The following is a 57,671-nucleotide window of genomic DNA, read 5'->3' as shown; positions in this document are numbered from 1 at the left end:
GGGAAAGCGAGGGAAAGCCGGTGAAAGTGGGGGAGGGGCCCCGGAAAAAACACCCGGAAAACCATGCCGGGAAACGCAAGAAAAGGCGCCTGATCGGTCATCGCGCGTACGCGTCGAGTGGCTGTGCGTGGTGTGAGCCATTACCCCTCGTCCCCGGTTCGGATGAACCTCGTACCTGCAATAGACTTACCTTGTGCCTCGTGGTGACGGACGACTCAGCCACGACCTGCTCCCCGGTGAGAAGGGCCCCCAGGACGCTTGTGGCGTCTTCGGTGTCTGGGCTCCGGGTGAAGAGGTCGCCAAACTCACCTATTTCGGACTGTATGCATTGCAGCACCGTGGACAGGAGTCCGCGGGTATCGCTGTGAGCAACGGCTCCCAGATCCTCGTTTTCAAGGACATGGGACTTGTCTCCCAAGTCTTCGACGAGACCTCCCTCGGCTCCCTCCAGGGCCATATCGCGGTCGGACATGCCCGCTACTCCACCACCGGAGCCTCGGTGTGGGAGAACGCGCAGCCGACCTTCCGCGCGACCGCCAACGGCTCCATCGCCCTCGGTCACAACGGCAATCTGGTCAATACCGCCCAGCTGGCCGAGATGGTCGCCGCCCTCCCCCGGGAGAACGGCCGGGCCACCCAGGTCGCGGCGACCAATGACACGGACCTGGTCACCGCGCTCCTCGCGGGCCAGACCGACGCCGACGGCAAGCCGCTGACCATCGAGGAAGCGGCCGCCAAGGTCCTCCCCGATGTGCAGGGCGCCTTCTCGCTCGTCTTCATGGACGAGCACACGCTGTACGCGGCCCGTGATCCGCAGGGCATCCGCCCGCTGGTCCTCGGCCGGCTGGAGCGCGGCTGGGTGGTGGCCTCCGAGACCGCCGCCCTCGACATCTGCGGCGCCTCCTTCGTACGCGAGGTCGAGCCCGGCGAACTGGTCGCCATCGACGAGAACGGCGTACGGACCTCCCGGTTCGCGGAGGCGAGGCCCAAGGGCTGCGTCTTCGAGTACGTCTACCTCGCGCGCCCCGACACCGACATCGCGGGCCGCAACGTCTATCTCTCCCGGGTCGAGATGGGCCGCAAGCTCGCGGCCGAGGCCCCGGTCGAGGCCGACCTGGTGATACCGACCCCGGAGTCCGGCACCCCGGCCGCCGTGGGATACGCGGAGGCCAGCGGCATCCCGTACGGCACCGGCCTGGTCAAGAACTCCTACGTCGGCCGGACCTTCATCCAGCCGAGCCAGACCATCCGCCAGCTCGGTATCCGGCTCAAGCTCAACCCGCTCAAGGAAGTCATCCGCGGCAAGCGGCTCGTGGTCGTCGACGACTCCATCGTCCGCGGCAACACCCAGCGCGCCCTGGTCCGGATGCTCCGCGAGGCCGGCGCCGCCGAGGTCCACATCCGGATCAGCTCGCCCCCGGTGAAGTGGCCGTGCTTCTTCGGCATCGACTTCGCCACCCGCGCCGAGCTGATCGCCAACGGCATGACGGTCGAGGAGATCGGCAAGTCGCTGGGCGCGGACTCGCTCGCGTACATCTCCATCGACGGCATGATCGAGGCGACCACCATCGCCAAGCCGAACCTCTGCCGTGCCTGCTTCGACGGCGAGTACCCGATGCCGCTGCCCGACCCCGAGCTGCTGGGCAAGCAGCTGCTGGAGTCGGAGCTGGCCGGCGGCACCGACGCCGCCGACGCGCTCCGCCGCCCGTAACGCCCCCGTAGTACCGAACGCGACACGAAAGTTCCCAGCTATGCCTGAGACCACCGGTGCCAGCTACGCAAGCGCGGGCGTCGACATCGAAGCCGGCGATCTCGCCGTCGAGCTCATGAAGAAGTGGGTGAAGAAGGCCACCCGTCCGGAGGTCGTCGGCGGCCTCGGCGGCTTCGCCGGTCTCTTCGACGCCAGCGCCCTCAAGCGCTACGAGCGCCCGCTGCTCGCCTCCGCGACCGACGGCGTCGGCACGAAGGTCGACATCGCCCGGCGGATGGGGGTCTACGACACCATCGGCCACGACCTGGTCGGCATGGTCGTGGACGACCTCGTGGTGTGCGGCGCCGAGCCGCTCTTCATGACCGACTACATCTGCGTCGGCAAGGTCTACCCGGAGCGGGTCGCGGCCATCGTCAAGGGCATCGCCGAGGGCTGTGTCCTCGCGGGCTGCGCCCTCGTCGGCGGCGAGACGGCCGAGCACCCGGGGCTGCTGGCAGCCGATGACTTCGATGTGGCCGGCGCAGGCACGGGCGTGGTCGAGGCCGACCGGGTCCTGGGGTCCGACCTCATTCGAAAGGGTGACGCCGTCATCGCGATGGCGTCGTCCGGACTTCACTCGAACGGGTACTCACTGGTCCGCCATGTGCTCTTCGACCGGGCCGGCTGGGAGCTGGACCGTGAGGTTCCGGAGTTCGGCCGCACCCTCGGCGAGGAGCTGCTGGAGCCCACCAAGATCTACTCGCTGGACTGTCTCGCCCTCACCCGCACGGCCGAGGTGCACGCCTTCTCGCACATCACCGGCGGTGGCCTCGCCAACAACCTGGCCCGGGTCATGCCGGCCGGGCTGCACGCGAGCGTCGACCGGTCGACCTGGGCGCCGGGCGCGGTGTTCGACCTCGTGGGGCAGCTCGGCGGTGTGGAGCGGCTGGAGCTGGAGAAGACCCTGAACATGGGCGTCGGCATGATCGCCGTTGTGCCGCAGGAGTCCGTGGACGTGGCCCTGGCGACGTTCGCCGACCGGGGCGTGGAGTCCTGGGTCGCGGGAGAGATCACCGAGCGCGGCGACCACGCCGAGCCGGTGGCGCTGACCGGAGACTATGCGAGCTGATCGGCCGACCGCCGAGCGGGGCGGGGCCACGGCCCCGCCCCGGGTTCGTCGCCGGTTTGCCACCGGTGCGTTTTTGGTTCCGAGCAGCACAGAACCCGGTCCGGGGCATGCCCTGGACCGGGTCGGTGGGAGTTACAGCGTCAAGCGCGGCGACGATAGGTCTCGGGCGATTGCTCGTCCTCGTCCTCTTCGTCGTTGTAACGATCCGCGTACTGAGCGTACGGATCGTCGTCCAGCTCATCGTCCTTTTCGAGCGGCTCGCTTGGCAGCGGCTGCTTCGCCGGCGATGCGCCCAGCTCATTGGCCAGACGTGAGAGGTCGGTCCCGCCGCTGTTGTACTTCAGCTGGCGGGCGACCTTTGTCTGCTTGGCCTTGGCCCGGCCGCGCCCCATGGCTCGACCCCCTCAGTGACGGGGCTCGACGGCCCCAGAGTCAACGCGTTCACGTTCATGAGTCAGAGCGGACTCCCGCTGGGAAGTCCGGCCTGTAGGGCTTCAACGGTACCTGCTTCCGCGGCCATACGGTACGTCGCCCGCATGACGTGGCACGGAGCACAACCCGCGGGGAGCCCCGTCCCCGCTGGTCAGCTGCGATTTTAACGTGTCTTGTGCGCCGACCCGCCGAGGGGTGGTGAGAGATCTCTCCCTCACCACCTCCGAACGGCGGGTCTGTGGGGACCACTGTGCGGACGCCGACAGCCTGTCCGGCCGATCTTGGTCGGCGGCCGGACGGGGACTCGGCCGGGCACCGCGGGTTACGGAGCGGTCGGCCCCGTGGCGGCGGCACGGGCGTCCGCCATCCGCTGCTCGGCGAGCCGGTCCGCGGCGGCGGCCGGCGGGATGCCGTCCGCCTTGGCCCGCTCGAATATGGCCAGCGTCGTGTCGAAGATCTTCGTCGCCTTGGCCTTCGCCCGGTCGAAGTCGAAGCCGTGCAGCTCGTCCGCGACCTGGATCACGCCGCCCGCGTTCACCACGTAGTCCGGGGCATAGAGGACGCCGCGGTCGGCGAGGTCCTTCTCCACGCCCGGATGGGCGAGCTGGTTGTTGGCCGCGCCGCAGACGACGGTGGCGGTGAGGGCGGCCACCGTCTCGTCGTTCAGCGCGCCGCCGAGGGCGCAGGGCGCGTAGACGTCGAGCGGCGTACGGATCAGTACGTCGGCGTCGACGACGGAGGTCACCTGGGGGTGCCGGGCGGTGATCCGCTCCACGGCCTCCGCGCGGACGTCCGTGATGACGACCTCCGCGCCGTCCTCCACCAGATGCTCGACGAGGTGGTGGCCGACCTTCCCGACGCCCGCGACGCCGACCCGGCGCCCGCGCAGCGTCGGCTCGCCCCACTGGGTCTGCGCGGCGGCCCGCATGCCCTGGAAGACACCGAAGGCGGTGAGGACCGAGGAGTCGCCGGCGCCGCCGTTCTCGGGGGAGCGGCCGGTGGTCCAGCGGTTCTCGCGGGCGACCACGTCCATGTCCTGGACATAGGTGCCGACATCGCAAGCCGTGACATAACGCCCACCGAGGGAGGCCACGAACCGACCGTAGGCCAGCAGAAGTTGTTCGGTCTTGATCAGATCGGGGTCGCCGATGATCACTGCCTTACCGCCACCGTGATCGAGGCCCGCCAGCGCGTTCTTGTACGACATGCCGCGCGACAGATTGAGCGCGTCCCGCACCGCCTCCTCCTCGGAGGCGTACGTGTAGAAACGGGTGCCGCCGAGGGCGGGGCCCAGGGCGGTGGAGTGGAGGGCGATGACGGCCTTCAGGCCGCTCTCGCGGTCCTGGCACAGCACAACCTGCTCGTGGCCGCCCTGGTCCGAGTGGAACAGGGTGTGCAGTACGCCTTCGGCGCCGGAGGTGGGACGTACGTCAGTCACTGTGGTGACTCCATATGTCGCGGAGGTCGCCCTCCGAGGGGTGGGGGAGGGCCGGTTGGCAAGAGAGTAAGACCTCCCGGCCCGGCTGATCGGTGTGGTGCGGAGGATCACTCTCCCGGGCTGCGGCGACATGGGACGATCTGGACAGTACGGGGAGGTCACCGGCGCTCCCCGGGTGTCCTTCGGCTTGAGGGAGCGAGCGTTGCGACTGGCGTCATCGGTGACTGTCCCGTACGCGGCCTACCTACGGGTCTACGAACCGCTCGGCGCGTTCCCCGAGCCGGAGCGTACGCACTGGGTGCGGTACGCGCGGCGCGGGAAGCTCCCCGGCGCCCAGGACGAACTGCGCCGGTCGCTGGCCGACTTGCTGCCCACCCCGCCCGTGCCCGTCCCGGTGCACGAGAGCGGCGAGGCCTTCATCGCCCTCCAGGACGGCGTGCTGTGCGTCTGCCCCTGGCGGACCCGGCTGCGCGGCTGGCTGGCGCTGGAGGAGCTGGCCGAGCGGTTCCCCGCGCCCGTCCTGGACGCCGTACTGCCGCCGGTGGTCCGCAGGCAGGCTGAGGCGGACTACGAGCGGTGGCAGGAGCACAACCCGGACGCCCGGCCGTGGATCAAGACCGCGACCTGGCAGGTACCGCTGCGCTGGTTCGTGCTCTTCGCGGACGAGGAGCGCGAGTACGCCAAGGAGGGCGAGCCCGGCCCCCCGGCCCGGCCGGCCCCGGTCCTGCGCTACCGCACGCCCATGGTGCAGGCCCGGCGGCGGGTCGCGCGGGCCCTGCGGACGCTCAAGGACGCCATCGAGGAAGGGCCGCTGATCGACGGCCTGGTGGAAGTGGGGCGCTGGTTGGAGGAGTTCCATCCGCGCTCCCTGGTGGAGCTCGACTACGGCGGTCTGGTCCATCTGGTGCCCGAGCCGCGGCTCGCCGACGATCACTCCGCCGCCGACACGGCGGAAGGACTGGCGGCGTTGCGCGACGGGGACGGCGCGCGGGCGGGCGCGGCGTACGAGCGGCTCACTGAGCGCTGGCGCGCCGTGCGGGATCGGCAATACGCCAACTGAGATTCCTGGAAGCGGGAACTGCCGGGGCTGCTGGGGCGTCTGGAGATCGCTGGGGCCGATGCGGCAGGACCTAGGTCCCGATCCGGGCCATTGCGGCAACCGTGACCTAACGCACTTACGTCAGGTCTTGCGCCCATCGCCCACCCTCGTGGCAAAATAGGACAAGGAGTCCGGGAAGGACTCCTTCCGTCCAAGTATGGGCGGATAGCTCGGTATTGCCCCCATTGGCGGGTCTGGTGACCCCTGATCCCGCTGTGACTGATCGTCACGGTGACGTGACTGTCCGCTATGACATGGTCCATCGGCTTCCGTCGAGGTTGAACACCTGAGAGGGCAATTCCATCGGTTTGGCCGACGTGGCTGGACAGATGGTGTAGTTGTAGTGCCGAGGACAAGCCGTTCGTCCTATAACCGACTCGGCCCGCGTCCGCCATTTCGGGCAACGCGGGTCAAGGTGCAGAATTTAGAGGAAAGAACCGACGTGATGGTTCGGTTCTCCCGAGGAGGCCGCTCATGACCGCTCGCACCCCTGATGCCGAGCCGCTGCTGACCCCGGCTGAGGTTGCCACGATGTTCCGCGTGGACCCGAAGACGGTCACGCGCTGGGCCAAGGCAGGCAAGCTCACGTCCATCCGCACGCTCGGAGGACACCGGCGATACCGCGAAGCGGAGGTCCGCGCGCTGCTGGCGGGCATTCCGCAGCAGCGTAGCGAGGCCTGAACAAAGGCATAACCGGGCGTTTTCCGGGGCCCCCAACCCGGCTTTCGCCCAAGCACCACCTGGCTACAAACGACTGGACGCCTGCCCCAACAGGCTCCATGCCCACCGACTTGGGTGCGTCGTCGATCGCGCTGGACTCCGCCGGGTCCAGCGCGATCTTTTTTATGCTCTCCGCCGGGCCCGTCCGCCCGCCGCCGGGAGGGCGGGGCCGCAGAGGGACACAGGGGCGTCGTAGTGGGCCCACAGAGGGATCACAGCGGGCCCGGGGGGGAACCCCTGGCGGAACGCCCGGGAGAAGCGCGCCTCTTTCGAGGGGTGGTGCAATTGCACATATTAAATTGACCGGGTGTAGGTGGGGGGTAAGTTCCCTCGCTCTGGAAACTCCTTCGGTGACTCCCGTCACATCGCGACGTGCTTGTCACTCCCCGTGCCGCTGCGGTAGAGAAACCCGGCTTCCACCCTGGCATTCGACTGCCGTCGCGGAAGCAGCCGTTGGTCACCGGAAAGAGGGACTTTCGTCCCCGGCCGACCGGCCCGTCACCCCCCGGCGCCGGCCGCGCCCTCGGCATCACGCTCGGTGTCGTGCCGGGTGTCGCGCTCGGCGACGCCCGCGGCCCGTGCGGGGGTCTCGTCGCCCGCGCCGCTGCCGGCCTCCTGGGCGAGCCTCAGGAGCCGATGGCACACCGGGCAGTGTCTGGTCAGGTGGCGGTACCCCGAGGCGGCCGAGAGGTGGGCGCGCAGCAACGCCCTCGTCTCATGCCTGATGCGCTCGGTCCGCTCGGATCCGGTCCGGGTCTTCGTCATGGAGTGCGGCACCTCCTCCATTGCTACGGGTACCCCTGGCACGTGTCGCAGTCAAGGTCGAACGCAAGAAGGCCCGGATCCTCAGGGGGATCCGGGCCACGCGCCGATGAGGTCCTCCGGCGGGGCCGCACCCACTCTAGGGACACGGGCCTTGCCGCGATGCGGTCCTGACGGGATTTGCTGTGTTCGATCGCGGCTCCGCCGCAGGGCGCGGCCTCCGCCGGCCGCTCCGGGCGGGACCCGCACAGGCAGTAAGGCCCGCACTCCGTGAGATGGGTGCGGGCCTTGCGTGCGTGCGGTCCTGACGGGATTTGCTGTGTTCGATCGCGGCTCCGCCGCAGGGCGCGGCCTCGGCCGGCTGCTCCGGGCCGGGCCCGCACAAGCAGTAAGGCCCGCACTCCGTGAAGAGTGCGGGCCTTGCTTTGCTGCGGTCCTGACGGGATTTGCTGTGTTCGATCGCGGCTCCGCCGCAGGGCGCGGCCTCGGCCGGCTGCTCCGGGCCGGGCCCGCACAAGCAGTAAGGCCCGCACTCTGTGGAAAGTGCGGGCCTTGCTTTGCTGCGGTCCTGACGGGATTTGCTGTGTTCGATCGCGGCTCCGCCGCAGGGCGCGGCCTCCGCCGGCCGCTCCGGGCGGGCCCCGCACAAGCAGTAAGACCCGCACGCTGTGAAGAGTGCGGGCCTTACTTTGCTGCGGTCCTGACGGGATTTGAACCCGCGGCCTCCACCTTGACAGGGTGGCGAGCACTCCAAACTGCTCCACAGGACCTTGCTTTGCTTTCCCGCCTTCGCGGTGCTGCGAAACAGACTCTACAGCAGGTCAGGGGGTGCGGTCGAACCCGATCCGGGGTGAATCCGCGAGCCCGGTCCGAAGTGCCGTCCCCGGGGCCCCCGACGGACTTCCGAAGGGGGCCCCGGGGACGGCTTCCCGGAGCACCGGCGCCCACGGCGCCTAAGGCGCCAACGCGTCGATGGCCTTCACGATCCGCTTGTCCGACACCGGATGGGCCGTGCCCAGCGCGTGGGCGAAGTAGCTGACCCGCAGCTCCTCGATCATCCAGCGGATGTCCCGCGCCTCCTGCGGCACGGGCCGCCCCTTGGGGAACTGCTCCAGGAGCCAGAGGTACTCGTCGCGCATCTCGTGCACCTTCGCCATCCGGGTGCGGTCCCGCTCGGCGTTGGTGGGCAGTTGCGTCAGCCGCCGGTCGACCGCCACCAGATACCGCAGCAGGTCCGGCAGCCGGCGCACGCCGTGGGCGGTCACGAAGCCGGGCCGTACGAGGTCCGCCAGCTGCTCCTTGACGTCGGTGACGGACGGGATCAGCACGAGCGACTTCGTGTCCTTCAGCCGGCGCTCGCACGCCTGCCAGGCGGCCAGCACCTCCCGCACCTTGCGGATGGCGTCCAGCGTCGCGTCCACGATGTCCGCCCGCACGGCGTCGAAGAGCTTGCGGAAGGACTCCTCGTCCCACGCGGGCCCGCCGTGCGCCGCGATCAGCTTGTCGGCGGCACCGGACACACAGTCGTCGAAGAGGGCCTGGATGGAGCCGTGCGGGTTCCGCGACAGGGCGAGCTTCTGCTGGTTGTTCAGCTTGTCCTGGGCGAATTTCGCGGGGTTGGACGGCAGATTGAGCAGGATGAGCCGACGGGTGCCGGCCCACATCGCCTCGCGCTGCTCCGGCTCGGTGTCGAAGAGCCGCACCGCCACCGACGAGCCCTCGTCCACCAGCGCCGGATACGCCTTCACCGGCTGACCCGCCCGCCGGGTCTCGAAGGTGCGCGGCAGCGTCCCGATCGTCCACTGGGTCAGCCCCGAGCGCTGCTCCGGGCCGCGCGGCCCGCCCGCGTCGCCCGCGGTGGTCACGGAGGCCTGCTCGAAGGCCTTGGTGATCGCGGCCTGCGTCTTCGGCTTGAGCCGGATCCGCAGCGCCTCGAGGTCCTTGTCCTCCGCGATCTTCCGCTTGCGCTCGTCAATGATCCGGAAGGTGATCTTCAGGTGGTCGGGGACCTTGCCGAAGTCGAAGTCCTCCGGCTCCATCCGGACGCCCACCATCCGCTGCAGCTCCCGCGTCAGCGTCGTGGCCAGCGGCTCCTGCAGGGGCACGGCCCGGTCCAGGAACGCCTTGGCGTAGTTGGGCGCCGGGACGTAGTTCCGCCGGATCGGCTTCGGGAGGGAGCGGATCAGCTCGGTCACCAGATCCTCGCGGAGCCCGGGGATCTGCCAGTCGAAGCCCTCGGCAGAGACCTGGTTGAGCACCTGGAGCGGCACATGGACGGTCACACCGTCCGCGTCCGCGCCCGGCTCGAACTGATAGGTCACCTTGAACTTCAGCCGCCCCTGCCGCCAGGAATCCGGATAGTCGTCCTTGGTGACCGCCTCGGCGTTCTCATTGATGAGCATGGAGTGCTCGAAATTGAGCAGCTCCGGCTCCTCGCGCCGCTTGTGCTTCCACCAGGAGTCGAAATGCGCACCCGAGACCACGTGCTCGGGCAGCCGCTGGTCGTAGAAGTCGAAGAGCGTCTCGTCGTCGACCATGATGTCGCGACGCCGGGCGCGGTGCTCCAACTCCTCGACCTCGCCGAGCAGTTTGCGGTTGTCGTGGAAGAACTGGTGATGGGTCCGCCAGTCGCCCTCGACCAGGGCATTGCGGATGAAGAGATCACGGCTGGTCTCCGGGTCGATCCGCCCGTAGTTCACCTTCCGCTGGGCCACGATCGGCACGCCGTACAGCGTCACCCGCTCGTAGGCCATCACGGCCGCCTGCTTCTGTTCCCAGTGCGGCTCGCTGTACGTGCGCTTCACCAGGTGCTGGGCGAGCGGCTCGACCCATTCCGGCTCGATCTTCGCATTGACCCGCGCCCACAGCCGCGAGGTCTCCACCAGCTCCGCCGACATGATCCAGCGCGGCGGCTTCTTGAACAGCGCCGAGCCCGGGAACGCCGCGAACTTCGCGCTGCGGGCACCGAGGTATTCGTTCTTCTCGGTGTCCTTGAGACCGATATGGGACAGCAGACCCACCAGCAGCGACTGATGGATGTGGTCGGGCGCCGCGTCGCCCTCCGCGAACTGGATGCCCATCGTCTTCGCGACCGTACGCAGCTGGCTGTAGATGTCCTGCCACTCGCGTATCCGCAGATAGTTCAGGAACTCCGACTTGCACATCCGGCGGAAGGCCGAGGAGGACAGCGTCTTCTGCTGCTCGCGCACATAGCGCCACAGGTTCAGGAAGGCGAGGAAGTCGCTCGTCTCGTCCTTGAACCGGGCGTGCTGCTGGTCCGCCTGCTGCTGCTTCTCCGAGGGCCGCTCGCGCGGGTCCTGGATGGACAGCGCGGCGGCGATGACCATGACCTCGCGCGCACAGCCGTTGCGGTCGGCCTCCAGGACCATCCGGGCCAGCCGGGGGTCCAGCGGCAGCTGCGAGAGCTTGCGGCCGAGCGGGGTGAGCCGCTTCTTGTGGTCCTTCTCCTTGGGATCGATCGCCCCCAGCTCCTGGAGGAGGTCGACACCGTCCTTGATGTTGCGCCGGTCCGGCGGGTCGATGAACGGGAACTTCTCGATGTCCCCGAGCCCGGCGGCGGTCATCTGGAGGATGACGGAGGCCAGGTTCGTCCGGAGGATCTCCGCGTCGGTGAACTCCGGCCGGGAGAGGAAGTCGTCCTCGGAGTAGAGCCGGATGCAGATGCCGTCCGACGTACGGCCGCAGCGGCCCTTGCGCTGGTTGGCGCTCGCCTGGCTGACCGGCTCGATCGGCAGCCGCTGCACCTTGGTGCGGTGGCTGTAGCGCGAGATACGGGCCGAGCCCGGGTCGATGACGTACCGGATGCCCGGCACGGTCAGGGACGTCTCCGCCACGTTCGTCGCGAGGACGATGCGACGGCCGCTGTGGCGCTGGAAGACCCGGTGCTGCTCGGCGTGCGACAGCCGCGCGTACAGCGGCAGCACCTCTGTGAACCGGAGTTTCTTCTTTTCCAGCGCGTCGGCGGTGTCCCGGATCTCCCGCTCGCCGGAGAGGAAGACCAGGATGTCGCCGTCGCCCTCGCGCTGGAGCTCGTCGACGGCGTCGCAGATCGCGGTGATCTGATCGCGGTCGGGGTCGCTGGAGTCCTCCTCCAGCAGCGGCCGGTAGCGCACCTCGACGGGGTACGTACGCCCGCTGACCTCCACGATCGGGGCCTCCCCGAAGTGGCGGGAGAAGCGCTCCGGGTCGATCGTCGCCGAGGTGATGACGACCTTGAGGTCGGGGCGGCGGGGCAGCAGCTGGGCGAGGTAGCCCAGGATGAAGTCGATGTTGAGGCTGCGCTCGTGCGCCTCGTCGATGATGATCGTGTCGTATTGGCGCAGCTCGCGGTCCGTCTGGATCTCGGCGAGCAGGATGCCGTCGGTCATCAGCTTCACGAGCGTCTCGCCGCCGACCTGGTCGGTGAAGCGGACCTTCCAGCCGACCGCCTCGCCGAGCGGGGTGCGCAGCTCCTCGGCGACCCGCTCCGCCACGGTGCGGGCGGCGATCCGGCGGGGCTGGGTGTGGCCGATGAGGCCCTTGACCCCCCGGCCGAGCTCCAGACAGATCTTCGGGATCTGGGTGGTCTTGCCGGAGCCGGTCTCGCCCGCGACGATCACGACCTGGTGGTCGCGGATCGCTTCGAGAATCTCGTCCTTCTTCTGGCTGACCGGCAGCTGTTCGGGGTAGGTGATCTCGGGCACGGCCGCGCGGCGGCTGGCGACGCGCAGTTCGGCGGTGTCGAGATCGGCCGCGATCTCGGCCAGTACGGCCGTTCGGGCTTCGGGCTTACGGATGCGGCGCGCGCCGTCGAGCCGGCGGCCCAGCCGCTGCTGATCGCGCAGCGTCAGCTCGGGCAGGCGGGCGGCGAGGCCGGCGGCGGTGGCGGGGGCAGGCTGCGTAGACATACGAAGTCCAGGATCGCACCAGCGGTCGCGAAGCGGCGAACGCATTTAGGTGGCGAAAGTTCTTGGCCTGGTGCGCGGCGGAGCTCGCGCTGCGCACGGGGGCCGGAGCCGGCCCCGGAAGGGCCCCGGGAAGATCCCGGAAAAGACTGAGGCCCCCGTCGAAGACGGGGGCCTCACCGTGGCTGGGGCCGGGGTCGAACCGGCGACCTATCGCTTTTCAGGCGATCGCTCGTACCAACTGAGCTACCCAGCCACGCAGCTCTTACGAGCCGCAGCGGTCCTGACGGGATTTGAACCCGCGGCCTCCACCTTGACAGGGTGGCGAGCACTCCAAACTGCTCCACAGGACCTTGCAATGTGCGAGCACTAGTCTCGCACACGGTATTGCGTGCCCCCAACGGGATTCGAACCCGTGCTACCGCCTTGAAAGGGCGGCGTCCTGGGCCACTAGACGATGAGGGCTGATGGCCCACCTGGGCGCTTTGCAGCGCGTCGGGGACGTGAGAAGCATATGGGATGGAGGGAGGGAACGCCAAAACGGTTTCCCTGAGCCTTCGCGGCGGGGCCGGGCCGGGCGTGCGGCGCGGCAGAGAAGATCGCGGGAAGTGCCCGCCGGGGTACAGCGCCCGGGGCGCCGTTGGCGGACAATGGCGAGCGTGCTGGAGATGACGCGCGAGGAGTTCGAGGAACTGGTCGCCGAGGCCCTGGACCGCATCCCGCCGGAGCTGACGCGGCTGATGGACAACGTCGCGGTGTTCGTGGAGGACGAGCCGCCGACGGAGGACCCGGAGCTGCTCGGCCTCTACGAGGGGACGCCGCTGACCGAGCGCGGTGAGTGGTACGCGGGAGTGCTGCCGGACCGCATCACGATCTACCGGGGGCCGACGCTGCGGATGTGCGAGTCCCGGGAAGAGGCCGTGGAGGAGACGGAAGTGACTGTTGTTCACGAGGTGGCGCACCACTTCGGGATCGACGACGAGCGGCTGCACGCCCTCGGCTACGGCTGACGGGGAGGGATGCCGGGCGCGGTACGCCGGTCGGGTGGCGGCGCGCCGCGCGTGTCCTGGGCGGGGCGGGGCCAGTTGGGCAGGGGGCCTGTCCCCCCGCGACCCGAAGGCGGTCCCGCTCATGCCCGCAAAGCCACTGGCGTCAGCCGTGACGTTCACCCGTATCGCCGCCGTGACCGTCGCGGCGCTGGCCCTCGGCGGCTGCATGAGCGTGAGCGACCCGGACCGGGTGACGCCGTCGGGCTCGGGCAAGCAGCGCGAGGTGGGCACCCGGCCGGACGGCGGGCTGCCGGCGGTGGACGGTCGTCCGGGCAGGCAGGGCGCGAAGGTGCCGCACGGCGCGAGCGGGAGCCCCGCGGCGAAGGGGGCGTCCGCGGAGTCCTCCTCCCCCTCCCCGTCCGCCGGGTCGGCCGGGGCGTCGCCGCCCGCGGGGAAGCCGGGCAAGCCGGGGGAGCGGTCGAAGCCGCCGGGTGGCCAGGGGCCGGGAACGGAGCCGCACCCCGGGCGGCCGTCGGCGCCGTCCCAGCCGGCCTCGCAGCCGCCGAGCAGCCCGCCCTCGCCGCCCGCGCCGACGTCTCCCCCGGAGACGACCCCGCCCGCTCCGCAGCCCGCTCCGCAGGCGGGGCCGGTCGCTTCATGACGGCCTCGTAGCTGCCTCGCAGTCGTAGGCGCGGAGGCTGGTGCGGGGATGAAATGGCAGGTCAGGAGGGGTATCCGCCATCTCTTCGAATGCCCATTCGAGATGTCCCGCAGAAGGGGACTTGCGCGATGTGGTGGTGGGTGCGTATGGTGGTAGATCGTTTGATCCCATTTGCCCGGCGCCTGACAGAAGCGCGCCGTGTGGCGCGTTCCTTACCTTGCCGTGGCTGACCGCATCGAGGCGGTCATTTGTGAAGCCGACACGGAGCTTGGGCGCGTGCCGAAACTCCGGAAGGTTTCGCATTTCGCATGTCCATTTCCACTGAGCAGACCGTCATGCCCGAGAACGACGAGATCGTTGTCGAGGCTGCCGCTGACACCACCCCCGAGACCCCCGTCGTCGACGCTGTCGCCGATGTCGACACCGATGCCGACGCTGCCGCCGCCGACTCCGATGACGCGGACGCCGAGCCGACGGTCACCTTCGCCGACCTCGGTCTGGACGAGGCCATCGTCCGCAAGCTCGCGCAGAACGGCGTGACCACGCCCTTCCCGATCCAGGCCGCGACCATCCCGGACGCCCTGGCCGGCAAGGACATCCTCGGCCGTGGCCGCACCGGCTCCGGCAAGACCCTCTCCTTCGGTCTGCCGCTGCTGACGGTCCTCTCCGGTGGCCACACCGAGAAGAAGAGCCCCCGCGGTCTGATCCTCACCCCGACCCGCGAGCTGGCGATGCAGGTCGCCGACGCCCTCCAGCCGTACGGTGACGTGCTCGGCCTGAAGATGAAGGTCGTCTGCGGCGGTACGTCGATGGGCAACCAGATCTACGCCCTGGAGCGCGGCGTCGACATCCTCGTCGCCACCCCGGGCCGTCTGCGCGACATCATCAACCGCGGTGCCGCCAAGCTCGACAAGGTCCAGGTCGCCGTCCTCGACGAGGCCGACCAGATGGCCGACATGGGCTTCCTGCCCGAGGTCACCGAGATCCTCGACCAGGTCCCGTCCGGTGGTCAGCGCCTGCTGTTCTCCGCGACGCTGGAGAACGAGATCGACACCCTCGTCAAGCGCTACCTGGTCAACCCCGTCACCCACGAGGTGGACGCGGCCCAGGGCGCGGTCACCACGATGACGCACCACGTCCTCGTCGTGAAGCCGAAGGACAAGGCGCCGGTCACGGCCGCCATCGCCGCCCGCAAGGGCCGCACGATCATCTTCGTCCGTACCCAGCTGGGTGCCGACCGCGTCGCCGAGCAGCTGCTCGACTCCGGTGTCCGCGCCGACGCGCTGCACGGCGGCATGACCCAGGGCGCGCGTACCCGTGTGCTGGAGGACTTCAAGGGCGGCCACGTCAACGTCCTCGTCGCCACCGACGTCGCCGCGCGCGGTATCCACGTCGACGGCATCGACCTCGTGCTGAATGTCGACCCCGCCGGTGACCACAAGGACTACCTGCACCGCTCCGGCCGTACGGCCCGTGCCGGCAAGTCCGGCACGGTCGTCTCCCTGGCCCTGCCGCACCAGCGCAAGCAGATCTTCCGTCTGATGGAGGACGCGGGCGTCGACGCCTCGCGTCACATCGTCGGTGGCGCCGGCGCCTTCGACGAGGACGTCGCCAAGATCACCGGTGCGCGTTCGCTCACCGAGGTCCAGGCCGACTCCGCGGCCAACGCGGCCAAGCAGGCCGAGCGCGAGCTCCAGGACCTCAACCGCCAGGTGGAGCGCGTCCAGCGCCGCGCCACCGAGCTCCGCGAGGAGGCCGACCGCCTCGTGGCGCGCGCCGCCCGCGAGCGTGGCGAGGACCCGGAGGCCGCCGTGGCCGCCGCGGCCGAGGCCGCTGCCAACGAGGCCAAGGCCGAAGAGGCCGCCGCCGCCGTGCCCGCGCAGTCCGCGTCGACCCCGCGTGACGAGCGTGGCAACTACGAGCGCCGCGACGACCGTTCCTCGGGCGGCTTCCGCCGTGACGACCGCCGTGACGACCGCTCCGGCGGGTTCCGTCGCGACGACCGCCGCGACGACCGCTCTTCGGGCGGCTTCCGCCGTGACGACCGTCCGTCCGGTGGCTTCCGCCGCGATGACCGCCCCTCCGGTGGCTTCCGTTCCGGTGGCGACCGTCCGTCGGGTGGGTTCCGTCGTGACGAGCGTCGTGACGAGCGTCCCGCCGGTGGTGGCTTCCGCCGCGATGACCGTCGTGACGACCGTCCGTCCGGTGGCTTCCGCCGTGACGACCGCCCCTCCGGTGGCTTCCGTTCCGGTGGCGACCGTCCGTCGGGTGGGTTCCGTCGTGACGAGCGTCGTGACGAGCGTCCCGCCGGTGGTGGCTTCCGCCGCGATGACCGTCGTGACGACCGTCCGTCCGGTGGCTTCCGCCGTGACGACCGCCCCTCCGGTGGCTTCCGCTCCGGTGGCGACCGCCCGGCCTCCGGCGGCGGCTTCCGCTCCGGCGGCGGCGACCGCCCGTTCAACCGCGACCGTCGCGACGACCGCCCCTCGACCGGCGGCTACCGCTCCGGTGGCGACCGTCCGGCCGGCCGTCGTGACGACCACCGCGGTGGCGGCACCGCCACCGGCTCCTTCGGCCGCCGCGACGACAAGCCCCGCTGGAAGCGCAACGGCTGATAGCCGCAGCTGATCTGAGGGCCCGTACGACACATTTGTGCCGTACGGGCCCTTCTGCGTACGCCCCCTCCGACACCCGCGACGCGGCCCCGGCGAATACGACTCGGGCTCCGGCGGTCGGCCGGGCTATGCTGCGGGGTGCGGGCCGTTAGCTCAATTGGCAGAGCAGTGGACTTTTAATCCATTGGTTGTGGGTTCGAGTCCCACACGGCCTACGTGATGCGGGTGGGGGTTATGCCCCCTGACCTGCGGTCGAGCGCCTCGTCCGGTTCCTGCCGGGCGGGGCGCTCCGGCGTTGTGGGGCGCTGGTGTGCCCCTTGCGTGCCCACCGGGCCGTTCGGCGAGGGACTGAGGCGCGCCCTCCCGGACCCGGCCCGGACACGCGCGCTCCGGGGCAGCGACCAGGGGCGTTTCCTGACGGACGGCCGGGTTCCCGCGTGACTGCCTGTGTATGGCGGGGAGTTGTGGCGAGAGGGTGGCGCGACCTGGCGGTCGGCCCGGGCGTACGTCCCCTTCCCGGACATTCTTCCCTTATTCCCGTCCGAAACCCCGTTGAACCGCGCTCAGTTAGTGAAATTCCCGCCCCCGAGCCGTGTTCGCGCCGCTACGGTAAGTGCGCGGGGTGGGTGAGGCGAGGGTCGGGAGGCGGAGACGTGGAGCATTCGCGAGCGGGTGAGGGCGAGGGCGAGACGCGGGCCGGGGTGGGCGGCGGCGAGCCGACGCCCGCCGACCAGGTGGAGGAGCTGCTGAAGCGCGCGCAGAACGGGTTCGAGCTCGACGAGCCGCTGCTCGACCGGCTGCGGACCGCGCTCATGCACCAGTCGGAGCTGCGCTCGTACCGCCAGCGCAATGACGAGCCGCGGCCGCTGCGCTGCAATACCTACCGGCACGTCTTCCTGCTCTCCGACGGCAGCAGCCGGCTGCTGTACGAGCTGGAGCACGACACCGGGCCGGACGACCGCTTCCTCTACGAGGTGTACGCCCGGGAGGAGGCGCTGGACCAGGCCGAGCGCCGGGTGCACGAGCGGATCGGCGGCGGCATCGGCCCCGGCACCGAGGCCGAGGAGCTGCCCGCCTGGCTGGCGGAGGAGCTGCTGCTCGCGATGGGGCCGACGCGTCCCCACCGGGAGTACGTCTGCGACGCCTCGCCCGACCACGCCCGCCGCCTGCTGCGCCGCGCGGAGAACGCGGACGGGCCGGGCGAGGTGGTGCGCGAGCTGCTCCAGGGGGCGCTCGGACATCACATCGCGCTGATCACCAAGCCGCGCCGCCGGGGCGCGGGGCGGGATGCGACGTGGTGCCGCTTCTACGAGCACGCGTTCCTGCTGGAAGGCGGCGGCGAGGTCAGCCTCTGGGAGCTGGAGCACAATCTGACGGCCGACGGCCGGCTGGTGTGCGAGGTCTACCTCGACGAGGCGGAGGCCGAGGTGGCGGCGGACCGGCACGCCCGCGCGCAGGGCGTGGAGCTGTAGCCGGCCGGCCCGCGGCGGGGCCCCGGGGAACCGGGGCGGCGGTGGGGGTTACGGGGGGCCGCCTGTGTGTGCTATGGTCTTTCAAGTTGCAGTTGTGGTACCCATGAACTCGTGTGCGCCTGACGGTTTTGTAACCGAAGGCGCATTTTTGTTTTTGCCGGTCTATTCCGGTGTGGGGCCCATCCCATTAAGGAGATAGACATGGCTACTGGCACCGTGAAGTGGTTCAACGCTGAAAAGGGCTTCGGCTTCATCGAGCAGGACGGCGGCGGCCCGGACGTCTTCGCCCACTACTCGAACATCGCCTCCTCCGGCTTCCGTGAGCTGCTCGAGGGCCAGAAGGTTTCCTTCGACGTCACGCAGGGCCAGAAGGGCCTGCAGGCCGAGAACATCGTCGCTGCCTGACGATCGGATGCCCGCCCGGTCGACTGAGTCAAGGCCTTTCGGCCCGATGACTCGACCGGGTATCGCATAGAGCATTAACGCAATGGGGCCCGCACCACTGGGTGCGGGCCCCATTGTTGCCCCCGCACCAGCGCGCCCAGGCTTTTCCGCCGCCGTCCGTCCCGGACGGCCTCGCGATGCGAAGTCCTTGATCTCGGGCGTGCCACCCCATTGAGGGAAGGTCCCCGAATGACCCGCTCAGCCCGCCCTGCCCGCTCGTCCTCCGCCGACGGCGGCTCCGCCCGCCCGTCGCGCGCGCGTGGCCCGCAGTCCTCCCGAGGCGGTCAGCCCCGTGGCGGCCAGTCCAAGGGCCGCAAGCCCGCCGCCGCTCCCCTCCAGGGCGAGTTCGAGATGCCGGTCAGCACGACCCCCGCGCTGCCGCCCGTCGAGTCCTTCGACGCGCTGGACATGCCGAACGGCCTGCTCGCCACGCTGACCCGCGAAGGCGTCACCGAGCCGTTCCCGATCCAGGCCGCGACGCTGCCCAACGCGCTCGCCGGCCGCGATGTCCTCGGCCGCGGCCGCACGGGCTCCGGCAAGACCCTGGCCTTCGGCCTGGCGCTGCTCGCCCGTACCGCGGGCCGACGGGCGGAGCCCAAGCGCCCGCTCGCCATGGTCCTCGTCCCCACCCGTGAGCTGGCCCAGCAGGTCACCGACTCGCTCAGCCCGTACGCGACCGCCGTGAACCTGCGGATCGCCACGGTCGTCGGCGGCATGTCCATCGGCCGCCAGGCGCAGACCCTCGCGCGCGGCGCCGAGGTGCTCGTCGCGACCCCCGGCCGCCTCGCCGACCTCATCCAGCGCGGTGACGCCAAGCTCGGCGACGTGCGGATCACGGTCCTGGACGAGGCCGACCAGATGGCCGACATGGGCTTCCTGCCGCAGGTCACCAAGCTGCTCGACCAGGTCGACCCGGACGGTCAGCGCATGCTGTTCTCCGCGACCCTCGACCGCAACGTCGACCGGCTCGTCCGCCGCTTCCTCACCGACCCGGTGACGCACTCCGTCGATGCCTCCGTCGGCGCGGTCTCCACGATGGACCACCACCTGTTCCACGTGACCGACCAGGACAAGAAGGACTCCGTCACCCGGGTCGCCGCCCGCGCCGGCCGCGTGATCATGTTCGTCGACACCAAGCGCGGCGCCGACCGCCTGGTGAAGAAGCTGCTGTCCGAGGGCGTCCGGGCCGCCGCGCTGCACGGTGGCAAGAGCCAGCCGCAGCGCAACCGCACGCTGGACCAGTTCCGCACCGACCAGGTCACCGCCCTGGTCGCGACGAACGTCGCCGCGCGCGGTATCCACATCGACGGCCTCGACCTCGTCGTGAACATCGACCCGCCGACCGACCACAAGGACTACCTGCACCGCGGTGGCCGCACCGCGCGCGCCGGCGAGTCCGGCACGGTCGTCACGTTCGTGCTGCCCGAGCAGCGCCGTGAGATGTCCCGGATGATGACCACGGCCCAGATCACGCCGAACGTCATCAAGACGTACCCGACCGACCCGGAGCTCGCCCGCATCACCGGCGCCCGCGAGCCCAGTGGTGTCCCGGTCGTCATCACGCCCCCGGCCCCGGCCCAGCCGCAGGGCACCGGCAAGTCGTCGAGCTCGCGCGGCAGCCGCGGGGGCCGCGGCCGCACCCGCACGGACGCCTCCGGCTCCGGCACGGGCGGCTCGGGCAACAGCGGCAGCCGCCCGTTCCGCGGCTTCGGCAACGGCACGGAGGGCTCCCGCCGCTCCGGCACCCGCCCGGGCAACGCGGTCGGCCGCGGCCGTCGCAGCGGCGGCGGTGGCGGCGGCACAGGCGGCGGCGGCCGTCGTCCGTCCGCGGCGTGACGCGTACGGAGTGACCTGACGGTCTTCAACGCCGGACGGGCTGGTTGTGGCTGAGCTCAGCCACAACCAGCCCGTCCGGCGTTTGAGGACGCGCCCGCAGGGCGCTCACCGCCGCAGGCGGCAGACGGCCCGCAGCCGAAATCCGCCGGACAGATCTCAGGGCTCACCCACCAACGGCGCAGTACCAGTCGCCCGCGCGAGCGTCACGCGCGAGGCTGAGGGGATACGCGCGGGACGGCCGGTCAGGAGAGAACACGGTGGGGAAGCGAGGCGAGCCCGGGTCGGCTTCGACACGCGACCCGGCACGTGAACCCGTACGCGGCCGGGCAGACGATCCGGCCCGTGATCCGGCCCGCGATCCGGCATCGAACCCCCCGTGGAACCCGCCACCGCGGAACGGCGGGGAGTCCCACTGGACCGCCATCCGCCGCGCGGCGAAATGGCTCCCGGCCCTGCTGATCGTCGGCGGCGCCGCCTTCGACTACTTCACCCCTCCCCGCTTCACCTACGCCCCCTTCTTCTGCTCCGCCCCCCTCGTCGCGGCGGCCCTGCTGTCCCTGCGCGCCACCGCGACGACCGCCGTGGCGGCCGTGGGCGCGGCCATCACCCTCGCGGTCTACCACCGCGTACAGGACACGGCCGAGTCCACGACCGAGGTCGTCACCGTCACGGCCGTCTCCCTCCTCGCCCTCGGCCTGAACCGCATCGTGCGCCACGGCGACCAGCAGCTCGCCTCCGCGCGCGGCATCGCCGAGGCCGCCCAGCGCGCGGTCCTGCCGACGCCGCCCGCCCGCATCGCCGGGATGCGCGTCGCCGCGCGCTATGTGGCGGCCCAGGCCGACGCCCGGATCGGCGGCGACCTCTACGCCGTCCAGGACACCCCGCACGGCGTGCGCGTCATCGTCGGTGACGTACGCGGCAAGGGCCTGGGCGCGGTGGAGGCCGTCGCGGTGGTGATCGGAGCCTTCCGGGAGGCCGCCGAGCAGGAACGCACGCTCGAAGCGCTCGCGGCACGGCTGGAGCACGCGTTGCGGCGGGAGGGCAGACGGCGCGCCAACCTGGACCAGTCCGAGGGCTTCACCACCGCCGTCCTGGCGGAGGTGCCGCCCGGGGCGAACACGCTGCGCCTGGTGAACCGCGGCCACCCGCCCCCGCTGCTGCTGCACATCGACGGGCGGGTGGACGAGACGTACCCGGAGGTGCCGGCGCTGCCGCTCGGCATGGGGGACCTGGGCGGGTGGCCGGACCGGGCGGAGGAGCGGGAGTTCCCGGCGGGTTCGACGCTGCTGCTGTTCACCGACGGGGTGACCGAGGCGCGGGACGCGGACGGCGTCTTCTACGTCCCGCAGGAGCGGCTGCGCGGCAGACAGTTCCGGAGCCCCGACGCGCTCCTCGACCTGCTCGCCGCGGACGTGGCCCGCCACTCGGGCGGTCACACGGCCGACGACATGGCCCTTCTGGCGATCCGGCGCGGTGACGGCTTCCACCATCCCGTGGCCGCCGCGCGCGGCACCCTCACCGCGACCGTGACGTCCACGCGGACGCATACTTCCCCGCACGGATCTGCTGCCGTTTCTCCCCCCGCTTCCCCCGCTGCTTCTCCCGACGACGGTAAATGATCTTGAATCGGCACGTGCCGCGGATGTCGGCTGACGAGGGATCAACTCCGTGGTGTTCCGGTAGCGCGCAGTAACTCGCCTGCCGGGAAACCCGCGTGTCCTGTGAAGTAGGCCCCGAAAGCCGGTGGGTTCGGGCGTTCGGCTTGGAATCCGCCAGCCATGTCTATTAACGTTCGATAACGCAGCGCGGTCGTCACAGCCGCCGCAAGAGGCGGCACCGTGCGCCTTCGCCGAATCCCGCGGGCACAGCACCATCTGCACCACCAGCGACAACCGGGAACCGGGGAACCACCAAACTTGGGGTGAATCGGGCCGTACTCCGGCCCGTAGGAGACCTTCCTGCTCCGAACCCGTCAGCTAACCCGGTAGGCGAGAAGGAAGGAAAGGAGTCGCCCTCGTGGCGTCCAACAAGCCTGCCCCCGGCGATGGTTCCTACGAGTCGTACGGGCCCTACGGGTCGTACGAGCAGCCGGAGCCGACCGAGCTGTACGGAGCCGGGGCCTACGCGCCGGAGCCTTCGATCGTGCCCGCGTACATGACTCCTCTGACGCCCGAGCCCGTCGTCGCCGCCCCGTCCACCGTGACCCCCGTGGCCGCCGCCGAGCCGGCCGGGGAGCCCGGGGAGGTGTGGAACCCCACCGCGGAGTCCGTCGCCCCGGTCCGCGGCAGACACCGCGTCGTCAAGCAGCGCGGCGGCACGATGGCCCGCAGTGGCGCGGTCCTCGGTGTCGGCGTGATCGCGGCGGTCGGCGCGGGCGGCATGGCGACCGCCCAGGACCGCCCGGCGACGCCGATATCCGTGCCCGACGTGGCGCAGAACATCCCCGGCTTCGGTGCGCTGCTGGCGGATGACGACGACAAGAAGAAGGACTCCGCTTCCGGCTCCGCCGCGGCGCAGGCTCCCGGTGCCGATCAGCCGCTGACCCAGGCGGGACTGTCCGCCGAGGAGGCGGCCCGGGGCACGTCCGACGCCGGCGAGGCGCTGCGCGCCCGCATCCTCCAGCAGGCCGAGCACCAGCAGAACCTCGGTGACGAGGAGGCCCGCGAGGCCGAGGCGAAGAAGGCCGCCGAGGCCCACCGGAAGGCGGCGGCCGAGAAGGCGGAGCAGGCTGCCGCCGAGAAGGAGAAGGCGGAAGCCGAGGCGGCGGCCGAGAAGAAGAAGGCGGAAGCGGAAAAGGCGGCCGAGAAGGCCGCCGAGAAGTCTTCGAACGAATCTTCCGACGAAAATGCGAGCGAATCCGGGAGTGGCGGGTCGGAGCCCTCGGGCGGGGGCGGCGGCCACAGCTCGGGCTCGTACTCCCTCCCCGTCGGCTCATACACGCTGACCGCGGGCTTCGGCCAGGCCGGCGACATGTGGTCCGCGAACCACACCGGCGCGGACTTCGCCGCCCCGACCGGTACCCCGGTCAAGGCGGTCGGCGGCGGCACGATCACCAGTGCGGGGTGGGCGGGCGCGTACGGCTACCGCGTCGTGCTGACGCTGAACGACGGCACCCAGATCTGGTACTGCCACCTCTCCTCGATGGTGGTCACCTCCGGCCAGGTCTCGGCGGGCGACGTGATCGGCCGGGTCGGTGCGACCGGCAACGTCACGGGCCCCCACCTGCACCTGGAGACCCGGCCGGGCGGCGGCTCGCCGGTCGACCCGCTGTCGTGGCTGCGCGGCCGAGGCCTGGAGCCGTAACGAGGCCTGCAGCCGTAAGGGGCGTGGGGCTGCTTGTCGGGGGCGCGGGGCAGTTTCGTAAGGGGTACGGGCGGGAAACGGCTCCTACGAACGTAGAGGCCCTACGCCCACTGCCCGTCCCGCACGACGTCGATAATCGGTCCCGATAACCACACCTTTGCCACGAATGCTTCAGGTTCAGGTGGGAACTCGGGGTGTGTGACGGATGCGACGATCACCACCTCAGTGCCTGCCCGCCTCGACCGGCTGCCCTGGTCCCGGTGGCACTGGACGGTGGTGATCGGCCTCGGCACCGTCTGGATCCTGGACGGGCTGGAGGTCACGGTCGTCGGCAATATCGCCGGGCGTCTGTCCGAGAAGGACAGCGGCCTGTCCATCACCTCGGGGCAGGTCACGGGCCTGGCGGCGGCGCTGTACGTCGCGGGCGCCTGCGTCGGGGCGCTCTTCTTCGGCCGGCTGACCGACCTCTTCGGCCGTAAAAAGCTTTTCATGATCACGCTCGCCGTCTATCTGGCGGCGACCGCGATGACCGCGTTCTCCTTCTCCACGTGGTGGTTCTTCCTCTTCCGCTTCCTGACGGGCTTCGGCATCGGCGGCGAGTACGCGGCCATCAACTCCGCCATCGACGAGCTGATCCCCGCCACCTACCGCGGCCGCGTGGACCTGATCATCAACGGCAGTTTCTGGCTCGGTGCGATCGGCGGATCGCTGCTGTCCATCCTGATGCTGGACACGAACATCTTCCCGGCCGACCTCGGCTGGCGGATCACCTTCGGCTTCGGCGTCGTCCTGGGGCTGGCCATCCTGCTCGTACGGCGCCATGTGCCGGAAAGCCCACGCTGGCTCTTCATCCATGGACGCGGCGAAGAGGCAGAAGTGCTGGTGGCCTCCATCGAGCAACGCATCGAGATGGAGAAAGGCGAGGTGCTGCCGCCACCCACGCGGCAGATCACGATCCACCAGCGCAAGAGCATCGGATTCGGCACCATCGCCCGCACGGTCTTCTCCCAGTACCGGCGCCGGGCGATTCTCGGCCTCGCGCTCTTCATCGGCCAGGCCTTTCTCTACAACGCGATCACCTTCGGCTTCGGGGCCATTCTCACCACCTTCTATGACGTGTCCACGTCCCGCACCGGCTACTTCTTCGCGGTGATAGCGGTCGGCAACTTCCTCGGCCCGCTGTTCCTCGGCAGGCTTTTCGACACCATCGGCCGCCGCATCATGATCTCGTCGACTTATTTGCTGTCCGGTGTGCTCCTCTTCGGCACGGCCGCGCTCTTCGACGGCGGGCATCTGAGCGCCAATACCCTCACCGCCTGCTGGGCCGTCGTCCTCTTCTTCGCCTCGGCGGGCGCGAGCAGCGCCTATCTCACGGTCTCGGAGGTCTTCCCGATGGAGACCCGGGCCATGGCGATCGCCTTCTTCTACGCCCTGGGCACGGCGGCGGGCGGCATCAGCGGCCCGCTGCTGTTCGCCTCACTGACCGCGAGCGGCGTCGTCGGCGACACGGTCCTGGCCTTCCAGATCGGCGCGGCGCTGATGTGCCTGGCCGGGCTGGTGGCAGCGTTCCTGGCCGTCCCGGCCGAGGGCCGCTCGCTGGAGGACATCGCGGAGCCGTTGTCGACGGCGAAGAAGCCGTCGACGCCGGGCCCGCCCGACCCGCCCACCCCGGAGGCGGGGGCGGTGACGGCCGAGGCTTGAAAGGATCGGTGCGAGGGCGTTGCGGCCCCGGAATCGGAACCGGACGGAATACGAACTTCTGCCCGGCTGTTGTGTGTCCCCATGGCTGACATTCACAAGAAGATCGGCAACCTTTCTGTCCACCCGCTCGCCCTCGGCGGCAATGTCTTCGGGTGGACGGCCGACGAGGCGGAGTCCTTCGCCGTCCTCGACGCGTACGCGGCGGCGGGCGGCAATTTCATCGACACCGCGGACATCTACTCCGTGTGGGCACCGGGAAACGAGGGCGGCGAATCCGAGACCGTCATCGGCAATTGGTTCGCCTCCCGCGGCAACCGCGCCGACATCGTCCTTGCCACCAAGGTCGGCGGCGGCCAACCCGAGAAGCGCGGGCTGTCCGCGAACGCCATCAAGTCGGGCGTCGAGGAATCGCTGCGGCGGCTGCGCACCGACTACATCGACCTCTACTACACGCACTTCGACGACCCGTCGGTGCCGGTGGAGGAGTTCATCACGGCCCTCGACGCCCTGGTGAAGGAGGGCAAGGTCCGCGAGATCGCCGCCTCCAACATCACCGCGGACCGGCTGGCCGAGGCCCTCGCCTTCTCCGACGCGTCGGGCCTCGCCAAGTACGCCGCGATCCAGCCCTACTACAACCTGGTCTCGCGCGACACCTACGAGGGCGACCTGGCCGACGTCGCCGCCCGCCACGGCCTCGCGGCCGTCCCGTACTTCGCTTTGGCCTCGGGCTTCCTCACCGGCAAGTACCGTCCGGGCCGGTCCGTGGACAGCGCACGGGCGGAGGGCGCCGGCAAGCACCTGGAGTCCGAGCGCGGCCGCCGCGTCCTCGCGGCCCTGGACGAGGTGGCCACGGCCCACGACGCCGAGGTCGCCACGGTGGCCCTGGCGTGGCTGAACGCCCAGCCGACGGTGGCGTCCCCGCTGGCGAGCGCGCGCACGGTGGAGCAGCTGCCGGCGCTGCTGGCGGTGGCGGACGTGACGCTGACGGAGGCGGAGCTGAAGCGTCTGACGGAGGCGTCGGCGTAGGGGGAACGGTTACGGGCCGGGGCGGCCGGCCCGTAACCGTGGGTCGTCGGTCAGCCCTTGCGCTCGACGGCCCAGGAGGCGAGGGCGACCCCACCGGCGACGGCGAAGACGGACGGCCAGGCGCCGACCTTCTTGGCGAGCGGATGGGATCCGGCGAACGCGGCGACGTACAGCCCGCTCAGCGCGGCAGCCTTGCCGGCGCCGGACGACTGCGCCCACTGCCGCGCGGCCACGGCCCCGGCGGCGGCCAGCGCCACCCCGCCGAGCGGCCGCTGCTTGGTCCAGCGGGCAACGCCATAACCACCCACAAGCCCGCTCGCGGCTACAACAGACGTCGGAATCCGACCCATAAGGCACCTCCTGGCTAAGGAAAAGCTCGGTCTCACGAGGCTAACCCCGCGTAGATTCGTTACTTGAGGGAGGCTTCGACCCGAGGAGCGCACAGGTGATCTGGTACGGGCCTAATGTCCTGAGATTGGCTGATGCGCTGGTCGAGGCGTACGCCGAGGTCTTCACGGCACCACCGTGGAACGAGGACGAGGAATCCGTTCGTCACTTCCGCACCCGCCTCACCACTGATGCCCAGCGACTCGGCTTCCGAGCGGCGGTCTCCCAGTCATCGGAAGGCATCGAGGGCTTCGCCACGGGCTGGCTCACGCAGCCGCCGTTCCCGACGGCGCGGGCGTACGGCAAGGTCACGGCTCAGCTGGGCCCGGAGCGCGTCACCGACCTCCTGATGGGCGCCCTGGAGGTCGACGAACTGGCCGTCCGCCGCCGCTCCCGGGCCAACGGCCTGGGCCGCCGCCTCCTCACCGAACTCACCACGGACGCCCCCGCCGCCCGCTCCTGGCTCCTCACCGCCCGCAAGGCCACGGCCACCATGGCGACCTACCACCGCCTGGGCTGGCACGAACTACGCCCACTGCCGGGCAAGGAGAACGACATAGCGGTCTTCCTGGCCCCCACCCACCCAGGCGCCACCGCCGGCGGCCAACGCCCTCACCCGAGCCGCCCCATCCGTATGGCTCCGACGAAGTCGGCCCAGGCGCGGTGAGGGAAGGCGAGCGTGGCGCGGGTGGGGTCTTTGGAGTCGCGGACGGCGGTGTGGCGCGCGCGGAAGGCGGCTTCGACGCACTTCGTCGCAATCGGATTGATCGCGGACCTTCTCCGCTGGCTCAGCGCCCATGACGGCGACCCCAACTACGCCCTCGACCTGGCGCATGTGCGCTTCGAAGCAGAAGCCGGAGCCGCCGGGTGAGGGGCTCGCATCCTTCGCCTCAGCCTGCGGCAATGGCGGAGTACGTCCAGACGTCGGCAGGCATCTCGTGCTTGAGCTTCCACTCGATGCCCATGGGGTTGCTGCCCTTGTGCTTGATGTAGTCGGCAGGCCCAAGAAGCATCCAGGGCTGAGGGCCGCCTATGTCCGTCTTCTTGTATCGGCGGACGAAGAGAAGGACGCTGGTGCCCTTCTGCCGATGGGTTTGGTACCGCAGGCCCGTCGGGGAAGTGCTGGACGTTTGGTTCTGCGATTCCCAGTGGAAGATCTCCGGGCTCATCGCGTAGTCCTTGTAGCGCGTCTCGGGGGAGAAGTCCTTGGCGTCCTTCTCGAGAGTGATGAGGAGAGCGTCGACCTTTACGCTTTCGCACCACTTCACGCCTTCACGGAAGTGCCCAGGGAGGAAGCCGTCGACGCTTGCTTGCTCCAGCGCGGGAAGGATCTCTTCTCGGCTGTAGGCGGCGTGAATCGTCAGCGGGATGCCCGCGTGGTCACCGTCGAGCGCGACGGGCAGGTGCTCTGTGTGCTCCAGGTTGTAGCTGAGCACCTGCTGCAGCTCGCTGCGGAACGCTGACTGCTCCCCCAGCGCCTTGAAGCCTTCGGCATATGAGGTGAAGCCTCCACCGAGGGGCCACAGGGAGAAGAACAGCATGCGGGCGTAGGCCTGGCCCTGGCTGTCGAGAGACTCGTAGGTCGGGGGTTCGTCCACCAGAATGCGGCTGTAGGCCGCTACCCGCGCGGGGTCATCGACGTGGAGGAAGGCAGAGACGCGCTTCAGTAGTGCATCTTCACCCTCGGGCGCGGGTCCGCTCAGGAGATTGGCTCTACGCAGCAATCTGGTCCAGGAGTTGTTGGAGCGGTAGAGCTCCTTGAGCTCGCGCTGGCTCTCCCGGAGGTAGTCGGCCAGTCGGGGCTGGGCGTAGGAGGCGACCTCGCGGGTCAACTGGGTCACATTGACGTTGATCTGGCTCTTGATGTTGTCGAGGATGCGCTCCTTCGACTTTCGATCGAGGACGATCTGGCATCCGGAAGGCAGCAGCGGGAAGTCCTGCTCGACGTTGTCGGCCAGGCGCTTGCGGGTGAGGTTGGTGAGGGCGCGGAACTGCTCTTCGAAGCGGAACTCTTTGCGGTGCTGTCCGATGAAGTCGAGCACGGTGAGCACGGCCTTATCGGGGGTGCGGCGAAGGCCTCGGCCGAGCTGCTGGAGGAAGACCGTAGCGCTGGACGTGGGACGGAGCAGGAGGAGCGTATCCACGTCAGGGATGTCCAGACCCTCGTTGAACAGGTCAACGGAGAAGAGAACCTGGATCTTGCCATCTCGGAGCTCGGTCAGCGCCTGCGCCCGCTCGGCGGCGGGCGTGGTGCCGTCGAGTGCTTTGGCGCTGAGCCCAGCCTGACGGAAGAAAACTGCCATGAACCGAGCGTGGGCGACGGACACACAGAACCCCAGTGCCCGCATGGTGCCTGGGTCGGTCACCTTGTCCTGCACCGCTTTGACGACCAGACGAGCCCGGGCGTGATTTCCGGTGAAGAGCTTGTCGAGCTCGCCCGTGTCGTAGGCACCTCGTTTCCAAGTGAGGCCTTCCAAGTCCACGTTGTCGGCGATGCCGAAGTAGTGGAACGGGCTGAGCAGGTCGTTCTCCAGTGCTTCCCAGAGGCGCATCTCGGCGGCGATGTGGCCGTCGAAGAACTCATCCTGGACGTTGAGCCCGTCCATCCTCTCCGGGGTGGCCGTAAGGCCAAGGAGCTCGATCGGCTGGAAGTGATCGATGATCCGCCGATAGGTCGGAGAGACGCCATGGTGGAACTCGTCGATGACGATGACGTCGAAGTGATCCGGGGCGAACCGTTCGAGCGACCGGGCGTTCAGAGACTGGACACTGGCGAACACGTGCGTCCAGTTGTCCGGGACCTCCCCTCCGACTGAAAGCTCGCCGAAGTTCGGATCGATCAGCACGTCCTGGTAGGTGCGCAGGGACTGCTTCAAGATTTCTTGGCGGTGAGCGACAAAGAGGAGCTTGAGGTCACGTCCCTGGTGCTTCCTCTTGAGCGCTTTGTAATCGAGGGCGGCCATCACGGTCTTGCCCGTGCCGGTGGCGGCGACGAGGAGGTTTCGGTGCCGGCCGTGGAGATCGCGCTCGATCTGCAACCGCTCCAGCATGTCCTTCTGGTGTGGGTACGGCCTGACCTCGAGCCCAGAGAGACTGATGGACGTGGTGTCGCCCCGCTGCCTACCGCTGGCCTGGGCGAGGGCAGCCATCAACCGCTCGGCGTCCTTGTCAGGGTCGTAAGGCTCAAAGGCTGGCTCGCTCCAGTAGGAGTCGAAGGTGGCCTCAAATTTCCTGAGCACCGCAGGAGTCGCTACAGAGGACAGCCGGACGTTCCACTCCAGACCGTCGAGAAGCGCAGCCCGAGAGAGATTGGAGCTGCCGACGTATGCGGTGTCGTAGCCACTGTTCCTGCGGAAGAGCCAGGCCTTCGCGTGAAGCCGGGTCGATCGCAGCTCGTAGTTGACCTTGACCTCCGCGCCGAAGTCCTTGACCAGCCGATCTAGAGCAGCGCGCTCAGTAGCGCCGATGTACGTAGTGGTGATGACCCTGATGGGCACGCCTCGCGCTGCGGCAGCCTTGAGCGGTCCCTCGAGCACGCGCAGGCCGTGCCACTTCACGAAAGCGCACAAGAGATCCACGCGGTCGGCGGTGGCCAACTCGGCGCGGAGCTCAAACCCGAGATTGGGATCTTCGGGGGAGTTCGTAATCAGCGCTGTCTCGGACAGTGGCGTGGCGGGTCGCAGGGTGTAGACACCCGGTGCCTCCTGCTCCGCGATGGAGAGCAACTGCCTTGGCCCAGCCGCGATGTACTCGACCAGTTCCTGTGCACCATCGCGAGTGTTCAGGGTCTCCAAGATGCGGTTGGCTTCCTTGACTCGCTCGTCGGGAGGCAGGGAGACGAGGACCTGCCGGACGATGTCAGCGATGTGTCGAGCAAGGACATGGGGCGAGGATTGATCACCCACCTTCTGCTCGGCAGTACGCCAGCCGCTCGCATGGAGATCTTGAAGGTGCTGTTCAAGACGCGAGGTGATCAGGCTCTCGTAGAGGCCGGGCGGAGGGGTAACACCGTGCTCGAAGGGCGTGCTCACAACAGCGTCTCCTCGCCTCGTCGGATGCTGCTGCCTGTTCTATCAGCGACCACCGACAGACCGGCCGGGAACGATCACCCGGAAGATCGCATCTGGGCGCCAAGGAGGTTGAGTTGGACTCCACTCGGGCAATCTCGATCGCACTTGCGTACTGTCTGCGCATGGGGATCAGGGATGCACTCGTTGAGATAGCCGCGAACTACGATGCGAATGCGGACACCTCCAAGGGCGTCTACGCCCAGGACCTCCTCCGTGCGGCTGGCCAGACCCTGGCACCGTTCCTTCCTGGAGAGCTTCGGGCAAAGGGGAACGGGGGAAGCGGTGGTCCCAGTCGGACGCCTTGGATCGGGGTGTACGACCCCGAGATCACTAGTGACCCCAAGCGTGGCTTGTACCTGGCGTACATCTTCTCTGCCGACCTCAAGACGGTGTCGCTCACACTTCAGCAGGGCGTGACAAGCCTGGAGAAGAAGCTGGGGCGGGGGGCAAAGCGTCGGGCTTTCCTGAAGGCAAGAGCACAACGCTTGCGGGCGGGGCTCCCTGAGGCCCTGATGGCGGGCTGGGACAACCCGTTGGTGCTGAGCTGCGCGGTCGACAGGGCCCTGTCGTATGAGGCAGGGAGTGTCGGAGCCCGCTGCTACGCGGTGTCCAACATGCCGTCAGAGATGTGTATCCGAGGCGACCTCTGGCACATGACGGACGTCTTGCAACAGGCAGCCCTCATCGAGCCGCAACTCATCGAGGAGGAAGGCCCGAACGGCCTCCAGGTGGGGTACGTGCCAGCACCGCATGGCCAGGCCACGGGCCTCGATCTCTTCCGCCCGAAGAATGCCAGCGACTACCTGGCGCACATTCCTGAGCGCACCCTTACGAAGCAGCGAATCCACGAGAGCCTGGTAGAGGCCTTCGGCCCGTACGCGCTTGAGCGCGGGTTCGTTCCCATCACCGAGAAGGTGCACCCCAGGGACCTGGTCCTGCGGCAGAACGGCGCCGAGTGGCTGGTGGAAGCCAAGACCGTCAAGCGCGGAAACCCCACCACAGCTGTTCGGGAAGCGGTAGGCCAGCTCCTCGAGTACAGGTACTTCTGGTACGAGGTTCAGGGGCAGGCCAAGCCCCATCTCCTGGCCCTCTTCACTGAGGACATCCACGTATACGCGGAGTACCTCGAACAGCACGGGATCGCCGCCGTCTGGAGGACCCTCGACGGCTGGGCCGGTTCGGCCTCTGCCGTCTCGTGGGGTCTGGTCGACTGACAGAAACGATCCTGCGCCTACGGCTCACAAGCGGGGCCAGAGGATCGCGTCAGAAATGCCGGCCCGGCTGCTGTGGGTACCCCTGGTACCCGCCCGCCCACGGGCCCGGTGGGGGGACGAACGGCATGGGGACCGTTGTCGCCGCGCTCGCCAGTGCCGGTTGGGCTATGTGCTTGCGTTGCCAGAGGTGGTGGAGGAGTTCCTGCTCGCGGGCGGTGAAGTCCGGGCCTGCCGTGCCGCGGTAGGCGCGTTGGCGGAGGAAGGCCAGGGACGTCGCGAAGGAGATGTACTCGGCTACCGCGTGGGCCGCGGGCTTGCCGCCGTGGCGGCGGGCCATGTCGCGGGCTATGCCTCGGGCGCGCATGGAGGACAGGGCCACGGGCTCGGGCGGGGTGAGCCAGCCGGCGGCCTGGTAGGCGGGGAGGTGGGCGCGGACTGTGCGCAGCTCGTTCTGGCGGGACCAGATGGTCAGCCAGACCAGGACGCCGAAGACCGGGACCATGAAGAGGGCGTAGACCGCGAGGAAGGCGAGGCCGCCGAGGGTGGCCGAGCCGTTCCAGACGCCGTGCAGGACCATCGCGGTCAGCAGTGCGGCGATGGGGATGACGACGCGCAGGACGGGCCGACGGGGGCCGAAGGTCGCGGCTATGCCGAAGCCGAGGCCTGTCATCGAGGTGAAGAGCGGGTGGGCGAACGGCGACATCAGTACGCGCATGAAGAACGTCGCCACCGTCGTCGAGCCCAGCCCCGAGTGCCCGAAGCTCTGGTCGGAGGCGAAGGCGTTGCCGAGGTAGAGGATGTTCTCGGTGAAGGCGAAGCCGGTGGCGGTGAGGCCGGCGATCACAACCCCGTCGACGATGCCGTTGAAGTCGCGGCGCCGGAAGACGAAGAGCAGCAGGATCGCCGCCGCCTTGGCGCTCTCCTCCACCACCGGTGCGACGAACGTGGCGCCCCAGGCGTCGGCGCGCTGGGAGACGTCGATGGTGCTCACGAGCCACTTCGTGGCGAAGGTGTTCGCCAGCAGGGCGACGAGGGTGGCCGCGCACGCGCCCCAGGCGAAGGCGAAGATCAGATTCCGCCAGGGCTTGGGTTCGACGCGGTCCATCCAGCGGAACGCGGCTATGAGCAGGGGTACGGGCAGCACGGCGAGGCCGAGCCCGACCAGGAAGCCCTCGGTGCCGGTCTGCTCGCGCACGAGCGCCAGGATGATCAGGCCGCACAGCGCGAGCAGCAGCATCACCGCCCCCGCGCGTACCGCCTTGTTGTCCCACAGGGCGCGACGCGGCTTGTAGCGCCAGCGTGCCGGCGCGGGTACGGCGGCGAAGCTCGGCTGCTGTTCGTAGGCCGGCACCGGCCGGGCGTACGACTGCTGCCCGTAGGCCGGCATGGGCCCGGGAAGCGGCTGGTGAGGGGACGGGGACTCGTGCACTCGATGACCCTAACGAAGGGATGGAGTGGGGAGCGGACGGATTTCCGCCCGTCCGACGGCACGATCGTCTCGATCGTGCCGTTCCGTACCGTTTGGTGTTCCCGCAGGTCAGGGCTGCTCGGTGCGCTGACGCCAGGCCCCGGCAGCCCCTGCCCGCCCGTGCCTACGACGCTCTGCGGCGGAACAGCAGGTCGTGCACGACGTGGCCCTTGTCCAGGCCCTGCCCCTCGAACCGCGTCAGCGGACGGAACTCGGGTCGGGGCGCGAAGCCACCGTCGGGCTGGGTGTTCTCGAAGTCGGGGCTGGCGGTGATGACCTCCAGCATCTGCTCGGCGTACGGCTCCCAGTCGGTCGCGCAGTGCAGCAGCGCACCGGGCGCCAGACGGGTCGCGGCGAGCGCGAGGAACTCCGGCTGGATCAGACGGCGCTTGTGGTGCCGCGCCTTCGGCCACGGGTCCGGGAAGTAGACGCGGATGCCGGCGAGGGAGTCGGGGGCGAGCATCTCGCGGAGCAGGATGATCGCGTCGCCGTTCGCGACCCGGACGTTATTCAGGCCGTTCCGCTCGGCCAGGCCGAGCAGGTTGCCCTGGCCGGGGGTGTGCACATCGCAGGCCAGGATGCCGGTGCCGGGGTCGGCCGCAGCCATCTGGGCCGTGGCCTCGCCCATGCCGAAGCCGATCTCCAGGACGACCGGCAGGTTCGGGTCGCCGAACAGCTCGCCGAGGTCGAGGCGGCGCAGGCCGTCGATGTCCAGGCCCCACCGCGACCACAGGCGGCGCAGCGCGTCGCCCTGGCCGGTGGTCACCCGGCTGCGGCGCGGCTGGAACGAGCGGATGCGACGTTCGTGGTGCGAGCCCGCCGGGTCGGCGGCGGGGCCGCCGGGGAACATCGGCTCGCGCCGGTCACGACCGGGCTGGGCGTCGGCTTCTGGGGAGGTGAGGTTCTCGGACACAGTGGTTCGATTCTACGGGCGGTGGGGCGGACGGCGGAAAGGGTCAGGACACGGGGCAGGCATGGAGGGGCAGGCAGGGGGCGGTGGGGCCAGGGGTTCTCGCCGCGCGCGGGCGTGCCCCGGCCGGTCCACCGACGATCGGCCGGGCGGTCGGCCGGGCGGTCGGCCGGGCGATCAACCCTCATCCCATCGCCGCCAACGCCCTCCGCGCCACTTCCCGGCCGATCGGCAGCGACGCCGTCGCCGCCGGTGACGGCGCGTTCAGCACGTGCACCATCCGGTGCGACTCCGCGAACAGGAAGTCGTCCACCAGCGTGCCGTCCCGCAGGACCGCCTGGGCCCGCACCCCTGCCGGGGCCGGTATCAGATCGGCCTCGGTCACGTCGGGCAGCAGCCTGCGCACCTCGTTCGCGAACGCGCGCTTGGACAGCGAGCGCCGGACCTCGCCCGCGCCGTACCGCCAGTGGCGGCGGGCTATGCGCCAGGAGCCGGGGTAGGCCAGCGTCCCCGCCAGCTCGCCGGGGTGCACGGTCCCCCGGGCGTATCCCTCGCGGGCCAGGGCCGGGACCGCGTTCGGCCCCAGGTGGACGGTGCCGTCGATGCCGCGGGTGAGATGGACGCCGAGGAAGGGGAACGCCGGGTCCGGGACGGGATAGACCAGGCCGCGCACCAGGTCCGCGCGGGACGGGGCCAGCTCGAAGTACTCCCCACGGAAGGGGACGATCCGCATGCCCGGGTCGTCACCCGCCAGCCGGGCCACCCGGTCGCTGTACAGGCCCGCGCAATTGACCAGCACCCTGGCGCGCAGCACCTCGCCCCCTGCCGTGCGCACCGCGACCGCCCCGGGACGTCGCCCGACGACCCGCACCTCCGCCCCGTAACGCACCGATGCCCCGGCATCCTCCGCCAGACCGGCCAGCCGGGCGGCCACCGCGCCGTAGTCGCACACGCCGGTGGTGCCGACGTGGATGGCGCCGATGCCGCGCACCCACGGCTCGTACTCCGCTATCTGGGCGCGGCCCAGCTCGCGCACGGGAATGCCGTTCTCCCGGCCGCGCTGGGCCAGGGCGTGCAGCCTCGGCAGCTCCGCGTGGTCCGTGGCGACGATCAGCTTGCCTGTCACCTCGTGCGGCAGGTCGTACTCCGCGCAGAACTTCACCATCTCCGCCGCGCCCTGCACCGCGAACCGCGCCTTGAACGACCCCGGGCGGTAATAGATCCCGCTGTGGATCACCCCGCTGTTGCGCCCGGTCTGGTGGCGCGCGGGCCCCGACTCCTTCTCCAGCACGATGACGCTCGTGCCGGGCGCGGCCCGCGTGATCGCGTACGCCGTGGACAGCCCCACGATTCCGCCCCCGACCACCAGCACATCGCAGTCGTACGCCGTCACCACGTCACCTCCCCGCGCTCCCCGGGACAGCCGGCACGCTCCCGGGAGCAGCCGGCACCGGAACACTCGGCACCCCTCAGCGCCTCACCCACGGTCCCCATCATGACCTGCACCACTGACAACGGCCCGAAACCCGAGCGGATCAGGGGCTTCACCAGCGGGGATTGCCAGGAATGCCCTTGCCTGTCCGGCGGATCTCCGGCTGCGGGCCGTGGGGCCGCCTGCGGGCGGCGGGCACCCTGCGGGCGCGTCCTCGATCTCCCCCAGCTACCGCTGGGAGGTGCCCCCAGCGGGCTTGATCGGGCTGGGCTCAGCAGTTCAGCCCGCCCGGAGGACACCACCGCGCAGCGGGGAGCGGACCACAGGGCCCGCACCACCACTGTCACGCGGGCGCCACCAGCAGCGGCCGCGCCCGCTCCCGCAGCTCGACGACGCGCGGCTCGTCCCCGTACGGCTCCAGCCGGTGCAGCAGGTCCCGCACGTACTCGGTCGTCCGCGCCGAGGAGATCCGCCCCGCGACCTCCACCGCCCGCGTCCCCGCCGCGCACGCCGCATCCAGATTGCCCGACTCCAGCTCCGCGACCGCCGACACCACCAGCCGCAGCCCGTGCGAGCGCACGAACTCCTCCGTCGGCCGGGCCAGCGCCTGCTCGGTGAAGCGCTGGACCTGCCGGGGCATCCGCAGATCGCGGTAGCACTCGGCGGCGTCGGCCGCGAAGCGCTCCTCGGAGTGGAAGCCCAGCCAGGGCGGGTCCGCGTCGCCCGAGCGTGCCCGCTCCAGCCACCCCTCGGCGGCCTTGAGCGCCGCCGCGCAGGCCTGGGCGTCCCCCGCCTTCGCCTGGGCGCGCGCCTCGACCAGACGGAAGAAGCTCATCGTGCGGGCGGTGGCCAGGCCGCGGTTGCGCTCCAGGGCCGCCTGGGCGAGGTCCACGCCCTCGTCGGCGAAGCCGCGGTACGTGGCCTGGAGACTCATCGAGGCCAGCACATAGCCGCCCAGCGGGACGTCGGCCGCCGCGCGGGCCAGCCGCAGCGCCTGGATGTAGTAGCGCTGCGCGGCCTCCTGCTGGCCGGTGTCGAAGGCCATCCACCCGGCGAGCCGGGTCAGTTCGGCCGTGGCCCCGAACAGGGCGCGCCCCACTTCGTCGCTGTACGAACCGAGCAACAGGGGTGCCGCGTCCACCCGCAGGCACTCCGGGACCATCGACGAACGCCAGTCCCCGCCGCCGTACTTGGAGTCCCAGCGGCGGGCATCGTCCGCCGCCTCCCGCAGCTTGGCCACGTCGCTGTGGCCCACCCGCTGCGGTAAGCCGCTGTCCGTACCGCCGCCGACGTGGCCGCCGCCCCCCGAGGTGCCGTGGCCGTTGGTACTCGCGGTGCCGTTCGTGGACGTGGGCGCCTCGCCGTCCTTGGCCGCAGTCGCAGCCGGGGCCTCGCGGGCGACCGAGGCGTCGGTGGGGGATATCAGCCAGCGTGACGCGGGCGTGGCGTACGCGCTGACGGCGAACGATCCCGCCAGGCTCTGCCAGATACCGCCTCCACCCCGCCGACCGGCGAGATCCAGCCTGTAGAGCTCCGTGGCGGAGCGCACCGCCTGGCCGACATCGCGCGGAAAGGAGAGCCCGACCTCGGGCGCGGGATCGGCGTCCGCGAGCCCGATCTCGTGCAGGGGCACCGGGCGGCCGAGCTTGCCGGCGATCGCGGCGGCGATCAGGTGCGGCGCGGCGCCCTGCGGCACCATTCCCTTGGAAACCCACCTGGCGACCGACGTCTTGTCGTAGCGAAGCGTCAATCCCCGCTGCGCACCGAGGTCGTTGACCCTGCGCGCGAGACCGGCGTTGCTGATCCCTGCGAGGGCGAGGACGGTGCCCAGCTTCTCGTTCGGCCCGCGTGGCTCCCTGGACATGCGCACCCCTCGACAACAGTGACGCCCGCCCCGGCATAGGCACGGGGCATTCGTAAACCCAGCGTAGTTCCCCGCATCCCGACCGTTAAGGGGCGTTGTCCCGGATGGCGAGATTCTGGTCCGCATGTACGTGCATTGAGGGGCACGTGCTCCGGTTGTGTGTGGCCGTGCGCCCACCCGTGCGCTCTGGTCCGGGCCATTGCGGGAGCGCTTCCATGGAACATGCGTGGGTTGGCCCGCTGTACTGGATCCAGTGGGCTGGGGGAAGCCGCCGCCTCATTCCCCGCGGGCGGCGGAACGGTCCGGGAGGCGGTCAGCGCCTCCCGGACTGTGACGTTCAGGGACGTACGGGCGGAAGCACTGCACGAGTGCGCCCCCTTGAAGCGGACGGCCGGAGTTTGGCCTGATTCGAGCGTATGCCCGGCTGTTGTGGCTTCGTATGGCCGGCCGTTGAGGCTTCCGTGGCCGCGCGTGATGCCTCCGGGGCGGTGTGCGTGCCGTGTCGCTCACGCCAGCCAAACCCCCCGCTAACTCCACGCGTACGTAAGGCCGTTCCATGCGTCCACGCGCGCGTGCCGGATGGTGTGCAACGTCCGGGACGTCGATCCCGGCCGGTGTCAGTCACCCGTGGCAGCATGAACTCGCACGCGAGCCACGAGCGGGACGGCGCCACGCCACTTCACCCCGCTATCAGGCGAGTTGGGGGACGGAACGCAACCCATGTGTTGCCTGTTTCGATGTCGCAACCAGTGGCTCACTGTGCATGATGACTGCTATCGGTTGGTTGTCCACAGCCTGTGGAGGCGGCAATGCGCTGGTTGGTGGGGTGGAGCAGCACCGCCGCCGGGACCGGTCCGCGCCCCGCCGCGTACTCCGGCACCGACTCCCCGGACCTTGATCATCCCAGCCGCCCCGACCACCCCGACGACCCGGGTCCGCCCATGGTCCACCCCGTCGGCGCCCAGCTGCTCTGGGGCGACCCCGGCCCCCTCTGGGCCGTCGGTGACTGGAGACCCGACGAGGTGCGCGTCGTCCGGGACGACCCCGCCACCCGCCTCGCCGTCCTCGGCCGCTGCGGCGCGAGCGACGAGGAACTGCGCGTGGGCCTGCTCGCCGCCCGCGGCGGCGCCCTGCGACACCTCACCGCCTGGCCCGGCAGCTACACCGCCGTCGCCCAGGTCGGCCGGCGCGTCACCATCGCCGGGGACCTGGCCGGCGCCCGGCCCGTCTTCCACACCGCCTGGGCCGGCGGCACGGCCTACGCCACCGCCGCCCTGCCCCTCGCCGACCTCATCGAGGCACAGCTCGACGTCGGCCACCTCGCCGCCCTGCTCGCCCTCCCCGACTCACCGGAGGCCCTGGGCGACAGCACCCCCTACAAGGGAGTACGCCGCGTACCGCCCGGCCACGCGCTGATCCTGCGCGACGGCTCCCGCGACATCTCCGGCTACGAACCCATGGCCTCACTCGCCATCGCCGCACCCCAACTCGCCCCGGACCAAGCCGTCGAGGGCGTACGGGAGGCCCTCGTCGAAGCCGTACGGACCCGGCTCGCCGCCCCTCGCCACGCCCCCGAGCACGGCTTCGGAGACCGCGACCCCGGCCCCGTACCCGGCATGGGACCGGCACAGCGCCGCGCCGCGCGCGGCGCACCGGCCGCCGGGATCGGCGCCGACCTCTCCGGCGGCAGCGCCTCCGCGACGCTGGCCCTGCTCGCCGCCGGGCTGCCCGGCATGCCCGGCACGCCTCCGGGCCTCGGCGCGGGCGCGGGCGAGCGGCTCCTCGCCGTCACCTTCAACGACCTCGCCGCGGAGGCCGGGCGGCCACGCGAGGCCGAGATCGCCCGCGCCCACGCCATCGCCACCAACCCCCGGCTCCGCCACGTCGTCGTCGCGGCGGGCCCGGAAGCCCTCCCGTACGCCGACCTGAGCAGCGGCCCCCTCACCGACGAACCCGGCCCCGCCCTCGTCACCGCCGAGCGGCACCGGCACCGGCTGGCCGCGGGCAGCGCGGACCACCTCGTCGGCAACGGCGCCCGCCAGGTGCTGGACGCACACCCCGCCCGTCTGGCCGATCTGCTGATGGACCGGCGGCGGCGCCACCTCCTGAGACCCGTCTCGGCCCTGGCCCGCGCCGACGGGGCCACTGCACAGTCCCTCTTCGTCCCCTTCACCGTCTACCGCGCCGCCCGCCGACTGGCCCGCACGTCCTACCGCGAAGGCCTGGAAGAGCTCGCCGCCCGGTTGCTCCGCCCCGGCTTCGCCGCCTCCCACCAGGCCGATGAGCCGGTCACGGGCGGAGCCGTCGGTGCCGTCGACGCCTCACTGGCCGCCCTCACCTGGTGCCGGCCCGGGCCCGCCGCACGCTGGCTCACGGGCGAGGCACTCGCCGAAGTATCGGTTCGCCTCCAGGCCGCCGCGGTCCGGCCGACAGGACTCATGCAACGCCCCGGCGAACGCCGCGCCGCCGCCGCACTCGCCCGCCACGCGGCCGACCACCGCGTCTTCGAACAAGCCGCGGAGATCCGCAGCCAGCGCCTCCACGCCCCCTTCCTCGACAACCAGGTCGTACGGGCCTGCCGCGCGCTCCCCGAGGCGCTCCGGGTGCAGCCGGGGGCCCGCGCCTCGGTCCTGCGCGCCGTACTCGCCGGTTCCGGCATCCGCGAACTGCCACCCGGCTGGGGCGCCACCTCGCACGCCGCCCACGCGGCGGCGGCACGGGCGGGACTCCGGGCCTCCGTGGATCCGCTCATGGAACTCTTCGCCGCACCCCTGCTCGCCGACGCCGGGCTCATCGACGCCAGGGTCGTACGGGCCGCACTCCACGCGGCAGCCGAGGGCGAAGCACTGCCACTGGACGGCCTCGCGGAGCTGGTCTCGACGGAGATCTGGCTGCGCCGCCTGCTCGCACGGCGCGGCACCTGCTGGACGGGCTCGGCGGCGCCCCGGCAGCGGGCGGTGGCGGGCGGGGTGGTGCGGAGGCCCAGCCTGTGAGGCGGGTTGTCGTGCCGACTGCGGGCCCGTCTTGCCGCCTGCGGCGGCGGGCGCCCTGCGGGCGCGTCCTCAATCGCCGGACGGGCTTGATTTGGCTGGGCTCAGCCCACACCAGCCCGTCCGGCGTAGGACATTGCACAAGCCCCCGCCGCGCCGCCTGCGGTTACGAGCAGCTGATACCGGCCTGCGCCCAGTCCGCGACCGCCACCCGGTCGGCGGGGGACTCCGGTCGGACGACCAGCCGGATGGTCCGGTGGCCCGACAGCGGCGCGTGCACCGGCACCGCCGCGTCCCCGCCCCGCACCACGCCCGAACTCCACAGCCGCAGGCCGTCCGCGTAGACCGAGAACTGGACCGCGCCGAGACCGAGCGTCATGTCGTCCACGCCCACCATGGCGTCGTAGGACGTACAGGAACGGTTCAGGTCGATGGTCACCGACGACGCCGCGTGCACACTCACGCCGTGGCGGTACGTCGTGCCGCCGATGCGCAGCCCGTAGCGCTGCCACAACCAGCCGCTCTCCAGGAGCCGCACCTCCGGCTTCGTACCGTCGCCGACACCGCGGTAGGCGAGCTGGTTGACCTGGTAGACGGCCGGGGGGAGGGGCGCCGGGGGAGTGGGCGCAGGCGGAGGGGTGGGGGAGGGCCGCGGCGGAGGACTGGGCGCGGGCACCGGCCGATCCGGCTCCGGCGACGGCGACGGGGACGGGGACGGGGAGGACGGCGTCGGCGTGGGAGCCGGGGGCCGGGGGGAGGCGGCCAGCGGCTTCGGGTCCGGCGGCGGAGGCGAGGACGGGGAGGGCGACGGCGTCGGTGTCGGCTGGGGAGCGGGCAACGCCGGGGCGGATGCTTTGGAGCGGGGCTTCTCCGGTGGCGCGGGGCTACTGCCCGTCAGGGCGTACGCGACCACGGCACCCGCCGCGGCCACCGCTCCGGCGGCGATACCGATCTTCGCGGGCACCCCCAGTCCCTCGCTCGCGGCCGCGCCTCCCGCGCCGCCGCCCGCGCCGGAACCCGCCGCGCCCCCGCTCGCGGCGGTCGCGACCCCCGCCCCCGCGGCCGTACCTGCCCCGGCGGCACCCACCGCCAGCCCGGCGACGGCCTTGACCGTGTACCCGGCGGCGAACCACCCGATGACCGCGACCGGCAGCAGCGTGCGCAGCCGTTCGTTGACGTCCGCGACCTCGAGCGCCGCCGTACGGCAGTTCGCGCAGTCCTCCAGGTGTTTGCGCAGGCCCCGCTCGGCCCGCAGCCGAAGGCCTCCGCGCGCGTACGCGCCGAGCCGGTCGGCGTACCGGGCGCAGTCGCCGCCCGAGGTCAGCTGGGTGCTCACATGGGCCTGGAGATAGGCCTGCTTCAGGCCCTCGCGCGCCCGGTGGGCGAGGACCGCCGTCGCGTTGGCGGTCAGCCCGAGGAGGGGGGCGACCTGGCTCGGCGACTCCTCCTCGACCGTGGTGTGCCACAGCACCGTCTGCCAGCGCGCCGGCAGGCTGCGGAACGCCTGAACGGCCATGGACTCCTCGGCCTCCCGCATCGCCCGCACATCCGCGCCCAGGTCGAGCGTGTCGTCGTCCGCCGCCCGGGCCGCCCGGACCGCCGACGAGGCGAAGACCGCGAAGTCCTCGACCAACTGCTCCCGCTTCGCGGTCTTCCCCCAGGCCGCGGCGACCCGCCGGACGGTGGTCAGCAGATACGCGCGCACCGCCGTGTCCGGCCCCGCGCCGCCCCGGACCGCCTGCAATGTGCTGGTGAAGACCTCGTTGGTGAGGTCCTCCGCGGTGTGGTCGTCACGGCAGCAACCGCGGGCGTACCGGCGGATCGCGTCCGCGTGCCGGCGGTACAGCTCCTCGTACGCGCCACTGTCACCGGCGCGCATCCGCGCCACCAACTCGGTGTCCGACAGCGGGGCGGCACCGTCGTCGTCCGACGGGCCGAGCCCGTCGAGACCTCTCCCGGAGCCGGAACTGGAGCCGGAGCCGCCCGCCGGACCAGCAGCCGAACCATCACCAGCGCCACGACGACCGCCACCGAGCCCCGGAACACCACGCGAGGGCGCCCGGTGCGAGGGGCCTCCCCGGGACCGGCCGCGTGAGGACCGGCCGCCAGGCCGCCCCGGGCCGGCAGCGTCCGGGTCGGCAGCCCTCAGACCAGGAGCGTCCGGACTCGGAGCATCCGGACCGGGAACGGACCGGCCGACAGTGGAAGGGCCGCGTTGACTGGGCACATGACGCGCCGGAAGAGCACCCGCACGCTCGTCCCCGAGAGGATCGTCCCGCCCGTCAACGCCCATAGCGGAGACTCCCGTACACGCAGGCACACCCGGACATCGGGTCAGCGTGGCACACAGCACACCGCAGCGACCCCACCCGGACCAGCAACCACTCGTCCGGGGCGAGTTCGCACACAGGACCACTGCTCGTCACCCGAACGAGGAAGCCTGTCCGAACAGCTCTCACACGTTCGGGCGTACGCCCGACCTCAAGGACACGGGAGGCACGGAAGCCGCGAAAAACCGGACGTCAGCCCGAACGGACTGCCTGCCCCCGTGGCCTACCGACCCCAGGCCGACCCCAGGCCGACCCCAGATCGACCCCAGTACGAGCCCGGGCCGGCCCCGACAGGAGCCGACCCGGAATCAGGAGCACGATCCGGAGAACTAGCCGACGGTCGGACGGGACCGCAGCCCCTCCAGCAGGATGTCCAGCAGCCGCGAGGACGCCGCAGCCTGCTGAGCCGCGTCCGGCAGCGAAGGAGCCGCCGTGGCTATGACGAGCAGGACGTCCGCGACCGTCACATCCGCCCGCAGTTCACCCGCCGCCCGCGCCCGGTCGACCAGCCGGCCGACGACCTCCAGCAGCGCCGCCGCACCCGAGTCCTCCCGCTCCTCGACCACGACCGGCCGCTGCTCGACCAGCCGCAGCTCGTGCAACTGGCCGCCCGTGGCGCCCGGCTGACGCTGATGCGGGACCCGAGCCGTCGGCTCCTCGGCGTCCACGTCGACGCCGACCCGCAGCACCTGCGGCGGCAGCAGCCGCCCGGCGCCCGAGGCCACCGACGTGCGCAGGAACCGGGACAGCGCCGACCACGGCTCGTCCTCCTGGCCCAGCGCCGTCCGCGCCTGCTCGGTCAGCCGTGCCGTCTCCTCCTCGGCTATCCGCCGTACGAGGACGTCCTTGCTGGGGAACCGGCGGTAGACCGTCCCCACACCCACCCGGGCCCGGCGCGCCACGTCTTCCATCGGCGCCCCGTACCCCAGCTCGCCGAAGACCTCGCGAGCCGCCCGCAGAACATGTTCGAGATTGCGCTGAGCATCCACGCGCAGCGGCGTGTTGCGGCCACCATTGCCGTCCGGCGTCGCGACAGCAGCCGACCAATGAGAGCTCTGAATGTGCATAAGACTTCCCCCGGTTATGACGTCTCCCCCCGGAGACTCCCCGCCCTGACTGCCGGGGCACGTCTCGACACCCCGACGGAGTACGAACATAGTTGAGCCCCGGTCAAGAAAGAAGGGGGTAGTTCCGCACAGGCCACCCCCATTTGGAGTACGGCCCCCATCCCTGACGATTCTGCACCACTGCGGCACCCCACCGCATCCCCCCTGACCTGGGCACTTTCCCCACGGAATGCGGCACTCCTCCTGGAGGGATCAGCTCCGCGACCGGTCACACAATCCGCCGGGCCTGTGGACAAACGCCCGTCGGCAGTGCGTCATGGGAAGGAGCTGTGCTCGGCCGGGGGCACCCGGCACCCCGGCCGGACGACCCTCGGGCCGGGCCACACGCGAGGAGGGGCCTTGGTGAAGGAACCGGCGCGCATTCTGGTTGTCGGCGGCGGCTACGTAGGGATGTACACCGCGCTGCGCCTCCAGCGGAAGCTCAAACGGGACGAGGCGACGATCATGGTGATCGACCCAGAGCCCTACATGACCTACCAGCCGTTCCTCCCCGAAGCCGCGGCCGGCTCCATCTCGCCGCGGCACGTCGTGGTCCCCCTCCGCCGCACCCTGGCCAAATGCCAGGTCGTCGTCGGCGAGGCCACCGCCATCGACCACGCCAAGCGCACCGCGACCGTCAAGACGCTCGCCACCCACGAGGAGGGCACCGGCGCCGTCGAATTCCACTACGACGAGCTGGTCCTCGCCCCGGGCTCCGTCTCCCGCACCCTCCCGGTCCCCGGCCTCGCCGAGTTCGGCATCGGCTTCAAGACCGTCGAGGAGGCCATCGGCCTGCGCAACCACGTGCTCGAACAGTTGGACATCGCCTCCTCCACCCGCGACCCCGCCGTCCGCGACGCCGCCCTGACCTTCGTCTTCGTCGGCGGCGGCTACGCGGGCGTGGAAGCGCTCGCCGAGCTGGAGGACATGGCCCGCTACGCCGCCCGGTACTACCACAACGTCGAGCCCGACGATCTGAAGTTCATCCTGGTCGAGGCCACCGGCCGGATCCTCCCCGAAGTCGGCGAGGAAATGGGCAAATACGCCGTCCGCGAGCTACGCGCCCGCAACATCGACGTACGCCTCGACACCCGCCTCGACTCCTGCGAGCACCGTGTCGCCCAGCTCAGCGACGGCTCCCGCTTCCCCACCCGCACGCTCGTGTGGACCGCCGGCGTCAAGCCGCACCCGGTCCTCGCCGCCACCGACCTGCCCCTCACCGAGCGCGGCCGCCTCAAGTGCACCGCCGCCCTCCAGGTGGAAGGCGCCGAACACGCCTGGGCCGCGGGCGACGCGGCCGCCGTCCCGGACCTCACCGCCGAGAAATCCGGCACCGAATGCGCGCCCAACGCCCAGCACGCCGTCCGCCAGGCCAAGGTCCTCGCCCGCAACGTGCTCGCCTCCCTGCGCGGCGAACCGCTCCTGGAATACCGGCACAAGTACGTCGGCTCCGTGGCCTCCCTGGGCCTCCACAAGGGCGTCGCCCATGTCTACGGCAAGAAGCTCAAGGGCTACCCCGCCTGGTTCATGCACCGCGCCTACCACCTCAGCCGGGTCCCCACCTTCAACCGCAAGGCGCGTGTCCTCGCCGAATGGACCCTCGCGGGACTCTTCAAACGTGAGATCGTCTCGCTCGGCTCGCTGGAACACCCCCGTGCCGAATTCGAACTCGCCGCGGGCACCGGACGCCATCCGGAGGCGAGTTGAGGCGCGCCGTACGGCCCGTCACGGAGCCGGGAACTCCCCCTCGGGGCGCGACGTCTCACGGATGTCAGTCCGGTCGGCCACACTGGTCATGTGACCATGGGTGGGCTCGTACCTGCGAAGAGTGACAAGCATGAGGATTCGGACGTTTGCTGCCTTACCTCGGGGGCCGGCCCCCGCACCGCCAATCGCAGCCCCGTGCCGGGCGCGCGGCTCAGCCCGCGGCTGAGCCGCAGGACGCCGCCGAGCCGGCCGAGCTGGTCCGGAACGACTCCGCGAGGTAATCCTCAGTGAACTTCACCCGCTGGAGCGCCCGGCTCCCCGGAACGCAGCGCCGAGCCGCCGCGCGCACCGACCGCACCGCCGCACCCCCGTCGACCACGGCCGCCACGACCGGCGCCGGCGGCGCCGTGCCCGCCGCCCGCGCCGAGACCACCCCGGCCGGCGCACCCGCGCCCGGCAGCCCCGTCCCCACCCTCGACGGGCTCTCCGTCCACGACATCCTCGGCCAGGTCCCGGCCCTCGTCGCCCTCGTGCACGGCCCCGACCACCGCATCGCCTACGTCAACGCCGCCTACACAGCCCTCTTCGGCCCCCGCGCCACGGGCGCACCCGCCCGCGAGGCCCTCCCCGAGCTGGCCGAGCTCGGCCTGCTCCCCCTCATGGACCAAGTCCTGCGCAGCGGCAAACCCCGTACGGTCAAGTCCCGCCGCGTCTCCGCCGACGGCACCGTCAACCCCGCCGCCGACACGCCCACCGGCACCGACCCGGATCCCGACACCCGCCCCCGGCACGGTTACTACACCTTCACCTGCTCCCCGATCGAAATCGGCACCCGCGACGCCGCCCACGGGCCCGACGGCACGGAAGCCACCCAGCCGGGCGTCCTCCTCTTCGCCGCCGACGTCACCGACCAGGTCGAAGCCGCCGAGCGGCTGCGCGCCAGCGAGCGCCAGCAGCGCGAAGCCGCCGTCACCCTCCAGCGCAGCCTGCTGCCCCAAGAGCTCGAACAGCCCGACGACCTCCGCGTCGCCGCCACGTACCAACCCGGCGGCAAGGACGCAGCCGTCGGCGGCGACTGGTACGACGTCATCACCCTCGGCGCCGGCCGCACCGCCCTCGTCATCGGGGACGTCATGGGCCGTGGCGTCCGAGCCGCCGCCGTCATGGGCCAGCTCCGCACGGCCGTCCGGGCCTACGCCCGCCTCGACCTGCCGCCCCACGAGGTCCTGCAACTGCTCGACGGCCTCGCCACCGAGATCGACCCCACCCAGATCGCCACCTGCGTCTACGCCGTCCACGACCCCAACGAGGGCCGGCTCGTCTACGCCTCCGCCGGGCACCTCCCCATCCTCGTCCGCGACCCCGACGGCACCGTCCGCCGCGCCGCCGAGCCCACCGGGCCCCCACTGGGCACCGGCGGCTGGCTGCACACCTCGGGCACCGTGCCCCTCGGCCCCGGCTCCAGCGCCGTCCTCTATACGGACGGCCTCGTCGAGCGGCGCGACGAGGACATCTACGACGGCGTCGAAGCCCTCGAGCGAGCCTTCTCGGGCGCCACCGGCTCACCCCAGGTCATGTGCGACCGGCTCATCCGTGCCCTGGGAGTGACCGCCGACCATGACGACGACGTGGCTGTCCTCGTCCTCCAGCACCCCGCCCGGACGGGCCACGACGCCGAGCTCTTCCACAACGCCGCCCTGGAGCTGCTCGGCGGCGTCGAGGCCGCGCCACGCGCGCGTGCCTTCGCCTCGGGCGTCCTGGCCAGCTGGCGCTTCCCCACCGAGCTGCGCGACCTGGGCGTCCTGGCCGCGAGCGAGCTCGTCGCCAATTCCCTCCAGCACGGCACACCACCGATGCGGCTGCGCATGCGGCGCACCGACCGCCGGCTGATCATCGAGGTCACCGACGGCGACGACCACCTCCCGCGCCGCCGCCGGGCCGAGCCCGCCGATGAAGCGGGCCGCGGGATCTCGATCGTCGCCACCATCGCTTCCTCCTGGGGCTCCCGCCGCACACCCGGCGGCGGAAAGGCCGTCTGGTGCGAGTTCGCCCTTCCCGCCGGACACACGTCATGACCAGCGGGGCGGTCCTGACCGACAGCAGCCCGACCGACAGAAGGGCATGAGAAAACGCCTGTGGCCCCTGGAACGGTCACGTTCCGGGGCCACAGGCGCTGTGCGAGCGATGAAGCCCTACGCGGAGACGGCCACCCGCTCCGGAGCGTCGGCGCCCTTGGCGACCTCGCCGGTCGCAGCACCCTCGGGAGCCTTGGAGCGCGCGACGATGATCCCCCGCAAGGGGTTGTCCTGCGCCGGGGTGAGCCGACGGCCCAGCCGCAGCGCCAGGACGCTGATGCCCAGCGAGCACACGATCAGCATCGCTATATAGGTGACGTACATCCCCGCACCGGCCATCAGACCGCCGACGGCCGGGCCCACCGCCAGCGCCAACTGCTTCACCAGAGCGAAGGCCGAGTTGTACTGACCGACCAGTCGCCCCGGCGCCAGGTCCGCCACCAGCGGAGCCATCGTCGGCGACAGCATCGACTCACCGATACCGAAGAGCGCGTACGTCGAGATCAGCAGCGCGGTGGCGACACCGTGCGCCCCGGGCACGAGCCCGGAGACCCCGGCCATGACCCAGGCCACGGTCCAGATGACACCGACCAGCGCGATGACCCGGCTGCGCCGCTTCCCCTCGACCATCTTGAGCACGACGAACTGCGCGAGCACGATGGCCGCCGTGTTCGCCGCGAGGGCGATGCCCAGCGTCGCCGGCGAGATCCGGGTGACCTCCACCGCGAAGGCGGCGAGCCCCGACTCGAACTGCCCGTAGCAGGCGAAGAACATCACGAAGCCCAGCACACACAGCTGGACCATCGCCCGGTCCTTGAGAAGCGTCCGCCAGCCGCCCTTGGCCGCGGCGTCGGTCGGCACGGCGTCCTCGACCTTGGGCGCCTTCGGCAGCCGCACGGTCGCCACCACGGCACCCAGCACCAGGAACATCACCGACTCGATCGCGAAGAGCCGCACAAAGCTCGCCGGGTCGGACGTGTCCACGAGCTGCCCGCCCAGCAGGCCACCGACACCGAGGCCGAGGTTGTTCAGGAAGAACTGCGTCGCGAAGGCCCGCGACCGGGTCGTCGGCGTCGAACACCAGACGATCATCGTGGCCAGCGCGGGCTGGATCGCCGCGATGCCCGCACCGAGCGCGGCGGCAGCGGCAACGACGAGCGGCTCACTGCCCGCGAGCCCGAGCCCCATCGATCCGACGGCGGCGGAGACCGTACCGGCGACGACCACAGGCAGCGGACCCCGTCGGTCGATGATCCGACCGACGAAGGGCAGCACGACAAGCGCGGCCACGGCGAACGTCGCGAGCACGACACCGGCCGTGCTCGCGCCGAGGTTCCGCACCTGAGACACATAGATGAACAGGAACGGGACGGTAAAGCCGCTGCCGAACGCGCTCAACGCGTTCCCCAGCTGGATCCGGCGCAGAGCAGCGCCCATCGCGGTGGTCACACTCACCTACCTAGGTCGAGAGAACGGAAGCCCGGTGGGAGCAGCCCACGGGGTCCGAAGGAGTAAGGGGTACAAGCGGTACTGACTGGTTTTGCCGAAGCAGAGGAGCCCGAGGCGGAGAGTCCAGCCCTGAAGACTTCAACTCTAAACTTCGAAGCTAAACAGTACACATCAAAGGGCTTTAACAGCAAGCCCTCGTGTCATACTGCGGCTCATGTCTGACACCGCCGGCGCCCCCGAGCCGAGCCTCGACGAACAGATCGCCGCCTACCAGCGCGAGTTCCAGGACCTGGATCCGCAGGTGGAGAAGGTTGTCTCCGCGCTCAGCCGCCTCAACCGGCGCATGAGCGTCGCGTACGGGCGCCAGACCGCCGAGCTCGGCATCAGCAACGCCGAGTGGGAGGTCCTCAAGGCCCTCGTGCTCGCCGGTGACCCCTACCGCATGGGTCCCGGCGACCTCGCGAAGCGCCTCGGCCTCACCCCGGCCGCGATGACCCACCGGATCGACCGGATGGTCGCGGAAGGCCTCGTCACCCGTGAGCGTGACGAGAACAACCGCGTCCGCGTCATCGTCGGCATCACGGAAGAGGGACGCGGCAAGTGGCTGGAGGCCATGCGGAGGGCCACCGTCTTCGAGGAGGACCTGCTCCAGGACCTCTCCGGAGAGGAGCGCGGCCAGCTCGGCGAAATGCTGACCCGACTGCTCCGCCGCGTGGAGGAGGCCCAGCCGGACGCCGGCGGCCGCCTCACCGACCTCGACTGAACCTCACCCCCGGCCTCGGCCGAGAGGCCCGACGGGAGGCGCCAGGACCGGGGTTGACACCGGTCAGGGCGATACGTAATGTTCTCCGGGTTGCCGCGGGGCCGTAACGGTTCTGCGACAGCCACTCACGCCGCACCGGCGGCAATCTCTACTGCACGGCCCTTGAACGGGAACGATTTCGGCATGCCGAAATTCGTGACTCGGCTCCGATTAGGAGCCGCGGGGGAAATCCGCTAAAGTAGTGATCACGCCGGAAGGCGCGAAACACCCCGCTCCAACAGGGGGCCGGAAACGAAAATCCGAACCGGAAACGGAACGGAAAACGGATCTGGTAAGGTTGGAAACACGAAATACCGAAGGGAAGCGCCCGGAGGAAAGCCCGAGAGGGTGAGTACAAAGGAAGCGTCCGTTCCTTGAGAACTCAACAGCGTGCCAAAAGTCAACGCCAGACTATAAAATACCCCGTCTCCGGTCGCTCTGCGATCGGGACGCGGTTCCTTTGAAAGTCCTGCCGGTCCCTTTGGGGTCTGGTGGGCAACAACACAGCGAGGACGCTGTGCACGACCGGACTTATTCCGTCTGGTTGTGCCGCTCAACGCGAGTGTCACCGGATAACCGGTAAACATTCACGGAGAGTTTGATCCTGGCTCAGGACGAACGCTGGCGGCGTGCTTAACACATGCAAGTCGAACGATGAAGCCTTTCGGGGTGGATTAGTGGCGAACGGGTGAGTAACACGTGGGCAATCTGCCCTTCACTCTGGGACAAGCCCTGGAAACGGGGTCTAATACCGGATACGACCTGCCTCCGCATGGGGGTGGGTGGAAAGCTCCGGCGGTGAAGGATGAGCCCGCGGCCTATCAGCTTGTTGGTGGGGTAATGGCCTACCAAGGCGACGACGGGTAGCCGGCCTGAGAGGGCGACCGGCCACACTGGGACTGAGACACGGCCCAGACTCCTACGGGAGGCAGCAGTGGGGAATATTGCACAATGGGCGAAAGCCTGATGCAGCGACGCCGCGTGAGGGATGACGGCCTTCGGGTTGTAAACCTCTTTCAGCAGGGAAGAAGCGAGAGTGACGGTACCTGCAGAAGAAGCGCCGGCTAACTACGTGCCAGCAGCCGCGGTAATACGTAGGGCGCAAGCGTTGTCCGGAATTATTGGGCGTAAAGAGCTCGTAGGCGGCTTGTTGCGTCGGATGTGAAAGCCCGGGGCTTAACCCCGGGTCTGCATTCGATACGGGCAGGCTAGAGTGTGGTAGGGGAGATCGGAATTCCTGGTGTAGCGGTGAAATGCGCAGATATCAGGAGGAACACCGGTGGCGAAGGCGGATCTCTGGGCCATTACTGACGCTGAGGAGCGAAAGCGTGGGGAGCGAACAGGATTAGATACCCTGGTAGTCCACGCCGTAAACGTTGGGAACTAGGTGTTGGCGACATTCCACGTCGTCGGTGCCGCAGCTAACGCATTAAGTTCCCCGCCTGGGGAGTACGGCCGCAAGGCTAAAACTCAAAGGAATTGACGGGGGCCCGCACAAGCAGCGGAGCATGTGGCTTAATTCGACGCAACGCGAAGAACCTTACCAAGGCTTGACATATACCGGAAACGGCCAGAGATGGTCGCCCCCTTGTGGTCGGTATACAGGTGGTGCATGGCTGTCGTCAGCTCGTGTCGTGAGATGTTGGGTTAAGTCCCGCAACGAGCGCAACCCTTGTTCTGTGTTGCCAGCATGCCTTTCGGGGTGATGGGGACTCACAGGAGACTGCCGGGGTCAACTCGGAGGAAGGTGGGGACGACGTCAAGTCATCATGCCCCTTATGTCTTGGGCTGCACACGTGCTACAATGGCCGGTACAATGAGCTGCGATACCGTGAGGTGGAGCGAATCTCAAAAAGCCGGTCTCAGTTCGGATTGGGGTCTGCAACTCGACCCCATGAAGTTGGAGTTGCTAGTAATCGCAGATCAGCATTGCTGCGGTGAATACGTTCCCGGGCCTTGTACACACCGCCCGTCACGTCACGAAAGTCGGTAACACCCGAAGCCGGTGGCCCAACCCTTGTGGAGGGAGCCGTCGAAGGTGGGACTGGCGATTGGGACGAAGTCGTAACAAGGTAGCCGTACCGGAAGGTGCGGCTGGATCACCTCCTTTCTAAGGAGCACATAGCCGACTGCGAGCGAATGACTCGCACGGTTGCTCATGGGTGGAACGTTGACTATTCGGCACGATCGGTTTGGTTCACTAGTACTGCTTCGGCGTGGAACGTGATACTGGATGGGTCGGGTCGGGCACGCTGTTGGGTATCTGAGGGTACGGACTTTTTGAGTCTGAACCTTCGCGATGCCGGCCCCGGTGTAGTTCTGCTTCGGCAGGGTGTGACGGGTGGCTGGTCGTTGCTTGAGAACTGCACAGTGGACGCGAGCATCTGTGGCCAAGTTTTTAAGGGCGCACGGTGGATGCCTTGGCACCAGGAACCGATGAAGGACGTGGGAGGCCACGATAGGCCCCGGGGAGCTGTCAACCGAGCTTTGATCCGGGGGTGTCCGAATGGGGAAACCCGGCAGTCGTCATGGGCTGTCACCCGCTGCTGAACACATAGGCAGTGTGGAGGGAACGCGGGGAAGTGAAACATCTCAGTACCCGCAGGAAGAGAAAACAACCGTGATTCCGGGAGTAGTGGCGAGCGAAACCGGATGAGGCCAAACCGTATGCGTGTGATACCCGGCAGGGGTTGCGTGTGCGGGGTTGTGGGAGTTCTCTTGATCAGTCTGCCGGCTGGTCGGCGAGTCAGAAACCGTACAGGTAGGCGAAGGACATGCGAAAGGTCCGGCGTAGAGGGTAAGACCCCCGTAGCTGAAATCTGTACGGCTCGCTTGAGAACCACCCAAGTAGCACGGGGCCCGAGAAATCCCGTGTGAATCTGGCGGGACCACCCGTTAAGCCTAAATATTCCCTGGTGACCGATAGCGGATAGTACCGTGAGGGAATGGTGAAAAGTACCGCGGGAGCGGAGTGAAATAGTACCTGAAACCGTGTGCCTACAAGCCGTGGGAGCGTCGCTGTATGTGCTTGCACATGCAGTCGTGACTGCGTGCCTTTTGAAGAATGAGCCTGCGAGTTTGCGGTGTGTTGCGAGGTTAACCCGTGTGGGGAAGCCGTAGCGAAAGCGAGTCCGAATAGGGCGATTGAGTAGCGCGCCCAAGACCCGAAGCGGAGTGATCTAGCCATGGGCAGGTTGAAGCGGAGGTAAGACTTCGTGGAGGACCGAACCCACCAGGGTTGAAAACCTGGGGGATGACCTGTGGTTAGGGGTGAAAGGCCAATCAAACTCCGTGATAGCTGGTTCTCCCCGAAATGCATTTAGGTGCAGCGTCGTGTGTTTCTTGCCGGAGGTAGAGCACTGGATAGGCGATGGGCCCTACCGGGTTACTGACCTTAGCCAAACTCCGAATGCCGGTAAGTGAGAGCGCGGCAGTGAGACTGTGGGGGATAAGCTCCATGGTCGAGAGGGAAACAGCCCAGAGCATCGACTAAGGCCCCTAAGCGTACGCTAAGTGGGAAAGGATGTGGAGTCGCAGAGACAACCAGGAGGTTGGCTTAGAAGCAGCCACCCTTGAAAGAGTGCGTAATAGCTCACTGGTCAAGTGATTCCGCGCCGACAATGTAGCGGGGCTCAAGCGTACCGCCGAAGTCGTGTCATTCACACAATAGGTCCAACGGCCGTGTGGATGGGTAGGGGAGCGTCGTGTGCCGGGTGAAGCAGCCGCGGAAGCGAGTTGTGGACGGTTCACGAGTGAGAATGCAGGCATGAGTAGCGATACACACGTGGGAAACGTGTGCGCCGATTGACTAAGGGTTCCTGGGTCAAGCTGATCTGCCCAGGGTAAGTCGGGACCTAAGGCGAGGCCGACAGGCGTAGTCGATGGACAACCGGTTGATATTCCGGTACCCGCTTTGAAACGCCCAATATCGAATCCATTGATGCTAAGGCCGTGAAGCCGTTCCGGACCCTTCGGGGAAAGGAAAGTGGTGGAGCCGCCGGTCCAAGGTGGTAGTAGGTAAGCGATGGGGTGACGCAGGAAGGTAGTCCAGCCCGGGCGGTGGTAGTCCCGGGGTAAGGGTGTAGGCCGTGTGATAGGCAAATCCGTCACACATTAAGGCTGAGACCTGATGCCGAGCCGATTGTGGTGAAGTGGATGATCCTATGCTGTCGAGAAAAGCCTCTAGCGAGTTTCATGGCGGCCCGTACCCTAAACCGACTCAGGTGGTCAGGTAGAGAATACCGAGGCGTTCGGGTGAACTATGGTTAAGGAACTCGGCAAAATGCCCCCGTAACTTCGGGAGAAGGGGGGCCATGTCCGGTGATGGAACTTGCTTCCTGAGCTGGGTGTGGCCGCAGAGACCAGCGAGAAGCGACTGTTTACTAAAAACACAGGTCCGTGCGAAGCCGTAAGGCGATGTATACGGACTGACGCCTGCCCGGTGCTGGAACGTTAAGGGGACCGGTTAGCTCTGTTTCGACAGGGCGAAGCTGAGAACTTAAGCGCCAGTAAACGGCGGTGGTAACTATAACCATCCTAAGGTAGCGAAATTCCTTGTCGGGTAAGTTCCGACCTGCACGAATGGCGTAACGACTTCTCGACTGTCTCAACCATAGGCCCGGTGAAATTGCACTACGAGTAAAGATGCTCGTTTCGCGCAGCAGGACGGAAAGACCCCGGGACCTTTACTATAGCTTGATATTGGTGTTCGGTTCGGCTTGTGTAGGATAGGTGGGAGACTGTGAAGCATGCACGCCAGTGTGTGTGGAGTCGTCGTTGAAATACCACTCTGGTCGTGCTGGATGTCTAACCTGGGTCCGTGATCCGGATCAGGGACAGTGTCTGGTGGGTAGTTTAACTGGGGCGGTTGCCTCCTAAAGAGTAACGGAGGCGCCCAAAGGTTCCCTCAGCCTGGTTGGCAATCAGGTGTTGAGTGTAAGTGCACAAGGGAGCTTGACTGTGAGACCGACGGGTCGAGCAGGGACGAAAGTCGGGACTAGTGATCCGGCGGTGGCTTGTGGAAGCGCCGTCGCTCAACGGATAAAAGGTACCCCGGGGATAACAGGCTGATCTTCCCCAAGAGTCCATATCGACGGGATGGTTTGGCACCTCGATGTCGGCTCGTCGCATCCTGGGGCTGGAGTCGGTCCCAAGGGTTGGGCTGTTCGCCCATTAAAGCGGTACGCGAGCTGGGTTTAGAACGTCGTGAGACAGTTCGGTCCCTATCCGCTGTGCGCGTAGGAATATTGAGAAGGGCTGTCCCTAGTACGAGAGGACCGGGACGGACGAACCTCTGGTGTGCCAGTTGTCCTGCCAAGGGCATGGCTGGTTGGCTACGTTCGGGAGGGATAACCGCTGAAAGCATCTAAGCGGGAAGCCTGCTTCGAGATGAGTATTCCCACCCCCTTTGAGGGGTTAAGGCTCCCAGTAGACGACTGGGTTGATAGGCCAGGTGTGGAAGACCGGTAACGGTTGGAGCTGACTGGTACTAATAGGCCGAGGGCTTGTCCTCAGTTGCTCGCGTCCACTGTGTAGGTTCTGAAGTAACGACCGTGTTGTGTTCCGGTTGGTTAATTTCATAGAGTTTCGGTGGTCATTGCGTTAGGGAAACGCCCGGTTACATTCCGAACCCGGAAGCTAAGCCTTTCAGCGCCGATGGTACTGCATGGGGGACCGTGTGGGAGAGTAGGACGCCGCCGAACAATTTTTAAGAGTAGCCCCTGTGGGAGCCATTTGGTTCCTGCGGGGGCTATTCTGCGTTTCCGGACAAAATTGCTGTTCCGGCTGCCGGGCAGTAATTCGCGTGCCTACGTTCGTCAGACCCCGGCGTGGGAAGATGACCGGGCACGGACCGTTCGGCCCGGTCAGGCCCGTACGGTCCGCACGACCCTGAAGCCCAGCGCAGCGAAGTGGTGAGCCCCGTGCCTCAGAAAGTCGCCGTCCTCGGAACCGGAAAGATCGGCGAGGCGCTTCTCAGCGGCATGATCCGCGCCGGCTGGTCGACCGCCGATCTGCTGATCACCGCCCGCCGCCCCGAGCGTGCCGAAGCCCTCCACGCCCGCTACGGCGTCGAGGTCGTCAGCAACATCGAGGCCGCCAAGAACGCGGACACGCTCATCCTGGCGGTCAAGCCACAGGACATGACGACCCTCCTCGAGGAGCTGGCCCCCCACCTCCCTGCCGACCGCCTGGTCATCAGTGCCGCGGCCGGTGTGCCCACCGCCCTCTTCGAAGAGCGGCTCCCGGCCGGCACCCCGGTCGTGCGTGTCATGCCGAACACCCCGGTCCTCGTCGACGAGGGAATGTCCGTCATCTCCGGCGGCTCGCACGCGACCGAGGAGCATCTCCTCCGTACCGAGGAGATCTTCAAGCCCGTCGGCAAGACACTCCGCGTCCCGGAGACCCAGCAGGACGCGGCCACCGCGCTCTCCGGCTCCGGACCCGCCTACTTCTACTTCCTCGTCGAAGCCATGACCGACGCGGGCATCCTGCTCGGCCTGCCTCGCGACAAGGCCCACGACCTGATCGTCCAGGCCGCCATCGGCGCGGCCGTCATGCTCCGCGACAGCGGCGAGCACCCCGTCAAGCTCCGCGAAGCGGTGACCTCCCCCGCCGGCACGACGATCAGCGCGATCCGCGAGCTCGAACGCCACGGCGTACGAGCAGCGCTGATCGCCGCCCTCGAGGCAGCCCGCGACCGCAGCCGCGAACTGGCCTCCGGGCACGCCTGAGTTCCGGAGGAGTCCGTGTGCGCGCCGCATCGCGGGGCGCACACGGACCGGGCGAACTTCTGCCTTCACACCGGCCGCATCAGCCCCACCGCGGCGTAGGCGGCGTCGACGGTCGGCCGTGCCAGTTCCCGCGCCCGCTCGGCGCCGTCCCGTAGGACGCCGTCCACATATTCCGGATCGGCGCACAGCTCCGAGTGCCGTTGGCGCACCGGGCGCAGCAGCTCCACCACCGCGTCCGCTGTGTCCTTCTTCAGCTCCCCGTACGAGGTGTACCCCTCGGCCAGCTCCGCCGGCTTGCTGCCCGTGCAGGCCGCCAGCATCTCCAGCAGATTCGCGACACCGGGTTGCGCCTCCCGGTCGTAGAAGACGTCACTGCCGCTGTCGGTCACCGCACGCATGACCTTCTTGCGCACGACCTCGGCCTCGTCGAGCAAATAGACGATGCCCGCCGTTTCCGCGTGCGACTTCCCCATCTTCGATGTCGGGTCCTGGAGATCCATGACGCGGGCGGCCACGGCGGGGTGCACGGCCTTCGGCACGGTGAACGTCCGTCCGTAGCGCTGGTTGAACCGCACCGCCAGGTCGCGGGTCAGCTCCACGTGCTGGACCTGGTCGTCACCCACCGGTACCTCGTGCGCCCCGTACGCCAGGATGTCCGCCGCCATCAGCGCCGGGTAGGTCAGCAGCGACAGCCGTACGCTGCCGCCGGCCGCCCGTTCCCGCGCGGACTTCTCCTTGTACTGGATCATCCGCCGCATCTCGCCGTCGGTGGCCGTGCACTCCAGGAGATAGGACAGCCGGGTGTGTTCGTCCACATGGCTCTGTACGAACACGGTGCAGCGCGCCGGCTCCAGCCCGGCTGCCAGCAGCAGCGTCGCCGCCTGACGACTGAGCCTTCGTACGCGAGCCGGTTCG

General features: G+C 69.4%; 37 protein-coding genes, 5 tRNA genes, 3 rRNA genes and 1 riboswitch (1 of these 46 cut by a window edge). Of the genes, 26 read left to right on the top strand and 19 right to left on the bottom strand.

Features of this window, described 5'->3' with window-relative positions; all coding sequences use genetic code 11:
• The first annotated feature begins 193 nt into the window (after positions 1 to 193).
• Both purF and purM read left to right on the top strand, forming a co-directional pair.
• On the top strand, positions 194 to 1,711 hold the full coding sequence (purF, locus tag JO379_RS16175; RefSeq protein WP_130878758.1) for an amidophosphoribosyltransferase: 1,518 nt from the start codon (positions 194 to 196) through the stop codon (positions 1,709 to 1,711).
• 40 nt (positions 1,712 to 1,751) lie between these two features.
• Positions 1,752 to 2,819 carry a phosphoribosylformylglycinamidine cyclo-ligase gene (purM, locus tag JO379_RS16170; protein WP_130878759.1) on the top strand — a complete coding sequence of 356 codons (1,068 nt, stop codon included), beginning with the start codon at positions 1,752 to 1,754 and terminating at the stop codon, positions 2,817 to 2,819.
• Positions 2,820 to 2,959: 140 nt separating this feature from the next.
• Here purM and JO379_RS16165 read toward each other — a convergent pair whose 3' ends face one another.
• The gene (locus tag JO379_RS16165; RefSeq protein ID WP_130878760.1) at positions 2,960 to 3,211 is read right to left on the bottom strand and encodes a DUF3073 domain-containing protein; all 252 of its coding nucleotides are present in this window, start codon (positions 3,209 to 3,211) and stop codon (positions 2,960 to 2,962) included.
• A gap of 362 nt (positions 3,212 to 3,573) precedes the next feature.
• The gene (locus JO379_RS16160; RefSeq protein ID WP_307842023.1) at positions 3,574 to 4,689 is read right to left on the bottom strand and encodes a Leu/Phe/Val dehydrogenase; all 1,116 of its coding nucleotides are present in this window, start codon (positions 4,687 to 4,689) and stop codon (positions 3,574 to 3,576) included.
• Between the two features lie 202 nt (positions 4,690 to 4,891).
• Here JO379_RS16160 and JO379_RS16155 point away from each other — a divergent pair, with 202 nt between their 5' ends.
• The gene (locus tag JO379_RS16155; protein WP_130878762.1) at positions 4,892 to 5,749 is read left to right on the top strand and encodes a DUF8083 family protein; all 858 of its coding nucleotides are present in this window, start codon (positions 4,892 to 4,894) and stop codon (positions 5,747 to 5,749) included.
• 513 nt (positions 5,750 to 6,262) lie between these two features.
• Entirely contained in the window at positions 6,263 to 6,469 is a 207-nt protein-coding gene (gene bldC, locus JO379_RS16150) for a developmental transcriptional regulator BldC (RefSeq protein ID WP_003949541.1), read from the top strand.
• Positions 6,470 to 7,006: 537 nt separating this feature from the next.
• Here the strand turns inward: bldC and JO379_RS16145 are convergent.
• From JO379_RS16145 to JO379_RS16120, 6 genes are all read right to left on the bottom strand, one after another.
• Positions 7,007 to 7,273 carry a DUF6274 family protein gene (locus JO379_RS16145; RefSeq protein WP_130878763.1) on the bottom strand — a complete coding sequence of 89 codons (267 nt, stop codon included), beginning with the start codon at positions 7,271 to 7,273 and terminating at the stop codon, positions 7,007 to 7,009.
• Between the two features lie 692 nt (positions 7,274 to 7,965).
• A tRNA-Asp gene (locus JO379_RS16140) sits at positions 7,966 to 8,040 on the bottom strand.
• 183 nt (positions 8,041 to 8,223) lie between these two features.
• Complete coding sequence (gene hrpA / locus JO379_RS16135; protein ID WP_130878764.1) at positions 8,224 to 12,177, bottom strand: ATP-dependent RNA helicase HrpA; 3,954 nt, start codon at positions 12,175 to 12,177, stop codon at positions 8,224 to 8,226.
• A gap of 179 nt (positions 12,178 to 12,356) precedes the next feature.
• Positions 12,357 to 12,430 (bottom strand) — tRNA-Phe (locus JO379_RS16130).
• Between the two features lie 22 nt (positions 12,431 to 12,452).
• Positions 12,453 to 12,527, bottom strand: a tRNA-Asp gene (locus JO379_RS16125).
• A 39-nt stretch (positions 12,528 to 12,566) separates the two neighbouring features.
• Positions 12,567 to 12,639 (bottom strand) — tRNA-Glu (locus JO379_RS16120).
• A gap of 194 nt (positions 12,640 to 12,833) precedes the next feature.
• Here JO379_RS16120 and JO379_RS16115 point away from each other — a divergent pair.
• From JO379_RS16115 to JO379_RS16065, 11 genes are all read left to right on the top strand, one after another.
• Positions 12,834 to 13,184, top strand: a complete 351-nt coding sequence (locus tag JO379_RS16115) for a metallopeptidase family protein (RefSeq protein ID WP_130878765.1) — start codon at positions 12,834 to 12,836, stop codon at positions 13,182 to 13,184.
• A gap of 121 nt (positions 13,185 to 13,305) precedes the next feature.
• A complete protein-coding gene (locus JO379_RS16110) occupies positions 13,306 to 13,824 on the top strand; it encodes a hypothetical protein (protein ID WP_130878766.1) in 519 nt (172 codons plus the stop codon).
• 308 nt (positions 13,825 to 14,132) lie between these two features.
• A complete protein-coding gene (locus JO379_RS16105; protein ID WP_209515470.1) occupies positions 14,133 to 16,439 on the top strand; it encodes a DEAD/DEAH box helicase in 2,307 nt (768 codons plus the stop codon).
• A gap of 142 nt (positions 16,440 to 16,581) precedes the next feature.
• A tRNA-Lys gene (locus JO379_RS16100) sits at positions 16,582 to 16,654 on the top strand.
• A gap of 438 nt (positions 16,655 to 17,092) precedes the next feature.
• A complete protein-coding gene (locus JO379_RS16095; RefSeq protein ID WP_242626128.1) occupies positions 17,093 to 17,911 on the top strand; it encodes a DUF6227 family protein in 819 nt (272 codons plus the stop codon).
• Between the two features lie 201 nt (positions 17,912 to 18,112).
• Positions 18,113 to 18,316 (top strand): cold-shock protein, encoded by a 204-nt coding sequence (locus JO379_RS16090; protein ID WP_130878768.1) that lies wholly within the window; start codon positions 18,113 to 18,115, stop codon positions 18,314 to 18,316.
• Positions 18,317 to 18,544: 228 nt separating this feature from the next.
• Complete coding sequence (locus JO379_RS16085) at positions 18,545 to 20,191, top strand: DEAD/DEAH box helicase (protein ID WP_130878769.1); 1,647 nt, start codon at positions 18,545 to 18,547, stop codon at positions 20,189 to 20,191.
• Positions 20,192 to 20,448: 257 nt separating this feature from the next.
• Entirely contained in the window at positions 20,449 to 21,810 is a 1,362-nt protein-coding gene (locus tag JO379_RS16080) for a PP2C family protein-serine/threonine phosphatase (RefSeq protein ID WP_372449087.1), read from the top strand.
• A 220-nt stretch (positions 21,811 to 22,030) separates the two neighbouring features.
• Positions 22,031 to 22,196: riboswitch (cyclic di-AMP (ydaO/yuaA leader) on the top strand.
• Between the two features lie 11 nt (positions 22,197 to 22,207).
• Positions 22,208 to 23,494 (top strand): M23 family metallopeptidase, encoded by a 1,287-nt coding sequence (locus JO379_RS16075; RefSeq protein ID WP_307842021.1) that lies wholly within the window; start codon positions 22,208 to 22,210, stop codon positions 23,492 to 23,494.
• 198 nt (positions 23,495 to 23,692) lie between these two features.
• Positions 23,693 to 25,195, top strand: a complete 1,503-nt coding sequence (locus JO379_RS16070) for an MFS transporter (protein WP_130878770.1) — start codon at positions 23,693 to 23,695, stop codon at positions 25,193 to 25,195.
• Between the two features lie 81 nt (positions 25,196 to 25,276).
• Positions 25,277 to 26,221, top strand: a complete 945-nt coding sequence (locus JO379_RS16065; RefSeq protein ID WP_209515468.1) for an aldo/keto reductase — start codon at positions 25,277 to 25,279, stop codon at positions 26,219 to 26,221.
• Between the two features lie 50 nt (positions 26,222 to 26,271).
• On the opposite strand, the gene JO379_RS16060 is transcribed toward JO379_RS16065, so the two are convergent.
• Positions 26,272 to 26,571, bottom strand: a complete 300-nt coding sequence (locus JO379_RS16060) for a hypothetical protein (RefSeq protein ID WP_209515465.1) — start codon at positions 26,569 to 26,571, stop codon at positions 26,272 to 26,274.
• A gap of 125 nt (positions 26,572 to 26,696) precedes the next feature.
• On the opposite strand from JO379_RS16060, the gene JO379_RS16055 reads away from it, so the two are divergent.
• The gene (locus JO379_RS16055; RefSeq protein ID WP_245381476.1) at positions 26,697 to 27,275 is read left to right on the top strand and encodes an N-acetyltransferase; all 579 of its coding nucleotides are present in this window, start codon (positions 26,697 to 26,699) and stop codon (positions 27,273 to 27,275) included.
• On the opposite strand, the gene JO379_RS33935 is transcribed toward JO379_RS16055, so the two are convergent.
• Entirely contained in the window at positions 27,221 to 27,367 is a 147-nt protein-coding gene (locus JO379_RS33935) for a DUF397 domain-containing protein (protein WP_307842212.1), read from the bottom strand. The genes JO379_RS16055 and JO379_RS33935 overlap by 55 nt on opposite strands.
• Between JO379_RS33935 and JO379_RS33930 the strand changes: the two genes are divergently transcribed.
• Positions 27,297 to 27,479 carry a hypothetical protein gene (locus JO379_RS33930; protein WP_307842231.1) on the top strand — a complete coding sequence of 61 codons (183 nt, stop codon included), beginning with the start codon at positions 27,297 to 27,299 and terminating at the stop codon, positions 27,477 to 27,479. The genes JO379_RS33935 and JO379_RS33930 overlap by 71 nt on opposite strands.
• Positions 27,480 to 27,498: 19 nt before the next feature.
• Here the strand turns inward: JO379_RS33930 and JO379_RS16045 are convergent, their stop codons facing one another.
• Positions 27,499 to 30,639: a DEAD/DEAH box helicase gene (locus tag JO379_RS16045; protein WP_209515460.1), complete on the bottom strand. Its 3,141-nt coding sequence runs from the start codon at positions 30,637 to 30,639 to the stop codon at positions 27,499 to 27,501.
• Between the two features lie 161 nt (positions 30,640 to 30,800).
• Between JO379_RS16045 and JO379_RS16040 the strand changes: the two genes are divergently transcribed.
• Positions 30,801 to 31,892 (top strand): MrcB family domain-containing protein, encoded by a 1,092-nt coding sequence (locus tag JO379_RS16040; RefSeq protein WP_209515459.1) that lies wholly within the window; start codon positions 30,801 to 30,803, stop codon positions 31,890 to 31,892.
• Positions 31,893 to 31,941: 49 nt separating this feature from the next.
• On the opposite strand, the gene JO379_RS16035 is transcribed toward JO379_RS16040, so the two are convergent.
• The 4 genes from JO379_RS16035 to JO379_RS16020 all read right to left on the bottom strand — a co-directional run bounded on the left by JO379_RS16035 (position 31,942) and on the right by JO379_RS16020 (position 37,566).
• Positions 31,942 to 33,279, bottom strand: a complete 1,338-nt coding sequence (locus tag JO379_RS16035; RefSeq protein ID WP_130878843.1) for a PrsW family intramembrane metalloprotease — start codon at positions 33,277 to 33,279, stop codon at positions 31,942 to 31,944.
• A 205-nt stretch (positions 33,280 to 33,484) separates the two neighbouring features.
• The gene (gene trmB / locus JO379_RS16030) at positions 33,485 to 34,210 is read right to left on the bottom strand and encodes a tRNA (guanosine(46)-N7)-methyltransferase TrmB (RefSeq protein ID WP_245382178.1); all 726 of its coding nucleotides are present in this window, start codon (positions 34,208 to 34,210) and stop codon (positions 33,485 to 33,487) included.
• 244 nt (positions 34,211 to 34,454) lie between these two features.
• The gene (lhgD, locus tag JO379_RS16025) at positions 34,455 to 35,663 is read right to left on the bottom strand and encodes an L-2-hydroxyglutarate dehydrogenase (protein ID WP_207303935.1); all 1,209 of its coding nucleotides are present in this window, start codon (positions 35,661 to 35,663) and stop codon (positions 34,455 to 34,457) included.
• 382 nt (positions 35,664 to 36,045) lie between these two features.
• The gene (locus JO379_RS16020; RefSeq protein ID WP_130878781.1) at positions 36,046 to 37,566 is read right to left on the bottom strand and encodes an NsdA family TPR-like regulatory protein; all 1,521 of its coding nucleotides are present in this window, start codon (positions 37,564 to 37,566) and stop codon (positions 36,046 to 36,048) included.
• Between the two features lie 941 nt (positions 37,567 to 38,507).
• Here JO379_RS16020 and JO379_RS16015 point away from each other — a divergent pair.
• A complete protein-coding gene (locus JO379_RS16015; RefSeq protein ID WP_372449142.1) occupies positions 38,508 to 40,559 on the top strand; it encodes an asparagine synthase-related protein in 2,052 nt (683 codons plus the stop codon).
• Positions 40,560 to 40,722: 163 nt separating this feature from the next.
• Here JO379_RS16015 and JO379_RS16010 read toward each other — a convergent pair whose 3' ends face one another.
• Together JO379_RS16010 and JO379_RS16005 are read right to left on the bottom strand one after the other, a co-directional pair.
• Entirely contained in the window at positions 40,723 to 42,849 is a 2,127-nt protein-coding gene (locus tag JO379_RS16010) for a sigma-70 family RNA polymerase sigma factor (protein WP_209515455.1), read from the bottom strand.
• Positions 42,850 to 43,215: 366 nt separating this feature from the next.
• Complete coding sequence (locus JO379_RS16005; RefSeq protein ID WP_130878784.1) at positions 43,216 to 43,953, bottom strand: TetR/AcrR family transcriptional regulator; 738 nt, start codon at positions 43,951 to 43,953, stop codon at positions 43,216 to 43,218.
• A gap of 402 nt (positions 43,954 to 44,355) precedes the next feature.
• Here JO379_RS16005 and JO379_RS16000 point away from each other — a divergent pair, with 402 nt between their 5' ends.
• On the top strand, positions 44,356 to 45,699 hold the full coding sequence (locus JO379_RS16000) for an NAD(P)/FAD-dependent oxidoreductase (RefSeq protein ID WP_130878844.1): 1,344 nt from the start codon (positions 44,356 to 44,358) through the stop codon (positions 45,697 to 45,699).
• 287 nt (positions 45,700 to 45,986) lie between these two features.
• Positions 45,987 to 47,774 (top strand): ATP-binding SpoIIE family protein phosphatase, encoded by a 1,788-nt coding sequence (locus JO379_RS15995; protein ID WP_209515453.1) that lies wholly within the window; start codon positions 45,987 to 45,989, stop codon positions 47,772 to 47,774.
• A gap of 117 nt (positions 47,775 to 47,891) precedes the next feature.
• Here the strand turns inward: JO379_RS15995 and JO379_RS15990 are convergent, their stop codons facing one another.
• Complete coding sequence (locus JO379_RS15990) at positions 47,892 to 49,223, bottom strand: MFS transporter (RefSeq protein WP_209518716.1); 1,332 nt, start codon at positions 49,221 to 49,223, stop codon at positions 47,892 to 47,894.
• A 214-nt stretch (positions 49,224 to 49,437) separates the two neighbouring features.
• On the opposite strand from JO379_RS15990, the gene JO379_RS15985 reads away from it, so the two are divergent.
• The 5 genes from JO379_RS15985 (at position 49,438) to proC (ending at position 56,756) form a co-directional block, all read left to right on the top strand.
• Positions 49,438 to 49,986: a MarR family winged helix-turn-helix transcriptional regulator gene (locus tag JO379_RS15985; RefSeq protein WP_130878787.1), complete on the top strand. Its 549-nt coding sequence runs from the start codon at positions 49,438 to 49,440 to the stop codon at positions 49,984 to 49,986.
• Positions 49,987 to 50,611: 625 nt separating this feature from the next.
• Positions 50,612 to 52,135, top strand: a 16S ribosomal RNA gene (locus tag JO379_RS15980).
• A 278-nt stretch (positions 52,136 to 52,413) separates the two neighbouring features.
• A 23S ribosomal RNA gene (locus tag JO379_RS15975) occupies positions 52,414 to 55,537 on the top strand.
• A 73-nt stretch (positions 55,538 to 55,610) separates the two neighbouring features.
• Positions 55,611 to 55,727: ribosomal RNA gene (rrf, locus tag JO379_RS15970) — 5S ribosomal RNA — on the top strand.
• Together the 16S, 23S and 5S rRNA genes form the textbook arrangement of a ribosomal RNA operon.
• Before the next feature lie 219 nt (positions 55,728 to 55,946).
• On the top strand, positions 55,947 to 56,756 hold the full coding sequence (gene proC / locus JO379_RS15965) for a pyrroline-5-carboxylate reductase (RefSeq protein ID WP_209515451.1): 810 nt from the start codon (positions 55,947 to 55,949) through the stop codon (positions 56,754 to 56,756).
• A gap of 65 nt (positions 56,757 to 56,821) precedes the next feature.
• On the opposite strand, the gene trpS is transcribed toward proC, so the two are convergent.
• Positions 56,822 to 57,671 carry the 3' portion of a tryptophan--tRNA ligase gene (trpS, locus tag JO379_RS15960; RefSeq protein WP_209515449.1) on the bottom strand. Its footprint extends 149 nt past the window's final position, so only the last 850 of its 999 coding nucleotides appear in the window; its start codon lies beyond the right edge, outside the window — the gene reads right to left on this strand; its stop codon occupies positions 56,822 to 56,824.

The sequence above is a fragment of the Streptomyces syringium genome, assembly GCF_017876625.1.
Lineage (GTDB): Bacteria > Actinomycetota > Actinomycetes > Streptomycetales > Streptomycetaceae > Streptomyces > Streptomyces syringius.
The sequence above is the reverse complement of the archived record's forward strand: the minus strand, read 5'-3'. Positions and strand labels throughout refer to the sequence as shown.

Bases quoted from the DNA above. Each gene is read 5' to 3' on its own strand.
- JO379_RS16015 (WP_372449142.1), top strand. From the start codon at position 38,508: ATGGTCCACCCCGTCGGCGCCCAGCTGCTCTGGGGCGACCCCGGCCCC.
- JO379_RS15985 (WP_130878787.1), top strand. From the start codon at position 49,438: ATGTCTGACACCGCCGGCGCCCCCGAGCCGAGCCTCGACGAACAGATC.
- JO379_RS16065 (WP_209515468.1), top strand. From the start codon at position 25,277: ATGGCTGACATTCACAAGAAGATCGGCAACCTTTCTGTCCACCCGCTC.
- JO379_RS16090 (WP_130878768.1), top strand. From the start codon at position 18,113: ATGGCTACTGGCACCGTGAAGTGGTTCAACGCTGAAAAGGGCTTCGGC.
- purM (WP_130878759.1), top strand. From the start codon at position 1,752: ATGCCTGAGACCACCGGTGCCAGCTACGCAAGCGCGGGCGTCGACATC.
- JO379_RS16005 (WP_130878784.1), bottom strand. From the start codon at position 43,953: ATGCACATTCAGAGCTCTCATTGGTCGGCTGCTGTCGCGACGCCGGAC.
- JO379_RS16060 (WP_209515465.1), bottom strand. From the start codon at position 26,571: ATGGGTCGGATTCCGACGTCTGTTGTAGCCGCGAGCGGGCTTGTGGGT.
- JO379_RS16110 (WP_130878766.1), top strand. From the start codon at position 13,306: ATGCCCGCAAAGCCACTGGCGTCAGCCGTGACGTTCACCCGTATCGCC.
- JO379_RS16020 (WP_130878781.1), bottom strand. From the start codon at position 37,566: ATGTCCAGGGAGCCACGCGGGCCGAACGAGAAGCTGGGCACCGTCCTC.
- hrpA (WP_130878764.1), bottom strand. From the start codon at position 12,177: ATGTCTACGCAGCCTGCCCCCGCCACCGCCGCCGGCCTCGCCGCCCGC.
- trmB (WP_245382178.1), bottom strand. From the start codon at position 34,210: ATGTTCCCCGGCGGCCCCGCCGCCGACCCGGCGGGCTCGCACCACGAA.
- JO379_RS16105 (WP_209515470.1), top strand. From the start codon at position 14,133: ATGTCCATTTCCACTGAGCAGACCGTCATGCCCGAGAACGACGAGATC.
- JO379_RS16035 (WP_130878843.1), bottom strand. From the start codon at position 33,279: ATGCCGGCCTACGGGCAGCAGTCGTACGCCCGGCCGGTGCCGGCCTAC.
- JO379_RS16145 (WP_130878763.1), bottom strand. From the start codon at position 7,273: ATGACGAAGACCCGGACCGGATCCGAGCGGACCGAGCGCATCAGGCAT.
- JO379_RS16165 (WP_130878760.1), bottom strand. From the start codon at position 3,211: ATGGGGCGCGGCCGGGCCAAGGCCAAGCAGACAAAGGTCGCCCGCCAG.
- JO379_RS16085 (WP_130878769.1), top strand. From the start codon at position 18,545: ATGACCCGCTCAGCCCGCCCTGCCCGCTCGTCCTCCGCCGACGGCGGC.
- JO379_RS16040 (WP_209515459.1), top strand. From the start codon at position 30,801: ATGGGGATCAGGGATGCACTCGTTGAGATAGCCGCGAACTACGATGCG.
- JO379_RS16010 (WP_209515455.1), bottom strand. From the start codon at position 42,849: ATGGGCGTTGACGGGCGGGACGATCCTCTCGGGGACGAGCGTGCGGGT.
- bldC (WP_003949541.1), top strand. From the start codon at position 6,263: ATGACCGCTCGCACCCCTGATGCCGAGCCGCTGCTGACCCCGGCTGAG.